General features: G+C 71.7%; 50 protein-coding genes (1 of these 50 only partly in view). 29 read left to right on the forward strand and 21 right to left on the reverse strand.

Going from position 1 to position 57,671, the window contains the following annotated elements:
• Window positions 1–836: 836 nt before the first annotated feature.
• From mycP to GA0070561_RS02690, 3 genes are all read left to right on the forward strand, one after another.
• Window positions 837–1,970, forward strand: a complete 1,134-nt coding sequence (gene mycP, locus GA0070561_RS02680) for a type VII secretion-associated serine protease mycosin (protein WP_244166036.1) — start codon at window positions 837–839, stop codon at window positions 1,968–1,970.
• Between the two features lie 180 nt (window positions 1,971–2,150).
• Window positions 2,151–2,819, forward strand: coding sequence for a Maf family protein (locus tag GA0070561_RS02685; RefSeq protein ID WP_091397223.1), 669 nt, complete (start codon window positions 2,151–2,153; stop codon window positions 2,817–2,819).
• A complete protein-coding gene (locus GA0070561_RS02690; protein WP_091394411.1) occupies window positions 2,816–3,469 on the forward strand; it encodes an O-methyltransferase in 654 nt (217 codons plus the stop codon). The genes GA0070561_RS02685 and GA0070561_RS02690 overlap by 4 nt, the downstream gene beginning before the upstream one ends.
• A 98-nt stretch (window positions 3,470–3,567) precedes the next feature.
• On the opposite strand, the gene GA0070561_RS02695 is transcribed toward GA0070561_RS02690, so the two are convergent.
• The 3 genes from GA0070561_RS02695 to GA0070561_RS02705 form a co-directional block, all read right to left on the reverse strand.
• Window positions 3,568–4,323: an ABC transporter permease gene (locus GA0070561_RS02695; protein ID WP_091394415.1), complete on the reverse strand. Its 756-nt coding sequence runs from the start codon at window positions 4,321–4,323 to the stop codon at window positions 3,568–3,570.
• A gap of 18 nt (window positions 4,324–4,341) precedes the next feature.
• On the reverse strand, window positions 4,342–5,301 hold the full coding sequence (locus tag GA0070561_RS02700) for an ATP-binding cassette domain-containing protein (RefSeq protein WP_091394418.1): 960 nt from the start codon (window positions 5,299–5,301) through the stop codon (window positions 4,342–4,344).
• Between the two features lie 121 nt (window positions 5,302–5,422).
• Window positions 5,423–6,034, reverse strand: a complete 612-nt coding sequence (locus GA0070561_RS02705) for a PadR family transcriptional regulator (RefSeq protein ID WP_091394421.1) — start codon at window positions 6,032–6,034, stop codon at window positions 5,423–5,425.
• Between the two features lie 150 nt (window positions 6,035–6,184).
• Here GA0070561_RS02705 and GA0070561_RS02710 point away from each other — a divergent pair, with 150 nt between their 5' ends.
• Complete coding sequence (locus GA0070561_RS02710) at window positions 6,185–7,936, forward strand: acetyl/propionyl/methylcrotonyl-CoA carboxylase subunit alpha (protein ID WP_091394425.1); 1,752 nt, start codon at window positions 6,185–6,187, stop codon at window positions 7,934–7,936.
• Window positions 7,937–7,952: 16 nt separating this feature from the next.
• Here GA0070561_RS02710 and GA0070561_RS02715 read toward each other — a convergent pair whose 3' ends face one another.
• Window positions 7,953–8,846, reverse strand: a complete 894-nt coding sequence (locus GA0070561_RS02715) for a LysR family transcriptional regulator ArgP (protein WP_091394428.1) — start codon at window positions 8,844–8,846, stop codon at window positions 7,953–7,955.
• A gap of 70 nt (window positions 8,847–8,916) precedes the next feature.
• Between GA0070561_RS02715 and GA0070561_RS02720 the strand changes: the two genes are divergently transcribed.
• A complete protein-coding gene (locus tag GA0070561_RS02720; protein ID WP_091394432.1) occupies window positions 8,917–9,513 on the forward strand; it encodes a LysE/ArgO family amino acid transporter in 597 nt (198 codons plus the stop codon).
• A 160-nt stretch (window positions 9,514–9,673) separates the two neighbouring features.
• Window positions 9,674–11,113 (forward strand): GuaB1 family IMP dehydrogenase-related protein, encoded by a 1,440-nt coding sequence (locus GA0070561_RS02725; protein WP_091394435.1) that lies wholly within the window; start codon window positions 9,674–9,676, stop codon window positions 11,111–11,113.
• A 116-nt stretch (window positions 11,114–11,229) separates the two neighbouring features.
• Here GA0070561_RS02725 and GA0070561_RS02730 read toward each other — a convergent pair whose 3' ends face one another.
• The gene (locus GA0070561_RS02730; protein WP_091394438.1) at window positions 11,230–11,790 is read right to left on the reverse strand and encodes a TetR/AcrR family transcriptional regulator; all 561 of its coding nucleotides are present in this window, start codon (window positions 11,788–11,790) and stop codon (window positions 11,230–11,232) included.
• Window positions 11,791–11,873: 83 nt separating this feature from the next.
• Here GA0070561_RS02730 and GA0070561_RS02735 point away from each other — a divergent pair, with 83 nt between their 5' ends.
• The 4 genes from GA0070561_RS02735 (at window position 11,874) to GA0070561_RS02750 (ending at window position 16,681) form a co-directional block, all read left to right on the forward strand.
• Window positions 11,874–12,320, forward strand: coding sequence for a DoxX family protein (locus tag GA0070561_RS02735; protein ID WP_091394441.1), 447 nt, complete (start codon window positions 11,874–11,876; stop codon window positions 12,318–12,320).
• Window positions 12,321–12,345: 25 nt separating this feature from the next.
• Complete coding sequence (locus GA0070561_RS02740) at window positions 12,346–12,828, forward strand: MarR family winged helix-turn-helix transcriptional regulator (RefSeq protein WP_091394443.1); 483 nt, start codon at window positions 12,346–12,348, stop codon at window positions 12,826–12,828.
• A complete protein-coding gene (locus GA0070561_RS02745; RefSeq protein ID WP_091394446.1) occupies window positions 12,822–14,555 on the forward strand; it encodes an ABC transporter ATP-binding protein in 1,734 nt (577 codons plus the stop codon). The genes GA0070561_RS02740 and GA0070561_RS02745 overlap by 7 nt, the downstream gene beginning before the upstream one ends.
• Before the next feature lie 200 nt (window positions 14,556–14,755).
• Window positions 14,756–16,681, forward strand: coding sequence for an ABC transporter ATP-binding protein (locus tag GA0070561_RS02750; protein ID WP_225855328.1), 1,926 nt, complete (start codon window positions 14,756–14,758; stop codon window positions 16,679–16,681).
• A 39-nt stretch (window positions 16,682–16,720) separates the two neighbouring features.
• On the opposite strand, the gene thrS is transcribed toward GA0070561_RS02750, so the two are convergent.
• On the reverse strand, window positions 16,721–17,938 hold the full coding sequence (gene thrS, locus GA0070561_RS02755; protein ID WP_091397229.1) for a threonine--tRNA ligase: 1,218 nt from the start codon (window positions 17,936–17,938) through the stop codon (window positions 16,721–16,723).
• A gap of 508 nt (window positions 17,939–18,446) precedes the next feature.
• Between thrS and GA0070561_RS02760 the strand changes: the two genes are divergently transcribed.
• Together GA0070561_RS02760 and GA0070561_RS02765 are read left to right on the forward strand one after the other, a co-directional pair.
• The gene (locus GA0070561_RS02760; protein ID WP_091394450.1) at window positions 18,447–19,076 is read left to right on the forward strand and encodes a DedA family protein; all 630 of its coding nucleotides are present in this window, start codon (window positions 18,447–18,449) and stop codon (window positions 19,074–19,076) included.
• A 187-nt stretch (window positions 19,077–19,263) separates the two neighbouring features.
• Window positions 19,264–19,890 carry a DUF998 domain-containing protein gene (locus GA0070561_RS02765; RefSeq protein ID WP_091394454.1) on the forward strand — a complete coding sequence of 209 codons (627 nt, stop codon included), beginning with the start codon at window positions 19,264–19,266 and terminating at the stop codon, window positions 19,888–19,890.
• A 43-nt stretch (window positions 19,891–19,933) separates the two neighbouring features.
• On the opposite strand, the gene GA0070561_RS02770 is transcribed toward GA0070561_RS02765, so the two are convergent.
• The gene (locus tag GA0070561_RS02770) at window positions 19,934–21,337 is read right to left on the reverse strand and encodes an NAD(P)H-quinone dehydrogenase (RefSeq protein ID WP_091394456.1); all 1,404 of its coding nucleotides are present in this window, start codon (window positions 21,335–21,337) and stop codon (window positions 19,934–19,936) included.
• Between the two features lie 106 nt (window positions 21,338–21,443).
• On the opposite strand from GA0070561_RS02770, the gene GA0070561_RS02775 reads away from it, so the two are divergent.
• Window positions 21,444–21,899, forward strand: coding sequence for a gamma-glutamylcyclotransferase family protein (locus GA0070561_RS02775; protein WP_091394460.1), 456 nt, complete (start codon window positions 21,444–21,446; stop codon window positions 21,897–21,899).
• A 75-nt stretch (window positions 21,900–21,974) separates the two neighbouring features.
• Here the strand turns inward: GA0070561_RS02775 and GA0070561_RS02780 are convergent, their stop codons facing one another.
• The 4 genes from GA0070561_RS02780 to GA0070561_RS02795 form a co-directional block, all read right to left on the reverse strand.
• Window positions 21,975–22,934: a GNAT family N-acetyltransferase gene (locus GA0070561_RS02780; protein WP_091394463.1), complete on the reverse strand. Its 960-nt coding sequence runs from the start codon at window positions 22,932–22,934 to the stop codon at window positions 21,975–21,977.
• A gap of 62 nt (window positions 22,935–22,996) precedes the next feature.
• On the reverse strand, window positions 22,997–23,731 hold the full coding sequence (locus tag GA0070561_RS02785; RefSeq protein WP_091397233.1) for an SCO6745 family protein: 735 nt from the start codon (window positions 23,729–23,731) through the stop codon (window positions 22,997–22,999).
• 98 nt (window positions 23,732–23,829) lie between these two features.
• Window positions 23,830–24,813 (reverse strand): hypothetical protein, encoded by a 984-nt coding sequence (locus tag GA0070561_RS02790; RefSeq protein ID WP_091394466.1) that lies wholly within the window; start codon window positions 24,811–24,813, stop codon window positions 23,830–23,832.
• A 4-nt stretch (window positions 24,814–24,817) separates the two neighbouring features.
• Entirely contained in the window at window positions 24,818–25,450 is a 633-nt protein-coding gene (locus tag GA0070561_RS02795; protein ID WP_091394469.1) for an MBL fold metallo-hydrolase, read from the reverse strand.
• 93 nt (window positions 25,451–25,543) lie between these two features.
• On the opposite strand from GA0070561_RS02795, the gene GA0070561_RS02800 reads away from it, so the two are divergent.
• Entirely contained in the window at window positions 25,544–26,509 is a 966-nt protein-coding gene (locus GA0070561_RS02800; RefSeq protein ID WP_091397236.1) for a DUF4349 domain-containing protein, read from the forward strand.
• Here the strand turns inward: GA0070561_RS02800 and GA0070561_RS02805 are convergent.
• Both GA0070561_RS02805 and GA0070561_RS02810 read right to left on the reverse strand, forming a co-directional pair.
• On the reverse strand, window positions 26,466–27,725 hold the full coding sequence (locus GA0070561_RS02805) for an amidohydrolase (RefSeq protein ID WP_091394472.1): 1,260 nt from the start codon (window positions 27,723–27,725) through the stop codon (window positions 26,466–26,468). The genes GA0070561_RS02800 and GA0070561_RS02805 overlap by 44 nt on opposite strands.
• A 456-nt stretch (window positions 27,726–28,181) precedes the next feature.
• Complete coding sequence (locus GA0070561_RS02810) at window positions 28,182–29,765, reverse strand: acyl-CoA mutase large subunit family protein (RefSeq protein WP_091394475.1); 1,584 nt, start codon at window positions 29,763–29,765, stop codon at window positions 28,182–28,184.
• Window positions 29,766–29,971: 206 nt separating this feature from the next.
• On the opposite strand from GA0070561_RS02810, the gene GA0070561_RS02815 reads away from it, so the two are divergent.
• Window positions 29,972–32,038: a serine/threonine-protein kinase gene (locus GA0070561_RS02815; RefSeq protein ID WP_091394478.1), complete on the forward strand. Its 2,067-nt coding sequence runs from the start codon at window positions 29,972–29,974 to the stop codon at window positions 32,036–32,038.
• Window positions 32,039–32,086: 48 nt separating this feature from the next.
• Complete coding sequence (locus GA0070561_RS02820; RefSeq protein WP_091394481.1) at window positions 32,087–33,754, forward strand: phospho-sugar mutase; 1,668 nt, start codon at window positions 32,087–32,089, stop codon at window positions 33,752–33,754.
• A gap of 13 nt (window positions 33,755–33,767) precedes the next feature.
• On the opposite strand, the gene GA0070561_RS02825 is transcribed toward GA0070561_RS02820, so the two are convergent.
• Both GA0070561_RS02825 and upp read right to left on the reverse strand, forming a co-directional pair.
• On the reverse strand, window positions 33,768–34,445 hold the full coding sequence (locus tag GA0070561_RS02825; RefSeq protein ID WP_091394484.1) for a GOLPH3/VPS74 family protein: 678 nt from the start codon (window positions 34,443–34,445) through the stop codon (window positions 33,768–33,770).
• A gap of 72 nt (window positions 34,446–34,517) precedes the next feature.
• Window positions 34,518–35,150, reverse strand: coding sequence for a uracil phosphoribosyltransferase (upp, locus tag GA0070561_RS02830; RefSeq protein WP_091394488.1), 633 nt, complete (start codon window positions 35,148–35,150; stop codon window positions 34,518–34,520).
• Between the two features lie 133 nt (window positions 35,151–35,283).
• Here upp and deoC point away from each other — a divergent pair, with 133 nt between their 5' ends.
• The 10 genes from deoC (at window position 35,284) to GA0070561_RS02880 (ending at window position 47,113) form a co-directional block, all read left to right on the forward strand.
• Complete coding sequence (deoC, locus tag GA0070561_RS02835; protein WP_091394490.1) at window positions 35,284–36,243, forward strand: deoxyribose-phosphate aldolase; 960 nt, start codon at window positions 35,284–35,286, stop codon at window positions 36,241–36,243.
• A 6-nt stretch (window positions 36,244–36,249) separates the two neighbouring features.
• Window positions 36,250–37,680, forward strand: a complete 1,431-nt coding sequence (locus GA0070561_RS02840; protein ID WP_091394493.1) for an aldehyde dehydrogenase family protein — start codon at window positions 36,250–36,252, stop codon at window positions 37,678–37,680.
• Window positions 37,673–38,497, forward strand: a complete 825-nt coding sequence (locus GA0070561_RS02845; protein WP_091394498.1) for an aldehyde dehydrogenase family protein — start codon at window positions 37,673–37,675, stop codon at window positions 38,495–38,497. Before GA0070561_RS02840 ends, GA0070561_RS02845 begins: the two co-directional genes overlap by 8 nt.
• Before the next feature lie 428 nt (window positions 38,498–38,925).
• On the forward strand, window positions 38,926–39,399 hold the full coding sequence (locus tag GA0070561_RS02850) for a BlaI/MecI/CopY family transcriptional regulator (protein ID WP_091394501.1): 474 nt from the start codon (window positions 38,926–38,928) through the stop codon (window positions 39,397–39,399).
• Window positions 39,400–39,409: 10 nt separating this feature from the next.
• Window positions 39,410–40,315, forward strand: a complete 906-nt coding sequence (locus GA0070561_RS02855; RefSeq protein WP_091394505.1) for a M56 family metallopeptidase — start codon at window positions 39,410–39,412, stop codon at window positions 40,313–40,315.
• A gap of 323 nt (window positions 40,316–40,638) precedes the next feature.
• The gene (locus GA0070561_RS02860; RefSeq protein ID WP_091394507.1) at window positions 40,639–41,892 is read left to right on the forward strand and encodes a cytochrome ubiquinol oxidase subunit I; all 1,254 of its coding nucleotides are present in this window, start codon (window positions 40,639–40,641) and stop codon (window positions 41,890–41,892) included.
• 10 nt (window positions 41,893–41,902) lie between these two features.
• On the forward strand, window positions 41,903–42,910 hold the full coding sequence (locus GA0070561_RS02865; RefSeq protein WP_091394511.1) for a cytochrome d ubiquinol oxidase subunit II: 1,008 nt from the start codon (window positions 41,903–41,905) through the stop codon (window positions 42,908–42,910).
• Window positions 42,907–44,583 carry a thiol reductant ABC exporter subunit CydD gene (cydD, locus tag GA0070561_RS02870; RefSeq protein WP_091394514.1) on the forward strand — a complete coding sequence of 559 codons (1,677 nt, stop codon included), beginning with the start codon at window positions 42,907–42,909 and terminating at the stop codon, window positions 44,581–44,583. The genes GA0070561_RS02865 and cydD overlap by 4 nt, the downstream gene beginning before the upstream one ends.
• Window positions 44,580–46,370, forward strand: a complete 1,791-nt coding sequence (gene cydC / locus GA0070561_RS02875; RefSeq protein WP_091394517.1) for a thiol reductant ABC exporter subunit CydC — start codon at window positions 44,580–44,582, stop codon at window positions 46,368–46,370. Before cydD ends, cydC begins: the two co-directional genes overlap by 4 nt.
• Before the next feature lie 68 nt (window positions 46,371–46,438).
• Window positions 46,439–47,113, forward strand: coding sequence for a permease prefix domain 1-containing protein (locus tag GA0070561_RS02880; protein ID WP_091394521.1), 675 nt, complete (start codon window positions 46,439–46,441; stop codon window positions 47,111–47,113).
• 21 nt (window positions 47,114–47,134) lie between these two features.
• On the opposite strand, the gene GA0070561_RS02885 is transcribed toward GA0070561_RS02880, so the two are convergent.
• Complete coding sequence (locus GA0070561_RS02885) at window positions 47,135–47,473, reverse strand: PadR family transcriptional regulator (protein WP_091394524.1); 339 nt, start codon at window positions 47,471–47,473, stop codon at window positions 47,135–47,137.
• Between the two features lie 160 nt (window positions 47,474–47,633).
• On the opposite strand from GA0070561_RS02885, the gene GA0070561_RS02890 reads away from it, so the two are divergent.
• Entirely contained in the window at window positions 47,634–48,575 is a 942-nt protein-coding gene (locus tag GA0070561_RS02890; RefSeq protein WP_091394528.1) for a DNA primase, read from the forward strand.
• Between the two features lie 39 nt (window positions 48,576–48,614).
• The gene (locus tag GA0070561_RS02895; RefSeq protein ID WP_091394531.1) at window positions 48,615–51,059 is read left to right on the forward strand and encodes a transposase; all 2,445 of its coding nucleotides are present in this window, start codon (window positions 48,615–48,617) and stop codon (window positions 51,057–51,059) included.
• Between the two features lie 271 nt (window positions 51,060–51,330).
• On the opposite strand, the gene GA0070561_RS02900 is transcribed toward GA0070561_RS02895, so the two are convergent.
• The 4 genes from GA0070561_RS02900 to GA0070561_RS02915 all read right to left on the reverse strand — a co-directional run bounded on the left by GA0070561_RS02900 (window position 51,331) and on the right by GA0070561_RS02915 (window position 56,441).
• The gene (locus GA0070561_RS02900) at window positions 51,331–51,924 is read right to left on the reverse strand and encodes a GTP-binding protein (RefSeq protein WP_091394534.1); all 594 of its coding nucleotides are present in this window, start codon (window positions 51,922–51,924) and stop codon (window positions 51,331–51,333) included.
• Window position 51,925: 1 nt separating this feature from the next.
• Window positions 51,926–52,303 carry a DUF742 domain-containing protein gene (locus GA0070561_RS02905; RefSeq protein WP_091397239.1) on the reverse strand — a complete coding sequence of 126 codons (378 nt, stop codon included), beginning with the start codon at window positions 52,301–52,303 and terminating at the stop codon, window positions 51,926–51,928.
• A 98-nt stretch (window positions 52,304–52,401) separates the two neighbouring features.
• Window positions 52,402–52,806 carry a roadblock/LC7 domain-containing protein gene (locus GA0070561_RS02910; RefSeq protein ID WP_030329023.1) on the reverse strand — a complete coding sequence of 135 codons (405 nt, stop codon included), beginning with the start codon at window positions 52,804–52,806 and terminating at the stop codon, window positions 52,402–52,404.
• On the reverse strand, window positions 52,803–56,441 hold the full coding sequence (locus tag GA0070561_RS02915; protein ID WP_091394538.1) for a sensor histidine kinase: 3,639 nt from the start codon (window positions 56,439–56,441) through the stop codon (window positions 52,803–52,805). Before GA0070561_RS02915 ends, GA0070561_RS02910 begins: the two co-directional genes overlap by 4 nt.
• 502 nt (window positions 56,442–56,943) lie before the next feature.
• Between GA0070561_RS02915 and GA0070561_RS34025 the strand changes: the two genes are divergently transcribed.
• Window positions 56,944–57,237 (forward strand): hypothetical protein, encoded by a 294-nt coding sequence (locus GA0070561_RS34025; RefSeq protein ID WP_238410792.1) that lies wholly within the window; start codon window positions 56,944–56,946, stop codon window positions 57,235–57,237.
• A gap of 2 nt (window positions 57,238–57,239) precedes the next feature.
• Here the strand turns inward: GA0070561_RS34025 and GA0070561_RS02925 are convergent, their stop codons facing one another.
• A protein-coding gene (locus GA0070561_RS02925) for an adenosine deaminase (protein ID WP_091394545.1) crosses the window boundary here: on the reverse strand, window positions 57,240–57,671 show its 3' end. It continues 642 nt past the right edge of the window; 432 of the gene's 1,074 nt are visible here — the last part of the coding sequence; the start codon falls outside the window, past its right edge; the stop codon is at window positions 57,240–57,242.

Consider the following 57,671-nt stretch of genomic DNA (forward strand, 5'->3'; position numbering starts at 1 on the left):
ACCCTCCAAAAACCACCCCCTCGGCCCGCTCCTCGCGTCGACGAAGAAGGGGCTGCCACGACAGCAGCCACAGCACCCATTATTCCCCCTATTGTTCCGGTTCCCATTCGATCAACCGCGCGAGTTCCGTCATCCGGCGGCCCTTCCGCTAACTCACCCGCCAGCCGCATGCCGATTACAGGGGGAGTTGGTCCTGTTCTTGGCGGGGCAACAGCAATGCCATTCCCCACAGTTCAAGACTTGCCACGCAGCCAACAGGTAGGGCCCGTCAACCAGCCACCTGGTATGGGACAGACCCCTACCCTCGGGGGCATTCCTAACGCGTCAAAGATCCTCCGACCGCCAACTGAGCAGCGCGGGTCGATGGGGCTGCCATTACCCAAGGAGCCGAGAACCAACGGGGCTAATTCGCCTCCAGCCCCTCGGGCAATGCCACCAAGTGGCTTGATCGGTGGAGCACCCGGCCTTGGTATTGGTCAACCCAACAACGGCCCGGCCGCGCCGCGCCGGGTCAATCCGATTGGAGGTGTCATCGGCGGTGGTAGCGCTGGGACAGCGCCAACGGGAGGGGCAGGATCGCGACCAAGCGCTCCGCGCGCTTCAGGGAGCGTCGGCGGCATGTCGCCCATTGGCGGCGCCCCGGCCACCGGACCCCATTGGCACGCCGGTACCTCACCTACCCGTCTTGGCCGGTGGGTTCACGGCGGCGGTGACGGCGAGTCCGACCGATGGGACCCGGACCATCCGTGGAGGACCGAGCAAGGAGTCGCACCTGTGGTACTCCCTCCCGACGAGGACGGCCCAATCGACCCGGGCCCCGCTCTCGGCCTTCCTCGGTGAGGTATTACCTCGCTTTCCCACTCCTGTTGGCGTTGAGCCTTCCGGGAGCAATTCCAGAGCCCGCATTCCAAGCACACGTTAATCACGCCCAGACCGAGCAATGGCATCTTAACTTTCTAAAAGTCACCGACGCGCATAAGACGAGCCAAGGCGATGGGGTAGTTGTTGCACTTCCCGACAGTGGCGTAGATCAACATCCGGACTTAAAGGGCAACCTGCTTCCCGGCAAGGACGTAATCGCTGGAGGCGGTGGTGACGGGTTGACCGACGAAGACGGCCACGGCACGGGGATGGCAGGTCTAATCGCAGCCCACGGCGACGAAAGTTCAGGTGCGCTCGGCATCGCACCAAAAGCCAAAATTCTGCCAATATTCTGTTCACCACCGGGCAAGGCAGGCGATTCGGAATCGTTGGCAGCGGCAATAGAGTATGCAATCAGCGCCGGCGCTGATGTTATCAGCATTTCAATCGCCGGCGGGGTTAGCGCTCGGCTACAACAGGCAGTCAGAATGGCCTTGCAAGCTGACATCATAGTTGTTGCCGCCGCCGGCAATGCGCCTTGGACGCAAATGGTGGGTTATCCCGCACGCTACCCGGAAGTTGTCGCTGTGGGTGGAATCGGCCGAGACGGAAAGCGTACCGCCGTCTCGGTCACTGGGCCGGAGATTGACGTGGTTGCGCCCGCGGTCGACATCTACAGCACCAGCATCGACGGCAAGTACCGCAAAGGCACCGGCACCTCTGACGCGACGGCGATCGTGGCGGGCGCGGCTGCATTGATCAGGTCCAAGTACCCATACCTGCCGGCTCGGGAGGTGGCGCACCGGCTCACGGCCACCGCCGTCGACAAGGGACCCCCTGGGCGTGACGACGAGTACGGCTATGGAGTGATCGATCTTGTGGCGGCACTGACGGCAGACGTACCGCCGCTGGGGTTTGAATCGGTGAGCGCTCCGGCCGGTGCTGGCCCGACCACGACGGCTGGCGCTCAGTCCGATGACGCAAGCGATAGTGCGACCGCTCGCGGCCTGGCCACTCTCGGGGTGCTCGTGGCTGCCGGGGTCGGGTGGGCCGTAATAGCACGGCGACGCCGGCGTGGCGATGATCCGCCGCCCAGAATCAGTCGCTGATCGATCAACGAAGCGGTGATCCACTCGGCTTTCAGGAAACTGCGGTGTCCGGGGCGAGGGGATACCGCGTTTTCCTGAAAGTCGAGTGGATCAAGGCCGCCCGACCACCCGGCGGCCGGACAGGTGGGTGCTGGGCGGGGTGTCGGTCTTGGTGGAGGGTTGGGCGGTAACGTCGGGCTGGTGTCTGAGACTTTGCCGCTTCGCCTCGTGCTCGCATCGGCGAGCCCTGCCCGTCGTAAGTTGCTCCAGGCTGCCGGCGTCGAGCCGGAGGTGCTGGTCAGTGGGGTGGACGAGTCCCTGGTGGTGACCGAGCGGGCCGAGGAGCTGTGCCTGGAATTGGCTCGTCTGAAGGCGCAGGCGGTGTTGACCCGACTGAACCCGAACGCCGATCAGCGGACGTTGGTAATCGGCTGCGACTCGGTGCTCGCCTTCGACGGGGAGATCCTCGGCAAGCCGGCGGATGCGGCTGACGCGACCCGGCGGTGGCTGCGGATGCGGGGACGCAGCGGCGTTCTACACAGCGGGCACTGCCTGGTCGACGTTACTGCCGGCCGGCGGGCGGAGGCGGTCGCGTCGACCACGGTCCACTTCGCCGACATCAGTGACGACGAGATCGCCGCGTACGTGGCCACGGGTGAGCCGCTGGCGGTGGCCGGTGCGTTCACGATCGACGGGCTGGGTGGGCCGTTCGTGGAACGGATCGAGGGTGACCCGGGGACGGTGGTCGGGCTGTCGATGCCGCTGCTGCGCCGGCTCCTCGCCGAGCTGGATCTGCGGATCACCGACCTGTGGACGAAGGTCGCGCCGGGCGGCCAAACAGTCGAGCCGCTCGGTAACGTCCGGTCATGACCACCAAGTCGATCCCGCTCACCAACGAGCTGCACGCCTATCTGGTCGCACACGGCTCCCCGCCGGACGAGATCATCCGTGACCTGGCCGAGGAGACCCGGTCGGTGCTGCCCGAGCACGCCACCATGCAGGTGGCTCCGGAGCAGGCCGCGTTCCTGACGTTCCTCACCCGGCTGCTCGACGTGCGGCAGGCCGTCGAGGTTGGCACGTTCACCGGGCTCTCGTCGCTGGCGATCGCCCGTGGGTTGCCCGAGGGTGGGCGACTGACCTGCTTCGACATCTCCGAGGAGTTCACCGGCATCGCCCGGCGCTACTGGGCGCGGGCCGGCGTGCAGGATCTGATCGACCTGCGCATTGGCCCGGCCGCGGACGGGCTGCGGGAGTTGCCGCACGAGCGGCACCTGGACTTCGCGTTCATCGACGCGGACAAGACCGGCTACCCGATCTACTGGGCGGAGCTGGTGCCCCGGATGCGTCCGGGTGGGGTGATCGCCGTCGACAACGTGTTGCGTGGCGGGCGGGTCATCGCCCCGCAGGACGCTGGTGACCGGGCCATCGCCGCGTTCAACGACGAGGTCCTCGCGGACGTGCGGGTGGACCCGGTGATGCTGCCGATCGCGGACGGCCTCACCCTCGCCCGGGTCCGCTGACCGACCGACAATCGCCGACCGTCGGCAACCGCCGAATACGACATTGGGGTGTCCCCACCAGGGGACACCCCAATATCAAGTAACAGCGAAGGCCGGCGTCAGCGGACGCTGCGGGCGAACTGGCGGGCGGCCCAGTAGACGCCCAGCGCGGCGAGGACCGCGGTGATGCTGAGGCCCTGCCAGACCTTGTCGCTGCCCAGGTCACCGGCGAACAGTGCCCGGGTGCCGTCGACCGCCCAGGAGAACGGGTTCCAGTTGGCGATGCCCTGCAACCAGCCGGGTGCGAAGGTCAGCGGCAGCAGGATGCCGGAGAGCAGCAGCACCGGCTGCGCCACGGTGTTCATTAGCGGGGCCAGTGCGTCCTCGCTCTTGACCTTGAGGGCGACGCCGTAGGAGACGGCCGAGGTCATGAGGGCGATCAGGGCGAGCATCAGGTACGCCAGAAGCAGGTCCCCGATGAACACCCGCAGGTCGAAGATGAGCGCCAGGAGCGTGATGATGACCGCCTGCACCATGAGCGAGACCACGTCGCGCAGCGAGCGGCCGAGCAGCAGGGCGAGCCGGCTGATCGGGGTGACCCGGGAGCGTTCGATGACGCCGGCTCGCAGCTCGGCGATCAGGCCGAAGCCCTGGAAGAGGCCACCGAAGATGGCCAGCAGCACCAGCAGGCCCGGTACGAAGATCTTGTAGGCGGCGGCCTGGGTGGGCGCGTTCAGTGCGGGCTTGAGCAGCGGGGCGAAGAGCAGCAGGTACATGACCGGCTGGAACACGCCGACGAAGACCCAGACCGGGTTGCGTAGCAGGAGTTGGGTCTGGCGCTGGAAGATCAGCCACGTGTCACGGGCGAATTTCATGGGAGTCGTCTCCGGTGGTCAGGACTCGCGCAGCGAGCGGCCGGTCTTGGTGAGGAAGACGTCGTCCAGGCTGGGTCGGTGCAGCTCGATCGAGCGCAGCTCCAGCCCGGCGTGGTCGAGTCGGCGCAGCACCTGCGGAATCGCGGTGGCACCCTCGTCGACGTAGAGGCGCAGGCCGCCCTCGTCGACCGTCTCCAGCTTGTTGACGTACGGCTCGCCGTCGAGCGTCTGGGCGGCCTGCGGGGTGGCGGCCAGGTCGAGACCGACCAGCACCACGTCGCCGGAGATCTCCCGCTTGAGCTCGGTCGGCGTGCCCTCGGCAACCACCTCGCCGTTGTCCATGATCGCGATCCGGTCGCAGAGCGCGTCGGCCTCGTCCAGGTAGTGCGTGGTGATGAAGACGGTCATCCCGTCGGCGCGGAGCCGACGGATCTCGTCCCACATGTGGGCGCGGCTCTGCGGGTCGAGGCCGGTGGTCGGCTCGTCCAGGAAGACGATCTTCGGCTCGTGGATGATGCCGAGGGCGATCTCCACCCGGCGACGCTGGCCGCCGGAGTAGGTCTTGCACGTGCGGTCGGCGTACTCGGTGAGCTGGAAGGCGTCCAGGGCACGGGCGGCACGCCGCTGCGCGTCGGCCTTGCTGATGCCGTACATCCGGGCGTGCAGCACCAGCTCTTCGCGGGCGGTGGACTCGTCCCAGGTGCTGCCGCCCTGCGGGACGTACCCGATGCGGCGGCGCACCTCGGCCGGGTCCTTGCGCAGGTCGGCACCCGCGATGGTGGCCTCGCCGCCGTCCGGCTCGATCAGCGTGGCGAGCATCCGCAGCGTGGTGGTCTTGCCGGCGCCGTTCGGGCCGAGGAAGCCGAAGATCTCGCCCTTGGCAACGTCAAGGTCGACGCCCCGCACGGCGTCCACCGTCTTCGTCTCTCGACCCGCGCGGGAGCGGAACGACTTCCGCAGCCCCCTGGTCTCGATCATTTCTGCTCCTGGTCGTTCGGGCCGGTCGGGCCGGCCGTCGGGTGGGACGGCGCCGGACGGCGCACTCCCCCGCTGTGCCGCCAGCAGGCTAACGCGATATAGCTTTTTTAGTCAACGTTGATTATTCCGCGTTGGTGTCGAGCGGCTCCACGCCGTCCCGCCACCCCGACCAACCCTGCGCTTCATCCAGCTCAGCAGGCAGGTACGACACTCCGGAATCGATCCGCTCGGCGATCCGCTCGCACCAGGTCATCTCCGCCTCCGCCCGCGCCGACCACAGCTCGAACATCCAGCCGACGTGCGCCGGCTTGCGGTTGCGCACCCAGTCCGACTCCAGCGAGGCGCGCATGGACTCGACGCCGGCGCGCAGCAGGTTGGCCCGGTTACGCAGGGCGGCTGCCGCCTCGGCGCGCGGCATGGCCGGCAGAAAGGAGAAGGCCGCCACGAACGGGTCGGCGGGCTCGCTGATGGTCCACCAGGAGTTGCGCAGCAGCGTCTCGAACTCGTCCTCCCCCTTGACCGTCACCTCGTACGTGGTCCGCGCCGGACGGGCGCCCACCTGCTCGGTCGCGACGGCGCGGAGCAGCCCTTCCTCGGTGAGTTTGCGCAGGGCGTGATAGATCGACCCGGGCTGTATGTTCGCCCACTTGTCGGCGCTCCAGCTCAGCAGCTCACGGCGCACGTCGTAGCCGTGCACGGGCTGCATCCACCGCACCAGACCGAGAATCATCATCCGAGTCGAAGACACCCGATAAGCGTAATAGCCAAGTTTGACTAAACCGTGGCGGGTGCAGTGCGGCATCCCACACTGAGCGATCGTTAGGGCCGCCGAGGGCGGCCGATACACTCCCCGTCAGTAACCTGCCCGGGAGGAGCCACGAAGGTGCGCAAGGTACTTATCGCCAACCGCGGCGAAATCGCCGTCCGGGTGATCCGCGCGTGCCGCGACGCCGGCCTGGGCAGCGTCGCCGTGTACGCGGACTCCGACCGCGACGCCCTGCACGCCACCCTCGCGGACGAGGCGTACGCGCTCGGCGGGGACAGCGCTACCGAGACCTACCTGCGCATCGACAAGCTGCTCGACGTCGCCGCTCGGGCCGGCGCCGACGCCGTACACCCGGGTTACGGCTTCCTCAGCGAGAACGCCGACTTCGCCCAGGCGGTCATCGACGCCAGGCTGACCTGGATCGGCCCCACCCCGCAGGCGATCCGCGACCTGGGCGACAAGGTCACCGCCCGGCACATCGCCCAGCGGGCCGGCGCACCGCTGGTCCCCGGCACCCCGGACCCGGTGGCCAGCCCGGACGAGGTGATGGCGTTCGCCGTCGATCACGGCCTGCCGGTAGCCATCAAGGCCGCCTTCGGTGGCGGCGGGCGCGGCCTCAAGGTCGCCCGCACCATGGAGGAGATCCCCCAGCTGTTCGAGTCGGCCACCCGGGAGGCGGTCGCGGCGTTCGGTCGGGGCGAGTGCTTCGTCGAGCGGTACCTCGACCAGCCCCGGCACGTCGAGGCGCAGGTCCTCGCCGACCAGCACGGCAACGTGATCGTGGTGGGCACCCGGGACTGCTCGTTGCAGCGACGTCACCAGAAGCTCGTCGAGGAGGCGCCCGCGCCGTTCCTCACCGACGCCCAGCGCGCGCAGATTCACGAGAGCGCCAAGGCCATCTGCCGCGAGGCCGGCTACCACGGCGCCGGCACTGTGGAATACCTGGTCGGCGTCGACGGCACCATCTCCTTCCTGGAGGTCAACACCCGGCTTCAGGTCGAGCACCCGGTCACCGAGGAGACCGCCGGCATCGACCTGGTCCGCGAGCAGTTCCGGATCGCCGACGGCGAGAAGCTGCGGATCACCGAGGACCCGACGCCGCGCGGGCACGCGATCGAGTTCCGGATCAACGGCGAGGACCCGGGCCGCAACTTCCTGCCCGCCCCCGGCACTGTCACCGCGCTGCGCCTGCCCAGCGGGCCGGGTGTGCGGGTCGACACCGGCATCTCGGCCGGCGACGTGATCGGCGGCAACTTCGACTCACTGCTCGCCAAGGTGATCATCACGGGTGAGACGCGGACCGAGGCGCTGGAGCGCGCCCGCCGTGCGCTGGACGAGATGGTCCTCGACGGGATGGCCACCGCGCTGCCGTTCCACCGGCTCGTCGTGCGGGACGAGGCGTTCACCGCCGAGCCGTTCACAGTGCACACCCGGTGGATCGAGACCGAGTTCCACAACACCGTGCCGCCGTTCACCGCCGCCGCCGGCGCCGCCGAAGCGCCGGCCGAGCGCGACACCGTCGTGGTCGAGGTGGGCGGCAAGCGCCTCGAGGTCAGCCTCCCCGCCGGCTTCGGCGGGAGTACGACCACCGCGGCACCCGCCGCCCGCAAGCCGACCCGGCGTGGCGGCGGCGCCAAGGCCGGTGCTCCGGTCGGCGGCGACGCGCTCACCTCGCCGATGCAGGGCACCATCGTCAAGATCGCGGTGGCGGACGGGGACACCGTGGCCGAGGGCGACCTGGTCGTGGTGTTGGAGGCGATGAAGATGGAGCAACCGCTGCACGCGCACAAGGCGGGTACGGTCAGCGGTCTCAGCGCCGAGGTCGGCGCCGTGATCACCGCTGGCGCCTCCATCTGCACCATCGCCTGAGCCGTCCGGCGGGCAGTCAGCGCAGGGTTTCGGTGGCGACCGCGCGGACGGCGGCGGTCAGGGCGTTCAGCACGTCGGACTCCAGCCGCCAGTGCTGCCAGTACAGCGGGACGTCCAGGTGTCGACCCGGCGCGAGGTCGACACAGCGACCGCCGCCCAGGTCGGCCGCGGCGATCTGTTCCGGCACCAGGCCCCAGCCCAACCCGAGCCGGATCGCCGCACTGAAGGCCGGCACCGACGGCACGTAGTGCACCGGCGGGTCGAGCGGCCGGCCTGTCACCACCCGGATGAAGCGGTGTTGCACCCGGTCCTTCCGGTCGAAGACGATCAGCGGCGCGCCCGCCAGCGCGGACGCGGTGAGTCCCTCGCCGAAGTGGGACGCCGCGAATTCCGGCGTAGCGAGCGCGCGGTAGCGCATGGCTCCGAGCCCCAGCACCCGGCAGCCCTGCACGGCCTCCCGCTGGGCGGTGACGGCCGCCGTCACCGAACCGTCGCGGAGCAGCTCGGCGGTGTGGTCCTGATCGTCCTGCCGCAGGTCGAACGAGAGCCCGGCCCGCTGCGGCAACCGGGCCAGCGCGGCGGGGAACCAGGTGGCCAGCGAGTCCGCATTGACCACCACGGCGACCCGGGTCAGGCCACCGCCGGCCAGCGGGCCGCGAGCATCGGCCAGCGCCTCCCGTTCGAGCAGGGCGAGCTGGCCGGCCAGGCGTAGCAGCGGACGGCCCGCGTCGGTTGCCACGCAGGGTCGGGCACGGCGGACCAGCACCTGGCCGACGATCTCCTCCAACGCCTTGATCCGTTGGCTCACCGCCGACGGCGTGACGTGCAGCAACCGGGCCGCCGCGTCGAAGCTGCCCTCCGCCACCACCGCCGCGAGCGTCCGCAGCTGCGCCGAGTCGAGACCATCCATTAGCTGAGCTTAAGTTACGTCAGGATCTTTAGTTGGACTGGCGGCTGTCGGCAGCCCTAGCGTCAAGTCCGTGCTCACCTCCGCCGTCGCCGGCTTCTCGATCTCCATCGCGCTCATCGTCGCCATCGGCGCTCAGAACGCCTTCGTCCTGCGCCAGGGCCTCCGACGCGAACACGTCGTACCCGTGGTGCTGACCTGCGCCGCGTCGGACGCGCTGCTGATCATGGCGGGAGTGGCCGGGGTCGGTTCGCTGGTGACCGGCCGACCGGGCCTGCTGATGGCGATCCGCTGGGGCGGTGCGGCCTTCCTGCTCTGCTACGCGGGGCTCGCCGCCCGCCGCGCCCTGCGTCCCGGCGCCCTGCTGCCCACCGAGCGGCCGCCGGCCACGTTGGCGGCGACCCTGCTCGCCTGCGCCGCCTTCACCTACCTGAACCCGCACGTCTACCTGGACACAGTGCTGCTCCTGGGCAGCGTGGCCCAACAACACCCGCACCGGTGGGTCTTCGGCGCCGGCGCCGCAGTGGCCAGTGTGGTCTGGTTCACCGCGCTCGGCCTCGGCGCGCAGCGCCTCGCACCGCTGCTCGCCCGCGCCGTCGCCTGGCGGGTGCTGGACGCGGTCATCGCCGTCGTGATGGCCGGGCTCGCCGTGGCACTCCTGCTGGGCTGACCGGTTCGTACCCGGCCGCGCTCGCCGTGGCACTTCCACCCGGCCGCCCGGCACATTCGGCGAGCACCGCCGACGCCACCGGGACCAGGACCGACGACGATGCGAGTGTTTTCCGCGACCACCGGCGGTGGAACTGGCCTCGAGCGGGAATGATTGCCGGGTGCGGTTCCTTCACGGCGCGGCTCCCGCGCACGACCTGACCTATACCGACGTCTTCATGGCGCCGGCCCGCTCCGACCTTGGCTCCCGGCTCGACGTCGACCTCTCCACCGGCGACGGCACCGGCACCACCATTCCGTTGGTGGTGTCGAACATGACCGCGGTCGCCGGACGGCGAATGGCGGAGACGGTCGCCCGCCGGGGTGCCATCACGGTGATTCCGCAGGACATCCCGATCGAGGTGGTGGCGAATGTCGTCGCCTGGGTCAAGCAGCGCCACCTGGTCTACGACACCCCCATCACGCTGGGCCCGACCGAGACCGTGGGCGATGCCATCCATCTGCTGCCCAAGCGGTCGCACGGTGCGCTGATCGTGGTCGACGACGCCGGCCGGCCGATGGGTGTGGTCACCGAGGCGGACACCACTGGCGTGGACCGCTTCGCGCAGCTGCGCCACGTGATGTCCACCGAACTGCACACCGTCCCGGCGGACGCGGATCCTCGTACCGGTTTCGATCTGCTCTCGGCGGGCCGTCGCCGACTCGCCCCGGTGGTGGACGCCGAGGGTCGGCTGGTCGGGGTGCTGACCCGACAGGGCGCGTTGCGCGCCACCCTCTACACGCCGGCCGTGGACGACCGGGGTCGGCTTCGGATCGCGGCGGCCGTCGGGATCAACGGGGACGTGACCGGCAAGGCCGCGGCACTGCTGGAGGCGGGGGTGGACACGTTGGTCGTGGACACCGCGCACGGCCACCAGGCACGGATGATCTCCGCACTTCAGGCGGTCCGGAAGCTGGACCCGGGGGTGCCGGTGGCGGCCGGCAACGTGGTCACCGCCGAGGGCGTACGCGACCTGGTGGAGGCGGGGGCGGACATCATCAAGGTCGGCGTCGGCCCGGGAGCGATGTGCACCACCCGGATGATGACCGGCGTGGGTCGACCGCAGTTCTCCGCCGTGCTCGACTGCGCGGCCGCCGCCCGCCAACTGGGCCGGCACGTGTGGGCCGACGGCGGGGTGCGCCACCCCCGGGACGTGGCGCTCGCGCTCGCCGCCGGCGCGTCGAACGTGATGATCGGCTCCTGGTTCGCCGGCACCTACGAGTCCCCCGGTGACCTCTACACCGACGCGGACGGCCGACGGTACAAGGAGAGCTTCGGGATGGCCTCGGCTCGGGCGGTCAGCGCCCGAACCGCCGACGACAGCCCGTACGACCGGGCCCGCAAGGCGGTGTTCGAGGAGGGCATCTCCTCGGCCCGGATGCACCTGGACCCGGCCCGCCCCGGTGTCGAGGACCTGATCGACGAGATCATCGCGGGGGTACGCAGCGCCTTCACCTACGCCGGCGCACGGGACCTGACCCAGTTCCACGAGCGGGCCATCGTCGGCGTGCAGAGCGCCGCCGGCTTCACCGAAGGAATGCCCCTCCCCACCAGCTGGTAACCCCACCGCCCACCCTCGTTGATCATGAAGTTATTGCTTCCGGCATCGGCGTGTCATGGCAATAACTTCATGATCAACGGAGGAAGGGCGGGTTGGCGGGGGCGGGAGGGGCGGGGTTAGGTCGAGAGTCGGCGTAGCACGGCGCGGGCTGCCTCGCGGGGGTTGTCGCCCACGCGGTCGGGCAGTGCGCCGGCCAGCCAGAGGGTGGCGAAGCCGTGCGCGATCGACCAGGCCGCGAGCGAGTCCCGGTCGGTGTCGGCGGGCGCGCCGCCGCTGGACAGCGCCGCCACCCCGGAGCGGAGCGCGCCGCCGGCCCGGCCCCGCGCCGCGATCAGCTCGGCGTCGTCGGCCCGGTAGAGCTCCGGCCGGAACATCACCTCGAAGTACGCCCGGTGCGTGACGGCGAAGTCGACGTACGCGACGCCGGCCTCCAACAGGTCGTCATCCGCCTCGGCCAACGTCTGGGCCAGAAGGTCGAAGCCCTGCGCGGCGAGTGCGGTGAGCAGGCCCGCCTTGTCGCCGAAGTGGTGTGCGGGCGCGGCGTGCGAGACACCGGCCCGGCGGGCCAGGTCGCGCAGGCTCAGCGCGGCGGGTCCGACCTCGCCGACGGCCTCCAGTGCCGCGGCGAGCAGAGCACGGCGCAGGTCGCCGTGGTGGTAGGCGCGGGTGTCGGTCATGAGCGAATCCTATCTTGCCATTGACAAGATGCGCCAGTGACGCGCAATCTTGTCACCGGCAAGTTTCACAGAGGAGGATTCCGATGGCACCCCTGATCGCCCTGATCGTCGGCACCGCGCTGGCCCGAATCGCCGGCCTGGCCGGCGTCTCCGCACTGGACGGCTGGCATCCCGCGTTGCGCGTCGGGCTGGCCGTGATGTTCACGCTCACCGCCGTCGCGCACTTCGTCGGCCAGCGCCGCGCCGACCTGATCGCGATGGTCCCGCCCCGACTGCCCCGTCCGAACCTGCTGGTCACCGTGACCGGCGTACTGGAGCTGGTCGGCGCGGTCGGCCTCCTGGTGCCGGCGACCGCCCGGGTCGCGGCGGCCGGGCTCGGCCTGCTCATGCTCGCCATGTTCCCGGCCAACGTCTCGGCCGCCCGGCGCAGACTGACCCTCGCCGGCCGCCCGGTCACCCCGCTCGCACAGCGAACCGCCCTACAGATCGTGTTCGTGGCCACCGCTGCGGCAATTTCGTTTGGCCCCTGACTATCAGGGGGCTAACCTACCGTTCGTGGAACTCGTGACCCTTCAGGACGTGCCGCTCGGCCGGCTGCTGGTGGTGGCCGGGCACCTGGTCGGGCAGCGGTGGAACCGCTACCTCGCCGAGGAGCACGGCCTCACCCAGGCCGGCATGATCACTCTGATGACGCTCGCCCGACACGGCGAGTTGCCGCACCGGGCGGTCGCCGAGAAGGGGTTCGTCCGGCCGGCGACCCTGACCGGCATCGTCGACACGCTTGAGCGCGACGGCCTGGTCGAGCGGCAGCGCGACGACAACGACCGACGCAGCATCCGACTCGCCATCACCCCCGCCGGGCGGGAACGGGTGGCCGCGCTCGGCGCGCTCATGCACTCCGGACGGCCCCTCACCTCGGTCGACGCCGACCCGGCGAAGGCCCAGGTGATCCGGGAGTTCCTGCTTGAGGTCATCGGCAGCGGAGACGACCCGCGGATGACCGGACGCCCTACCGAAACGAAGGACCCGGCGTGCTGATCCGACTCCTGCGCGGCCAACTGCGCACCTATCAGAGACCGTTGCTGGCGGTCGTGCTGCTCCAGTTCGTGGGCACCATGGCCTCGCTCTACCTGCCCAGCCTCAACGCGGACATCATCGACCAGGGTGTGGCCCGGGGCGACACCGACTACATCGTGCGCACCGGCGGCTGGATGCTGCTGGTCAGCCTCATCCAGATCGTCTGCTCGATCGCGGCGGTCTACCTGGGCGCCCGGGTCGCGATGGGCTTCGGCCGCGACGTACGCGCCGAACTGTTCGGGCACGTCAACCGCTTCTCCGCCCGCGAGGTGGCCCGGTTCGGGGCACCGTCGCTGATCACCCGCAACACCAACGACGTCCAGCAGGTGCAGATGCTCGTGCTGATGAGCTGCACGATGCTCGTCGCCGCACCGATCATGAGCGTCGGCGGCGTGTTCATGGCGTTGCGTGAGGACGTCGGGCTCTCCTGGCTGATGCTGGTCAGCGTGCCGGTGCTGGCCATCGCCCTCGGCGCGATCATCCGTCGGATGGTGCCGGGCTTCCGGCTGATGCAGACCCGCATCGACACGGTCAACCGGGTGCTGCGGGAGCAGATCACCGGCATCCGGGTGGTCCGTGCGTTCGTCCGAGAGCCGTACGAGACGGACCGCTTCGCCGTCGCGAACGCCGACCTGACCGCGACCGCGCTGCGTACCGGTCGGTTGCTGGCGTTGATCTTCCCGGTGGTCATGCTGGTGCTGAACGTCTCCAGCGTCGCGGTGCTCTGGTTCGGCGCGCAGCGGGTGGACGCCGGCGCGATCCAGGTCGGCGCGCTCACCGCGTTCCTGCAGTACCTGATGCAGATCCTGATGGCGGTCATGATGGCCACCTTCATGCTGATGATGGTGCCGAGGGCGGCGGTCTGCGCCGAGCGGATCGTCGAGGTGCTGGACACCGACTCCTCGGTGGTCCCGGCCGCCGCGCCGGTCACCGAACTGCCCACCCGAGCCGAGTTGGAGCTGCGCCGGGTGCGCTTCCAGTACCCGGGCGCTGTGGAGCCGGTGCTGCGCGACATCTCCTTCCGGGCGACCCCGGGCACCACCACAGCGATCATCGGCAGCACCGGCGCGGGCAAGACGACGCTGCTGTCGCTGATTCCCCGCCTGGTCGACGTCACCGACGGCGCGGTGCTGGTCGACGGGGTGGACGTGCGGGAGTTGGCGCCGGACGAGCTGTGGCGACGCATCGGCCTGGTGCCGCAGCGGCCGTACCTGTTCACCGGGACGGTCGCCAGCAACCTGCGCTACGGCAACCCGGACGCCACCGACGAGGAGCTGTGGACGGCGCTGGAGATCGCCCAGGCCCGGGACTTCGTGGCCCAGATGCCCGGCGGGCTGGACGCCCCGATCGCGCAGGGCGGCACCACAGTCTCCGGTGGGCAGCGGCAGCGCCTGGCCATCGCCCGAGCCCTGGTCCGGCAACCGGAGATCTACCTCTTCGACGACTCGTTCTCCGCGCTCGACCTGGGCACCGACGCGCGGCTGCGAGCGGCCCTGCGGCCGGTAACCGCGCAGGCGGCGGTGGTGATCGTGGCCCAGCGGGTCTCCACGATCATCGACGCCGATCAGATCATCGTCCTGGAAAACGGAGGGGTCGTCGGAGTGGGACGACATGCGGAGTTGTTGGACACCTGCCCGACGTACGCCGAGATCGTGGCCTCGCAGCAGACCACGGAGGTGGCGGCATGAGCGAGCGTGACGAGCCGCGCACCGCGGCCGTACCCAGTCAGAAGCCGGCCGGCGACGGACGGACGCCCGACGAGACCGCGCAGCAACCCGGCGGGGAATCCACGCCGGAGGCCGGCAGTGGATCCGCGCCGGAGACCGGCAGTGGCGCGCCGACGCCGAAGCGGCTTCCGCCCGGCCGTCAGGGCGGCGGCCCGGGATGGATGAGCGCCGGGATGCCCGCCGAGAAGTCGATGAACTTCGGACCGTCGGCCCGACGCCTGCTCGGCCGGCTGCGCTCGCACCGACTGCACCTGGCCGCGATCATCACGTTGGCTGTGGTGAGCGTCGGGTTCAGCGTGGCCGGGCCGAAGATCCTCGGGCACGCCACCGACCTGATCTTCACTGGGGTGATCGGTCGGCAACTGCCCGCCGGCACCACCGCCGAGCAGGCCGTCGCGGCGGCCCGGGCCAGCGGCAACGACAGCTTCGCCGACATGCTGGCCCGGATGGACGTGGTGCCCGGGGTGGGCATCGACTTCAGCGCCCTGAGTCGGGTGCTGCTGCTGGCGCTGGGGCTCTACCTCGCGGCGAGCCTGCTGTCCTGGTGGCAGGGTTGGCTGCTCAACGGGGTGGTCCAGCGCACCGTGCTGCGGTTGCGCGCCGAGGTGGAGGAGAAGCTCAACCGGCTGCCGCTGCCCTACTTCGACCGGCAGCCGCGCGGTGAGTTGCTCAGCCGGGTCACCAACGACATCGACAACATCTCCACCAGCCTCCAGCAGACCCTCAGCCAGCTGCTCACCTCGCTGCTGACAGTCGTCGGCGTGCTGGCCGTGATGTTCTGGATCTCGCCGGTGCTGGCCCTGGTGGCCCTGGTCGCGGTGCCGTTGTCGGTGTTGGTCACCCAGCGCATCGCCAAGCGCTCGCAGAAGCAGTTCATCGCCCAGTGGACGCACACCGGCGAGTTGAACGGCCAGATCGAGGAGGCGTACACCGGTCATGAGCTGGTGAAGGTCTTCGGCCGTCAGCGTGAGGTCGAGGCCGCGTTCCACGCGAAGAACGAGGAGCTGTTCCGGGCCAGCTTCGGGGCACAGTTCATCTCCGGGATCATCATGCCGTCGATGATGTTCATCGGAAACCTGAGCTACGTGGCGATCGCCGTGGTCGGCGGGCTGCGGGTCGCCTCCGGCACGATGAGCCTCGGTGACGTGCAGGCGTTCATCCAGTACTCCCGCCAGTTCACCCAGCCGCTCACCCAACTCGCCTCGATGGCCAACCTGCTCCAGTCCGGGGTGGCCTCGGCCGAGCGGGTCTTCGCGGTGCTCGACGCGGACGAGCAGACCCCCGACCCGGTCGCGCCGGCCCGGGTCACCGACCCGCACGGTCGGGTCGAGTTCGAGCACGTCTCGTTCCGCTACGAGCCGGACAAGCCCCTGATCGACGACCTGTCGCTGGTCGCCGAGCCCGGGCACACGGTGGCCATCGTCGGCCCGACCGGCGCCGGCAAGACCACGCTGGTCAACCTGGTGATGCGGTTCTACGAGCTGGACGCCGGCCGGATCACGCTCGACGGGGTGGACATCACCACGATGCGCCGCGACGACCTGCGCGGCCGTATCGGCATGGTGCTCCAGGACACCTGGCTGTTCGGCGGCACCATCCGGGACAACATCGCCTACGGGCGGCCGGACGCGACCGAGGAGGAGATTCTCGCCGCCGCCCGGGCCACCTTCGTGGACCGGTTCGTACGCAGCCTGCCCGACGGCTACGACACCGTCATCGACGAGGAGGGCAGCAACGTCAGCGCCGGCGAGAAGCAGCTCATCACCATCGCGCGGGCCTTCCTCGCCGAGCCGTCACTGCTGATCCTCGACGAGGCCACCAGCTCGGTGGACACCCGCACCGAGGTGCTGCTGCAACGGGCGATGGCCGCGCTGCGCTCGGACCGGACCAGCTTCGTGATCGCGCACCGGCTCTCCACCATCCGCGACGCCGACCTGATCCTGATGATGGAGGACGGTCGGATCGTCGAGCAGGGCACCCACGAGCAGTTGCTCGCCGCCCAGGGCGCGTACCACCGGCTCTACCGCTCACAGTTCACCGGCGCGGTGGTCGACGAGGAACCGGCCGCCCAACCGGCGTCGGTCTGAGGTCGGGCGGCCGTGCGCGCGAGACGATCGGTGGGCGTGTCAGTCCGACGGCAGCAGGTCGGTCGCGCGGGTGGCGACCTGCCCGCCGATCAGGGCGAGAGCCGCGTCGGCGGGCATCGGGGCCAGGGCGCGGCCGCCGCGCAGGCGCAGCGCGAGGTGCCCGTCGGCCACCTCCCGGGCACCCAGCACCCCGAGGTACGGGACGCGGCGGCGGGCCGCGTCCCGGACCCGGGCGCCCAGCGACCCGGCGGCGTCGACCTCGACCCGCAGGCCGGCATCGCCCGCCCGTCGAGCCAGGTCGGCCGCCGCGTCGACCTGACCGTCGTCGACCGGCAGCAGCACCAACTGGACGGGCGCGTACCAGGCCGGGAAGGCCCCCTCGTGCACCTCGATGAGGTACGCGAACAGCCGCTCCATGCTGCCGACCAGGCTGCGGTGCACCATGACCGGCCGACGCCGGCTGCCGTCCGAGTCGGTGTACGACAGGTCGAACCGTTCCGGCTTGTCGAAGTCCAGTTGGATGGTGGAGATGGTCGACTCCCGCCCAGCCGCGTCGACGATCTGAATGTCGATCTTCGGACCGTAGAAGGCAGCCTCCCCCGGCGCCTCGACGTACTCCACCCCGGCCAGCGCCTCCCGGAGCAACTCCTCGGCGTGGGCCCACTGGGCGTCGTCGCCGACGTACTTCTCGCCCGGCCCCCGCAGCGACAGCCGGAACCCGGCCGGCCGGACACCGAGCGCGGCGTGCGCGGCACGGATCAGCCCGAGGATCTCGACGACCTCCGCGCCGACCTGCTCGGGGGCGCAGAAGGTGTGCGCGTCGTTGAGCGAGATGGCGCGTACCCGGGACAACCCGCCGAGCACACCGGAGCGCTCCGAGCGGTACATCCCGCCCAGCTCGGCGATGCGCAACGGCAACTCCCGGTAGGAACGGCCCCGCGCCCGGAAGACCAACGCGTGGTGCGGGCAGAGCGCCGGCCGCAGCACGAACTCGTCGTCGGCGCTCAGCCGCATCGGCGGAAACATGTCGTCGGCGAAGTAGCCGAGATGGCCGGAGAGTTCGAAGAGTTCCCGCTTGCCCAGCGGCGGCGAGTAGACGTGCTGGTGACCGGAGCGGCGCTCCAACTCCCGGACGTACTCCTCGACGGCGTGCCGGGCTGCGGCACCGGCCGGCAGCCAGATCGGCAGGCCGGCACCGGCCAGCGGATCGGAGACGAAGAGGTCCAGCTCGCGGCCGAGCCTACGGTGGTCGATCATGTCGGGCTCCTGGATCGGGTACGACCCGGAGGCGACCTGAGCTCCGAACGGCGCGCTGCCCTCGGGGGCGGATCGCCCCGGGGCCTGGTCGACGGTGGTTACGTCAGAGCGGCGCGCCGGGGGCACCCGGCGTCGTGGTCATCACTACCGCGCTGCGCATACGGCGACCGTACCCGCGCGACGTTCGGGGATGCACCCGGATTTGTGGCGGAGGGGTGGGCCGCCGGCGCGGGACCCGCCGGCGGCCCTGGCGGCCGAATCGTCAGGAACGGGGGACCCGACGGGCGTGGCCGCGCCGACAACGGTACGCCGACGAGCGCCGTTCTGCCGCCCGCCTCAAACGGGTGCAAGAGCCTCCGAACCCGTCACCCGGCAGCGATCGGCCTCGTTGTAGCTGGGTGGCCCAGTCGTGTCGACGGTCACGACGGGCCGGGGCCGTCCACCGTGACGCCGGACACGACGTCAGGCTCAAGACACCCAATCGGCCGCATCCGGCGAGGTGGCAGGCGTGCCCGAACTTCTGACTGACGTCGCGTCGCCGACGTGGGCGTACCTGGTGCTGCTCGCGCTGCTGATCGCGGACGCCTTCGTGCCGGTGATTCCCACCCAGATCGTCATGATCACCAGTGGTGCGCTCACCGTCTACGGCGGGCTCAGCCTGCCGGTCACCATCGCCGTCGGCGCGCTCGGCGTATTCGCCGGCGACCTGGCCTGCTACCTGCTCGGGCGCAGCGCACCGGACCGGCGGCCACCCCGGCACGCCGAGCTGAGCCGCGCCCGCCGGGTGGCCAGCCGGGTCACCCAGGGGCTGCGACAACCCGGGCCGCTGGTCATCCTGCTCTGCCGGTTCGTGCCCGGCGGCCGGATGGCGGCCTGCTTCTCGGCCGGGCGCAGCCGCTACCCGTACCGCCTGTTCGTGCTCTACGAGGCCGTCGCCGCGCTGGGCTGGGCCACCTACGGCGCGCTGGTCGGGCACCTGGGCGGCACCGCTCTGACCGAGTCGGCCTGGCGGCTGGCCATCATCGCCACCGCCGCGGCGGCCGGCTTCGCCGCGGCCGGGTGGGCGATGACAGTGGTCAGCGCCCGCCACGCCCGCGCCGCCGCCGCTGTCACCGCCGTCGACGTCCCCATCGACTGAGTGCCGCGCCCCAGCCTCCGCGATCTTGCACTTACCGTCCCGGCAAAATGGGGCATGCCGCACATACGAACGACCGAAAATGCAAGATCGCGGCGGGTTGCCGGAAGGCCTCTAGGGGTGGTCCCGGGGGTCGATTTCGGTGGCTGTCCCGGATTCGGCTGGGGTGTCTGCGGCGACAGGCTGAGGCATGCCTGTTACCCGGAGTACCGGCCTGCTGGCCCTGGGCGGGATCGCCCTGGCGGCGCTGCTCACCGTGATCGGCCACCTCGAAGTCAACGACGACCTCAACCCCTGGGCGTTGACCATCAGCGACTTCGCGGTCTCCGACCGCGGCGGCGTCATCGACATCGCCATGGTGGTGCTCGCGCTCGCCACCGTGGCGTTGCTGTACGGACTGCGCCGCGCCAGCCCACCCCGGTCGCGCTCCGGTCGAACGGCCGAGCTGCTGCTCGGCGCATGGGTGGGTGGGCTGCTGCTGGCCGCCGTGGTGCCGACGAACGAGCCGGGAACCGCCATGACCACCGCCGCCTACCTGCACCGGTACGCGTCGGTGATCGCCTTCCTGGCGTTGCCGGTCGGCGGCTGGCTGCTCGCCCGACGGGACCAGCTGACCCCGGCCGCCCGATGGCTGCGCGGGCTGGCGGTGGCCAGTCTCGTCCTGGCCGCGGCCATGGTGTGGTCGGCCTATCCGGGAGACCGTGTGTTGCTCGGACTGGCCGAGCGCCTGCTCATCCTCACCGAGGTCGGTGTGCTCACCGTGGTGGCACTCGTCCTCGCCCGCTCCGGATCATCGACCCGAGTCGTCGCCGTTTAAGCTCCCACCCCGAGACGACGAAGGGACTGAGCGCCCGCCGCCGTCACTCCAGCTCGTGCAGCATGAGCTGGCGGGCCGCCTCGGTGATGGAGCCGGACAGCGACGGGTAGATGGTGATGGTCTGGGCCAGCTCGTTGACGGTGAGGTTGTTCTCCACCGCCATGGTGATGGGCAGGATCAGCTCGCTGGCCTTCGGAGCGACCACCACACCGCCGATCACCTGGCCGCTCGCGGGACGGCAGAACAGCTTCACGAAACCGTCGGAGAGGTCGTCCATCTTGGCCCGGGCGTTGCCGGACAGCGGCAGCATCACCTGCCGGGCCGGCACCTTGCCCGCGTCCACCTCGTCCTGCGAGACACCCACGGTGGCCAGCTCCGGGTCGGTGAAGACGTTCGCCGCGACGGTACGCAGCCGCAGCGGGCGGACCGCCTCACCGAGCGCGTGCCACATGGCGATCCGGCCCTGCATGGCGGCGACGCTGGCCAGCAGCAGCACGCCCGTGCAGTCGCCGGCGGCGTAGATGCCGGGCACGTTGGTCCGGGAAGCCCGGTCGACCGTCAGGTAGCCGCCCCGGCCCAGCTCCACCCCGTACTCGGTCAGACCCAGGTTGGCGGTGTTCGGGATAGAACCGACGGTGATCAGCGCGTGTGAGCCGGTCACCTTGCGGCCGTCGGAGAGCTCCACCTCGACGCCGTCGGCGGTACGCCGGACCGCGTCGGCCCGGGAGTTGTTGAGGATCTCCATGCCCCGGTTGCGGAACACCCGCTCGATGGCGGAGGCGGCGTCGGCGTCCTCGTGCGGCATCACCCGGTCCCGGCTGGAGACCAGGGTCACCTCGACCCCCATCGCCAGGTACGCGCTGGCGAACTCCGCGCCGGTCACACCGGACCCGACCACGATCAGGTGCTCGGGCAGCTCCGGCAGGTCGTACACCTGTCGCCAGGTCAGGATGCGCTCACCGTCCGGTACGGCGGTGGGCAGCTGGCGGGGCGTCGAGCCGGTGGCCACCAGCACGGTGGACGCGTCGATCGAGTACTCCTCGCCGCCGTCGGCGGGGGTGACGACGACCCGGTGGGTGTGCCCGAGGGAGTCCTCGCCGAGCCGGGCGGTGCCGGCCACGAAGGTGACCCCCGCCTTCAGCAGCTTGGCGTGGATGTCCGCGGACTGCGCCAGGGCCAGCCGCTTGACCCGCCCGTGCACCGCCCGCGCGTCGACGGTGACCGCCTCCAGGCCGTCCGAGTGCACCCCGAACTCCTCGGTGTCGCGGTAGCCGGTGACCACCTGCGAGCTGGCGATGAAGGTCTTCGACGGTACGCAGTCGGAGAGCACGCAGGCACCTCCCGCACCGTCGGCCTCCACCACTGTGACATCGGCGTCCAGCTGGGCGGCGACCAGTGCCGCCTCGTACCCGGCCGGCCCCCCGCCGATGATCACGATCCGGCTCACAGCATTCGCCCTTCGTCCATGCTCACAGTGACTTTCTTCTCCCGAGCGCATTCGACACGCACTGTCGTATTCTCCCCCACCCGTCGGCCGGGCTATCGTCATCGCCGTGCGTCATCACGCCGCCTACGGCTCAAATCTCGATCCCGCCCGGATGCGCGCCTACTGTCCGCATTCGCCGATGGTGGGAACCGGCTGGCTGGAGGGCTGGCGGCTCACCTTCGCCGGGGCGGACGTGATCGGCTGGGAGGGTGCGGTGAGCACCCTCGTCGAGTCTCCGGGTGACCGGGTCTTCGTGGCGCTCTACGACATCCACCCCTACGACGCGGGCCAACTCGACGAGATCGAGGGAGTGACCGCCGGCACGTACCGCAAGCTGCACGTGCGGGTCTCCACCCTCGACGGCGACGTGACCGCGTGGATCTACGTCTTCAACGGGTACGAGGGTGGCCTGCCGACCTCGTGGTATCTGTCGGAGATCGCGAACGCCGCCGAGAAGGCGGGCGCCCCGGACGACTACGTCACCGAGTTGCGGGCCCGCCCCACCGGCACCGCCTCGCCGTAGCAGCGCGTATCGCACCCCTCCAGTCTGCTACCGCTGTCGAGCGGAGCGCCGACCGGGCCGGGCCGGGGTCGTCAATCACACACCGGCCGCCGGAACGGAAAGTTCGTACATGTCGGTCCACTGGGTCTCCCGCAGGCCCACCGACCGGTACAGCGACAGCGGGGCGGTCGGGTTGGTGAGGTCGACGCCCAGGCCGACCGCCCGCCGCCCCTTCTCGGCGTAGCGGGCGAAGGCGCGGCGCAGCAACGCCGCACCCACTCCCCTGCGCCGGTACGCGGACAGCACCGACAGACTCTTCACCCAACCCGACTGCTGATCGAGCGCCTGGTCCGAGGACTGCAACGCGCCGACCGGCACCCCGTCCACCTCGGCGACGAACCACTCGTCCCAGGCGGTCAGGTCGCCGATCCGGGCCCGCCACCGCTCGTACGACAGCGGCTCGTGATCCGGGGTGTCGCCGAAGGCGGCCTCGTAGATCCGGTGGAACTCCACCAGGTCGGCCTCGTCGTCCGGGCGGACCGGCCGCACCGTCACGGCCGATGGACCGGCCGGCTCGTCGGGCAGGTCGTCCAACGGTCGGCTCATCCGGACGTACCGCTTGACGAGGGTGAACCCGAGCCCGCGCAGGGCGTGTTCCCAGTCACGTTCCGGGGCGAAGACCGCGCAGCGGACGGTGAGCGACGGCAGCCCCCGCTCGGCGGCGCGCTCGGCGACCCGGTCCAGTTGGCGGAGCAGCAACGGCGCGCGGACGACGGCGGCCCGTACCGGATCGACGTAGACCTCCACGAACTCCCGGCCCACAGCGGTCGGGTTGTCCACCGTCGCCCAGCCGACCACTGTGTCGTCCGGGTCGATGGCCAGCCAGGAGTCCCGGGTCGGGTCGAAGTGGGGGGCGGTCAGCGACGCCGCGACGTCCTCGGCGTCGAAGTCGGGATGGCCGATGGCGAAGGTGTCGGCGGCGTGCACCACCGCGAGGATCGCCGGCACGTCGTCGAGGGTGGGTCGGCGCGTCGTCCAACCAGCGGGAAGGGTCACGGCAGGACATCCTGGCAGTCGCTCGGCTGCGGCGCCGCCCATTTTTCCGGCCGACGGGAGGCTCAGCCGAGGTCTACCCGGGTGCGGTGCAGCAGCTCCACCAACTCCGCGCCGTCGGCGGGGCCGAGGGCCGTGAACGCCGGCGCGGCCAGCCGGTTGGTCACCGCCTCCGCCCACAGTCGGCGGCGCACCAGCGGCCCGATCGGCGGGTACGGCGGCGGCCAGCCACAGGCCACCGCCCCGGCCTCGCCCTCCGGCCCGGCCAGCACGGCCTCCAACGGGGTCATCCCGGCGGCGCGTACCGCCAGCAGGTAGGCGCCGGTGAAGTGTTCCCGGAGCAGCCGCAGCCCGGCGGCGCTGCGAGCCCCGGGCGAGAGGTCCGGAAGCGGCATGGCCCGCCACGCGGCGAAGAGCGGCATCCCGCTGGCCTCCGCCGCCACCACGGCCCGCTCGACGAGCGCCGACAGGCGCTCGGTGCCGGGCAGGGGGCCGAGCTGCTGCGCCCCCCACCGACAGCATTCGGCGAGGCTCGCGGCGGCCACCTCGAACGGCGGAACGACGCGGGCGGCGGCGTCCCAACCGTCGGCGACCGCGTCCGGGGCGATGAACCCGAGGGCGGCGGCGGCCGTCTCGGCCCGCACACCGCCGAGCGCGCCGGCCCGGCCGCTGATGTAGAAGGCCCAGCCGGAGATGCCGAGCAGTCGGGCCCGGCGCAACGTCGTCGGGTCCCGGCTGAAGGCGTCGCCCAGGTCGAGCACGACGGGCTTACTGGCGGCCGCGACCTGCTCCGGAGTCACCGCGCCGCCCCGCCCGGGCAACCCGACCCGGCGACCACGCACCGACCCGGGGCCACTCGCCGTGTACGGCCCGCACACTCGTCGTCGTCCATCGATGGTCAGTCTGCCGCGCCACCGCCCGCGTCCGCATCCCCCTCTTCGGCCGCCAGTGCCTCGACCGCCGCCTCGACCTCACCGGCGCGCCGCCGGGCCACTGTGACCGCCCGCTCGGCGGCACGCCGGGCGAGCTTGGCCCGGCTGAGGTCCTGCTCGGCGACCGCGCGCCGCCGCTCCAGCTCGGCCAGCTCGGCCTCAAGACGATCGAGTACGGCCACACCGTCGCGCTCCTGCCCGGTCGCCTCGGTCAGCTCGGTCTCGGCCCGCTCCTGGTCGGCCTGAGCCTTCGCCAACTCCCGGTCCAGGGCGCGGCGCTGCCGGGCCCGCTCGGCTCGGGCCGCCCGCTGTGCGGCCCGTTCGGCCTGCTCGGCACGCTCGGCCGCGCGATCCGGACGGGGTGCCGCCTCGGGACGGCCCCGTTGGGGGCCGGGTCGGCGGGCCGGGCGCTCCTCCTCGCGCTCCTCGTCATCGCCGGTGACCAGCCGCAGTTGCGGCCGGGGCACCTCACCGAAGCCGGCGTAGCTGGCCGCCCGCAGCAGGCGGCCCGCCCGCACCTGCTCGGCGACCTCGACGTCGGAGAACGCCGCGTTCAGCGTCGCCTCCACCTCGGCCAGGGGCAGCCGGCTCGCCGGTGGCGCGTCCGGCTCGGCGGCGGCGAGCTTGCGAACCTCGGCGACCAGGGCGCCGACCACCGCCCGGCGCTGCGCGGACAGCTCCCGCAGTCGGGGCCCACGCAACTCCCGCTGGGCGACTCGCAGGGCGTCGGCGAGCTGCACCAGATCGGCGACCAGCTCCGGGCGTCGGATGGCGAGCAGGTTCACCAACCAGGCGGCCACCGTCGGGCGACGCAGCCGGGCCAGTTGCCGGGCGGTGGTCGGGTCGCCGGCCCGGCGGGCCTCGGCCACAGCGGCGTCCCGGGCGGCCACGAACCGGTCCGGTGGGGTGCGGTAGAGCTGCTGCACCAGCTCCTCGGAGAGGCCGGGCATCGGGTCAGACGTCCACCCGGCTACCGGGCTCCAGTCGCTGGTATTCGGTGCCGGACATCGCGGTGTACTGCCGGTCGAGCACGCCCAGCCCGTTGTCGTTGAGCAACGCGTCGTGCAGGGCGTACGCGCGCCGCGGTGCGACCGCGCGGATGAAGTCGACCACCTCGGAGAACTTCGACCAGGGCGCGTGGATCGGCGCGAAGAGCGTGTCGACGGGTGTCTCGTCGGGCACCACCAGTGAGTCTCCCGGGTGGTAGACCACGTCGTTGATCAGGTAACCGAGGTTGTCGATCACCGGAATGTCTGGGTGGATCACGGCGTGCCGCCCCCCGTACGCGCGCACCGCGACCCCGGCGGCGGTGAACGACTCACCGACGCTGACCGGGCGCAGCACGTCGGCCGCGTCGCCCAGGGCCTCGCCGAGTGAGGCGGGCCCGTGGATCGGGAAGGGCTGTCGGTCGAGTTGGAGGCGCACCGCCGCCAGGTCGAGGTGGTCAGGGTGTTCGTGGGTGATCAGCACCGCGTCCGCACCGTCCAGCGCCGCCGCGGCGTCGCTGAACACCCCGGGGTCGACGACGAGCACTCCCCCGTCGTGTTCCACCCGAAGGCAGGAGTGGGCGTACTTGGTGAGCCGCATCGTGACTCCTCGATTATCGAATCGTGACGTCCTCAGCGCAGTCTGCCGGAACCAGCCGGTGTGCGCGTCGCGTCCGAGCTATCGCCACACCGGTTGACGACGATGGGAGCGGGGATGGACGGACAGGTGGGACGACGCCGCAGTGCGCTGCTGGCGACGACGACACTGGCGGCGGCTCTGGCGCTGACGGGGTGCGGTGCCGGCGACAGCGGGGCGCAGGACACCGCGGGCAAGGCGGCCGAGGCGCCGGCGGCCAACGGCGGCGAGGCGGGCCGGGACGCCGCCGCAGGCGCGCCGGAGGGGGCCGGCGCCGGCGCACCGGACCTGCGGGTCGACCAGCGGGCGATCATCTACACCGGAACGATGCGGGTGCAGGTGGACGATGTGGACTCGGCCGCCCGCGAGGCCACCGCCGTGGTCACCCGGGCCGGTGGCTTCGTCGGCGGCGACCAGCGGCGCAGTGCCGACGACGACGACGCGGTGGCGGAGCTGGAGCTACGGGTGCCGGCGGCGAAGTTCACCGACGTGGTGGAGGAGATGGCGAAGCTCGGTCGGCAGCAGAGCCGGCAGATCGACACTCAGGACGTCACCGAGGAGACCGTCGACCTGGAGGCCCGGATCACCAGTCAGCGCGCCCGGGTGGAGAGCGCCCGTCGGTTGCTGGCCCGGGCTTCCTCGATCACCGACCTGGTGTCGCTGGAGAACGAGTTGGGTCGACGGGAGGCCGACCTGGCCTCGCTGGAGGCCAAGAAGCGGCGCCTGGCCGACCTGACCGCCCTCTCCACGATCACCGTGTCGCTGGCCGGGCCGGCGGCGAAGGACGCCGAGGAGAAGGCCGAGACGGGCTTCCTGGTCGGGCTCAGGGGCGGCTGGAAGGCGTTCGTCGTCTCGATGACCGTCCTGCTCACGGTGCTGGGCGCGTTGCTGCCCTGGCTGGTGGCGCTCGGCGTACCGCTGGCGGCGCTGCTGGTGATGCTGCGCCGACGGCGCAAGTCCCCGGCTCTGGTCGCGCCGGTCAGCGCGCCGCCGCCAGTGCCCGCAACGCGGTCTGCACCATGACGCGGACGCCGACCGCGATGGACCGCTCGTCCACGTCGAAGCTCGCCCGGTGCAGGTCGACGTTGGGGCCGGCGCGACCCACACCGAGCCGGGCGAGGGCGCCGGGGACGTACTCCAGGTACCAGGAGAAATCCTCGCCGCCCATGCTCTGCGGTGTCTCGGCGAGCCCGTCCGGGCCGAGGGCGGCGGCGGTGGCGGCGGTCAGCACCTGGATGGCGCGGGCGTCGTTGCACACCGGCGGTCGGCCGCGCAGGTATTCCAGGTCGACCGTGGCACCGGTCGGCGCGATCACGTCCCGCACCACCTGAGCGACGATCTTGGGAGCCTGCTCCCAGGTGTCGCGGTCCATCACCCGGAGGGTGCCGGACGCGCTCGCCTCGGACGGGATGACGTTGTAGCGGGTGCCGGCCGAGGCATGGCCGAAGACCAGCAGCAGGCCGCTGTTGGCCGGCACCCGGCGACTGACCAGGGCCGGCACCTCGGTGATCAGCCGACCGAGCGCGTCGACCATGTCGACGGTCAGGTGCGGGCGGGCGGTGTGCCCGCCCGGGCCGGAGAGTCGGACGGTCACGTTGTCGGCGGCCGCGGTGATCGGGCCGACGCGCAGGCCGACCTGGCCCACCGGCAGGTTCGGGTCGCAGTGCAGCGCGAAGATCTGCACCACGTCGTCCAGGCCGCCGGCCTCGATGACCTCCAGCGAACCGCAGGGCAGGATCTCCTCGGCCGGCTGGAAGATGAGCCGGACCCGACCGTCCAGCTCACCGAGGTCGGCGAGCTGGGCCAGCAGCATGCCGACGCCGAGCAGGACCGTGGTGTGCACGTCGTGCCCGCAGGCGTGGCAGACGCCCTCCACGGTCGACCGGTACGGGACGTCCTTGGGATCGTCCAGCGGCAGTGCGTCGATGTCGGCGCGCAGCGCCACGACCGGGCCGTCCGGCCTGCCGTTGACGTCGCAGATCACGCCGTTGCCCTTGGGCAGCAGGCGCGGGTTCAGCCCGGCCAACGACAGCTCCCGGGCGATCAGCGCGGCCGTCTCGAACTCGTTGCCGGAAAGCTCCGGGTGCGAGTGGAGGTGACGGCGCGTAGCGATCAGCCCCGGTACCCGGAGCGCGAGAAGGTGGTCCAGCTCGCGCGGCAGGGGCTGGGATCCCGTTGGCGTCTCCAGCCAGGACGACGCCAGCTGGCCGCTTGTGGGCAGCGTCAACGCACTCGTCACGTCGAATTCTCGATCACTAGGAATGGATGGATCATCGGGGACAGCAGACAGCCTAGACCTCCGACGGTGACGCTGCGCAACCTCGTTACGGTAATGATCGGACCGCACAGAGTCACGTATGCCCTGCTGGGGGCGCTCCTCAAGGCGGGGGACAGCAGGTAGATCACGGTCAAACGCCGTCATCAGCCCCTCACCTCCTACAACGCGTAACCGATCGCGGCGGTCACGAATCCCGGCGCCAGCCGGAGACCCGTTGCCAAATTGTCGCATTAGTCGGGGTGATGAACTGACACTCCGACAATTGGCCGACCACACGCCGCAACGAGCCGGACAAGGACGCTCACACGCACCCACCCACCGTGGGCGCACACGGTGTGCGTCCCGGCTCAACCGACCGGATACCCGCTGAGAACGCCGGACACACCGCGCCCCGAGGCCGCGGTCGCGGCCCGGCGCTCAGAATCGGTCGGTGGGTCGGTACAACCCCCAGACCTCACGCAACGTCCCGCAGACCTCACCCACGGTCGCCCGGGCCCGCAGCGCCTCCTTCATCGGGTACAAGACGTTCTCGGTGCCCTCGGCGGCCGCCCGAAGATCGGCGAGCGCGCGTGCCACCGCGTCGGCGTCCCGCTCGGAGCGCAGCCGGGCCAGCCGGTCGGCCTGGGCCGCCTCGATCGTCGGGTCGACCCGCAGCGGCTCGTACGGCTCCTCCTCGTCCACGGTGAACCGGTTGAGCCCGACCACCACCCGTTCCCCCGAGTCGATCTCCTGGGCGATCCGGTACGCGGACTGCTCGATCTCCCGCTTCTGGAACCCGGCCTCGATCGCGTCCACCGCCGAGCCGTGGTCGGCCACCCGCTCCATCAACTCGACGGCGGCGGCCTCGATCTCGGCGGTCATCGCCTCCACCACGTAAGACCCTGCGAACGGGTCGACGGTGGCGGTCAGGTCCGTCTCGTAGGCCAGCACCTGCTGGGTACGCAGCGCGAGCCGGGCCGCCTTCTCGGTGGGCAGCGCGATCGCCTCGTCGAAGCTGTTGGTGTGCAGCGACTGGGTGCCACCGAGCACGGCACCCAGACCCTGCACCGCCACCCGAACGAGGTTCACCTCCGGCTGTTGGGCGGTGAGCTGCACGCCCGCGGTCTGGGTGTGAAACCGCAGCATCATCGACTTCGGATCCTTGGCGCCGAAGTCGTCCCGCATCAGCCGGGCCCAGATCCGCCGGGCGGCGCGGAACTTCGCCACCTCCTCCAGCAGCGTGGTGCGGGCCACGAAGAAGAACGACAGCCGGGGCGCGAAGTCGTCGACGGCGAGCCCGGCGGCCAGCGCCGCCCGTACGTACTCCACCCCGTTGGCCAGGGTGAACGCGATCTCCTGCGCGGGCGTCGCGCCGGCCTCCGCCATGTGGTAGCCGGAGATGGAGATGGTGTTCCACTTCGGCACCTCGCTGCGGCAGTACGCGAACGTGTCGGCCACCAGGCGCAGCGACGGCTTCGGCGGGAAGATGTACGTCCCCCGGGCGATGTACTCCTTGAGGATGTCGTTCTGGATGGTGCCGTTGAGCGCCGTGCCCGGCACCCCGTTCTCCTCGGCGACGAGTTGGTAGAGCAGCAGCAGCACCGAGCCGGGCGCGTTGATGGTCATCGAGGTGGACACCTTGTCCAGGGGGATGTCGGCGAAGAGCAGCCGCATGTCCTCGATGGAGTCGATTGCGACACCCACCTTGCCGACCTCGCCGTGCGCGATCGGTTCGTCCGAGTCGTAACCCATCTGGGTCGGCAGGTCGAACGCGACCGAGAGGCCCATCGTGCCGGCCCGCAACAGCTGGTGGTACCGCGCGTTGGACTCGGTGGCGGTGCCGAAGCCGGCGTACTGGCGCATGGTCCACGGGCGGGAGGTGTACATGGTGGGGTAGACACCCCGGGTGTACGGGAACTCGCCCGGGCTGCCGAGCCGGGAGTCCAGGTCCTCCGGAAGGTCGGCCTCCGTGTAGACGCCGTTGATCGGGAAACCGGACTCACTTGACCGCCGTTGGTTCATCCCCGGATGGTAGGACGCCTGGCCACGTCGTCGGGTGAGGGATACCGCACAGTGCGTCCCGACCGGTCGACACCAGGTGAACGACAGGGCACGTTCTGTCGACTTCGACAAACGTCCGTCGCGTCGGCTTTCGCATCGGGCGTCGGAACCAGCAAGATAGGGGGGTTGTGTCCCAGCCCCCCTCGATTTCCCCCGGTGGCTTTTCTGTGACTCAGATCCCGACGTGGAGCGGCGGACCAGTTAGTCCCGCCAACGGACGAGCGGCGCCCGGCACCACCATTGGTGGCCGGTACTCGCTGCGGTCCTCGGTGGGCAACGGCGGCATGGGCACGGTGTGGCGCGCCACAGACACCCTGCTGCGCCGTGACGTGGCGGTGAAGGAGGTCGTCCTGCCCCCGGGGCTGGCCCCCAGCGACCGCGACGCGATGTACGAACGCACCCTGCGGGAGGCCCGCGCCGCCGCCGCCATCCAGCACCCCGCTGTGGTGCAGGTGTACGACGTGGTCACCGAGGCCGGCCGGCCGTGGATCGTGATGGAGCTGCTGGACGCCCGCAGCCTCGCCGACATGGTGATCGAGGACGGGCCGGTCGCGCCCCGTGCCGTCGCCAAGATCGGCATCGCGCTGCTCGGCGCGTTGGAGGTCGCGCACGCGATCGGCGTGCTGCACCGCGACGTCAAGCCCGCAAACGTGCTGATCTGCACCGACGGGCGCTGCGTGCTGACCGACTTCGGGGTCGCCCGGATGCCCACCGACGTGCAGCTCACCACCCCCGGCATGGTGCTCGGCTCGCCGCACTTCATCTCGCCCGAGCGGGCCATGGGCCAGGAGTTCGGCCCGCCCAGTGACCTCTTCTCGCTGGGTGTGACGCTCTACACCGCGGTCGAGGGGCGGCCCCCGTTCGACAAGGGCGACCCGATCGAGACCATGCACGCCGTGGTGGAGGACCCACCCGCCCCACCGCAGCGCAGCGGCCCGCTGACCCGGGTGCTGATGGGTCTGCTCGAGAAGGACCCGGCGCGCCGACTCGACGTGCACACCTCCCGGGCCATGCTGCGCGAGCTGCTCGCCGGCCCCCTGGGCAGCACGGCGACGGCTGTGCACTCGGTCACCGACCCGTACGCAGTGGTGCCGGTGCAGCAGCGCCCCATCCCCGTCCTCCCGCCGGCCCAGCCGGAGCCGAAGCCGGACAGCCAGATCGGTGGCAAGGCGATGCTGGCCCCGGGCGAGTCCCTGACCGACCGGCTGGCCTCGCTGCGCCGGGGCGAGCGCCCCCAGGCAGCTTCCGCGGCCGGCACCACCGGTGGGCTCGACGAGACCAGCGCCGACGCGTTGGCCGGCCCGCTGCACACGCCGACCGGCGCGATGCCGACTCCCGGCCGACCGGCGGCCGGGCGCACCTACGGCGGCAACGCGGACGCCACCCAGCGGGTGGACGCCGGCGGGCACCCCGACGCCACCCAGCGGGTCAGCTACGGCAGCCCGGCCGATGCCACCCAGCAGGTCGGGTACGGCGGCGCAGCACCGGAGGCCACCCAGCGCGTCGGCGGCACCTACGGCGGCGGCAACCAGTGGTCGGTGCCGGGCACCGGCCAGCCCTGGGCCACCACGCCCGCCGCTTCGGGCGGCAGCGCGCTGGACAAGGTCCGGGCCACCGGTGGTCAGCTCGTCACCACGGTCAAGGGCTGGCCGCGCAAGGTCCAGCTCGCCGCGGCCGGCGGGTTGGTCGTCGTGCTGCTCATCACCGCTGTGGCGCTCTCCGGCGGCGAAGACCCCCCGCCGAGCACCCCGGCCGCACAGCCCACCACGTCCGCCCCGGCGGCCCCCACTGTCGAGATGCAGGAGCACACCGCCCGCGGAATCCAGGTCATGGTGCCGAAGGGCTGGAAAAAGGCCACCGGCGGCTCGTACACCGACTACATCGACCCGGCGGACAGCGGCCGCAAGGTCCGCATCATCACCGAGAAGTGGAGCAGCAGCTCCACCCGGTGGGCCGAGACTGCCGAGAACGGCCTCAAGACCCGGAGCACCTCCTGCGTCAAGCCGTACAACCAGATCTCCTCCACCGAGACCGAGCTGGCGAGCAAGCCGGCAGCGGAATTCGAGTACACCTGCGGTGAGGGTGACGCGATGCGGCACGGCGTCTGGCGGGGCGTGGCGCAGGACGGCAAGGCGTACTCGTTCTACCTCACCGCCACGGACGCCAAGTTCGCGGAGAGCAAGCCGATCTTCGACGAGATGACGCGGACGTTCCAGCTCACCGGAAACGGCTGAGCCGGAGGGAACCCACAGGGGTGATCCGCCGCCGTGCTATCAAGGGGCATGGCGGCGGACACCACTGACATCGACGACATTCGCGAGCAAGCCCGGCGCTGGCTGGCCGACGACCCCGACCCGGCCAGCCGGGACGAGCTGACGGCGGTGCTCGACGGGCTGCCGGCGAGCGCCCCGGAGCTGGCCGACCGGTTCGCCGGCCCCCTGACCTTCGGCACGGCGGGCCTGCGCGGCCCGCTGCGCGCCGGCCCGAACGGCATGAACCTCGCCGTGGTCACCCAGGCCGCTGCCGGCCTGGTCACCTGGCTCGCCGCCCAGGGCGGCAACGGCCCGCTGGTGATCGGGTACGACGCCCGGCACGGCTCCCGGCAGTTCGCGGAGCGCACCGCACAGGTGGCCACCGGTGCGGGCCGCCCGGCGCTGCTGCTGCCCCACCCGCTGCCCACCCCGGTGCTGGCGTACGCCGTGCGGCACCTCGGCGGTGTCGCCGGAGTGATGGTCACGGCCAGCCACAACCCGCCGCAGGACAACGGCTACAAGGTCTACCTCGGCGCGGAGCTGGGCGGCGAGTTGGGCGCCGGCGCGCAGATCGTGCCACCCGCCGACGCCGGTATCGAGGCCGCCATCCGATCGGTCGGGCCGCTGGCCCAGGTGCCGTTGGGCGAGCCCGGTCAGGTGCTCGGCGACGACCTGGTCGCCTCGTACGTCGAACGGGCCACCGCGGTGATCGACCCGGACGGGCCACGGGACCTGACGGTGGCATACACCCCGCTGCACGGGGTGGGCGCAGCGGTGCTCACCGCCGCCTTCGCCCGCGCGGGCTTCCCGACCCCCGGGGTGGTGCCCGACCAGGCCGAGCCGGACCCGGCGTTCCCCACCGTGTCATTCCCCAACCCGGAGGAGCCGGGCGCGGTGGACCGGCTGATCGCCCTGGCCGACTCCACCGGCGCGGACCTCGCCATCGCCAACGACCCGGACGCCGACCGTTGCGCTGTGGTCGTCCGGGACGACCGCGACGGCTGGCGGATGCTGCGGGGCGACGAGGTGGGCGTCCTGCTCGCCGACCACCTGATGCGCCGGGGGGTGACCGGGCTCTACGCCACCACCATCGTGTCGTCGTCACTGCTGCGGGCGATGTGCGCGGCCCGGGGTCTGCCCTACGACGAGACGCTGACCGGCTTCAAGTGGATCGTGCGGGCTGGCGGCGGAAGCGCGCCCCTGGTCTTCGGCTACGAGGAGGCGCTCGGCTACTGCGTCGCCCCGGAACACGTCCGAGACAAGGACGGCATCACCGCCGCGCTGACAGTGGCCGAGTTGGCCGCCGGCCTGAAGTCGCAGGGTCGTACGCTGACCGACCGGCTGGACGAGCTGGCCGCCGAGTTCGGCGTGCACCACACCGACCAGCTCTCGGCCCGGGTGGACGACCTGCGGGTCATCGCCGACGCGATGGCCCGGATCCGGGCGGACACCCCGGCCACCCTGCTCGGGCAGCCGGTGGACAGCGTCCGGGACCTGCTGCCCGAGTCGGACGTGGTGATCCTGCGGACCGCGGTGGCCCGGGTGGTGATCCGCCCGTCCGGGACCGAGCCGAAGCTCAAGGCGTACCTCGAGGTGGTGGAACCGGTCGTGGACGGTGACGTCCGGACGGCCCGCAGCAGGGCGGCGCAGGCGGTCGCCGCCCTGCGTGGCGAGATCGCCGCAGCTCTGGGGCTCTGACCGGCGCCTTGGGTCAGCGGCGCGGGCCGAGGGCCTGGTCGACGGCCCTGGCCAGGGCGGCGACGACCAAGCCGACCGACGGGCGGACCACCGAGTCGTCGGTGCTCACCTCGCCGGAGAACCCGGCGCCGGTGGCGATCTCCGTCAACCGGCGGCGGGCATCGGCGGCGGCCTCGCCGCTCACCCCGAGCGCGGACTCCATCCGGAGCACCACGACCAGGGTGGCCAGCGCGGCGGTCCGCTCGTCCGGGGCTGCCGCGCCGGTCAGCGCCTCGGCCAGCCGCTGGCGGGTCTCCGCCTCGACGGAGGTGTCCACGACCGGGTAACGGTGCACGTGGATGAAGCCCAGCTCGGTCTCGTCGACGTCCCGGACGACGCCCTGCCGGCACAGGTCGGCGAGGATCCGGTCGCGCAGGCCGTGCCGCAGACGCTGCACCCAGGACGCCGGGGTGTGCGGGGTGTCGGCGGCGATCCGGCTGAGGACATCGTCGCTGAACGGCTCGCCGGTCGGCGTCGGATCGATCACCGCCAGGGACCCGTCGGCGTACGCGATCCGGCCGGCCAGAGCCAGCTCGACCAGCACCGCGGCGGCCATGCCCAGGTCCAGGCTGATCCGTGGCATGGTCGCCTTGCCGGTCGTGTCGTCGTAGGCGAGGAGCAGCAACTCCTCGGCGAGCGCAACACCAGTCATGGCCGGAGACGGTAGCGGGTCCGGGCACCCCGCGCACGGACCCGCCGGACCCGGCACCGACCGGGTATCGCCTCAGAAGCGGGGCATGCCACCGAACTGGCGGTCGCCGGCGTCACCGAGGCCGGGGACGATGAACATGCTGTCGTTGAGCCCCTCGTCGATCGAGGCCGTGACCAGGCGCAACGGCAGGCCGGAGCGCTCCAGCCGCTCGATGCCGACCGGGGCGGCGAGCACACAGAGCACTGTGATGTCGGTGCAGCCCCGATCGGCCAGCAGCCGACACGAGTGCTCCAGCGAACCGCCGGTGGCCAGCATCGGGTCCAGCACCAGCACCGGCAGCCCGGCCAAGTCGCGTGGCAGTGACTCCATGTACGCGCGGGGCTCGTAGGTCACCTCGTCGCGGGCCAGGCCCACGAAACCCATCGACGACTCGGGCAGCAGGCCCAACGCGGCGTCCGCCATGCCCAGCCCGGCGCGCAGCACCGGGACCAGCAGCGGCGGGTTGGCCAGCCGGGTGCCCTCGGTGCCGGTGACCGGCGTCTGCACCGGGTACCGCTCGACGGGGAAGGTGCGTGCCGCCTCGTACACCAGCATGGTGGTCAGTTCGTGCAGCGCCGCCCGGAACGTCGAGGAATCGGTGCGCGCGTCCCGCATGGCAGTCAACCTGGACTGGGCCAGCGGGTGGTCAATGACGTGTACGTCCACGATCGCTCAACCTACCGGTCCGTACCGTGCGGCGGTGCGGGTGCGGTCGGACCAGGGACGCCGCTCACGTCGGCACGTCATGGAGCGGTCGTGAGCAAGATCACTCGGGGGTCTCGTGCGTAGACTTCTCGGCATGACGGCGACAACGACGTCGGCCCGGTCGGAGCTCTCCGAGCTGGGACGATCCGAGACCGCTCTGCGGACCTTCCTGCACGGCCTGCCCGGCGTGGACCAGGTCGGCGCGGAGCAGCGGGCGGCACAGCTCGGCACCCGCTCCATCAAGACCACCGCCAAGGCCCAGGCGATCGACCTGGCGATCCGGATGGTCGACCTGACCACCCTGGAGGGGGCGGACACCCCGGGCAAGGTGCGCGCGCTCGCCGCGAAGGCCCTGCGTCCGGACCCGGCCGACCCGTCCTGCCCGCACGTCGGCGCGGTCTGCGTCTACCCGGCGATGGTCCCCTACGTGGCGGAGGTGCTGCGCGGCTCCGCCGTGCACCTGGCCAGCGTGGCGACCGCGTTCCCGTCGGGTCAGGCGCCGTTGGAGATCAAGCTGGCCGACACCCGGGCCGCCGTCGCGGCCGGCGCCGACGAGATCGACATGGTGATCAACCGGGGTGCGTTCCTGGCCGGGCGGTACAAGGAGGTCTACGACGAGATCGTGGCCACCAAGGAGGCCTCCGGGGACGCCCACCTCAAGGTGATCCTGGAGACCGGCGAGCTGGCCACCTACGACAACGTCCGGCGGGCCTCCTGGCTGGCCATGCTGGCTGGCGGCGACTTCATCAAGACCTCCACCGGCAAGGTCCCGATCGCGGCGACGATGCCGGTGAGCCTGGTGATGCTGGAAGCGGTGCGTGACTTCCGCGAGGCGACCGGGCGGCAGGTGGGCGTGAAGCCCGCCGGTGGCATCAAGACCACCAAGGACGCGATCAAGTACCTGGTGATGGTCAACGAGACCGTCGGCCCGGACTGGCTCGACCCGGACTGGTTCCGCTTCGGCGCGTCCAGCCTGCTCAACGACCTGCTGATGCAGCGCACCAAGCTGACGACCGGCACTTACTCCGGTCCCGACTACTTCACCCTGGACTGATAGCCGATGTTCGAATACGCCCCCGCCCCCGAGTCCCGCTCGGTGGTGGACCTCAAACCCTCGTACGGGCTGTTCATCGACGGCACGTTCGTCGACCCGACCGACGGTGGCAGCTTCAAGTCGATCAACCCCGCCTCCGAGGAGGTGCTGGCCGAGGTCGCCGAGGCCGGCGCCCAGGACGTGGAACGCGCGGTGCGCGCCGCCCGCAAGGCGTACGACAAGGTCTGGGGCCCGATGCCGGGCCGGGACCGGGCGAAGTACCTGTACCGGATCGCCCGGCTCATCCAGGAGCGCTCCCGCGAGCTGGCCGTCCTGGAATCGCTGGACAACGGCAAGCCGATCCGCGAGTCCCGCGACGTCGACCTGCCGCTGGTCGCCGCGCACTTCTTCTATTACGCGGGCTGGGCCGACAAGCTGGAGCACGCCGGCTTCGGCCCGAATCCGCGGCCCATCGGCGTGGCGGCGCAGGTCATCCCGTGGAACTTCCCGCTGCTCATGCTGGCCTGGAAGATCGCCCCGGCGCTGGCCGCGGGCAACACGGTGGTGCTGAAGCCGGCCGAGACCACCCCGCTGACAGCGCTGCTCTTCGCCGAGATCTGCCAGCAGGCCGACCTGCCGGCCGGTGTGGTCAACATCCTCACCGGCGCCGGAGACACCGGCCGCGCGCTGGTCGAGCACCCCGGCGTGGACAAGGTCGCCTTCACCGGCTCCACCGACGTGGGCCGGGCCATCGCCCGGTCGGTCGCCGGCACCCGCAAGAAGCTCACCCTGGAACTGGGCGGCAAGGCCGCCAACATCGTCTTCGACGACGCACCCATCGACCAGGCGGTCGAGGGCATCGTCAACGGCATCTTCTTCAACCAGGGGCACGTCTGCTGCGCCGGCTCCCGACTGCTGGTCCAGGAGAACGTGGCCGAGCGGGTGCTGGAGTCGCTGAAGCGACGGATGGCTCAGCTCCGGGTCGGCGACCCACTGGACAAGAACACCGACGTCGGCGCGATCAACTCCGCCGCCCAGCTGGAGCGGATCCGCGAGCTGTCCGACGCCGGCTCGGCCGAGGGCGCCGAACGCTGGTCACCGCCGTGCGACCTGCCCGACCGGGGCTTCTGGTTCGCGCCGACCATCTTCACCGGCGTCACCCAGGCACACCGGATCGCCCGCGAGGAGATCTTCGGCCCGGTGCTGTCGGTGCTCACCTTCCGCACCCCGGCCGAGGCCGTGGAGAAGGCCAACAACACGCCGTACGGGCTGTCGGCCGGGATCTGGACCGACAAGGGTTCCCGGATCCTGTGGATGGCCGACCGGCTGCGCGCCGGCGTGGTCTGGGCCAACACCTTCAACAAGTTCGACCCCACCTCGCCGTTCGGTGGTTACAAGGAGTCGGGCTACGGTCGCGAGGGCGGCCGGCACGGGCTGGAGGGCTACCTCAATGTCTGAGCGGGTCGCGGTACGCAAGACGTACAAGCTCTTCATCGGCGGGAAGTTCCCGCGCAGCGAGTCGGGACGGTCGTATCTCGTGCAGTCCTCGAATGTGTCACTGGCCTCCCGCAAGGACGCCCGGGACGCGGTGGTCGCCGCCCGCGCCGCCGTCAAGGGCTGGGCCGGCGCGACCGCGTACAACCGGGGTCAGATCCTCTACCGGGCCGCCGAGATGCTGGAGGGCCGCCGCGAGCAGTTCGTCGCCCTGGGCATCCCCGGCGACGAGGTGGACGCCGCGGTCGACCGCTGGGTCTGGTACGCCGGCTGGGCCGACAAGCTGGCCCAGGTGTACGGCGGCGCCAACCCGGTCGCCGGCCCGTACTTCAACATCTCCGCGCCCGAACCGACCGGCGTGGTCGCGGTGGTCGCCCCGGAACGCCCGGCGCTGCTCGGCCTGGTCAGCGTGATCGCCCCGGCGATCGTCAGCGGCAACACAGTGGTGGTGGCGGCCTCGGCGACCGAGCCGCTGGCGGCGGTGACGCTGGCCGAGGTGCTGGCCACGTCCGACCTGCCCGGCGGTGTGGTCAACATCCTCACCGGCGCGATCACCGAGACCGCGCCGACGCTGGCCGCGCACATGGACGTCAACGCGATCGACCTGACCGGGGTCACCGACGCCGCGCTCGCCACCGACCTGGAGGTCAAGGCGGCGGAGAACCTCAAGCGGGTGCTCCGACCGGCCCCGGCCGACCACGACTGGTCGGTCGACCCGGGCCTGGATCGGATGACGGCGCTGTTGGAGACGAAGACGGTGTGGCACCCGAAGGGGGTGTGATCGTCTTTGCTCGGCCTTTTGGGTTTTCGGGGGAGCCCCACCCGCTCCGGGCGGTCAGGCTTGATCCCTCCGCGGGTGGGGCTCCCCCGAAAACCCTGACGTGGGCCGGGTTCGTCGGGTGGGTCAGCTCGGGGGTACTGCCTCGGGTTGGGTTGCCGGTCAGCGGGCGTCGGCCGTCGGCCCCGCGTCAAGATCCGCGCAACTTCAGGGTTGTTGCTGCCTCCCGCGCGCCTGAGGCAGCAACAACCCTTTTCTTGTCCGGATCTTGGCCGGCGCCGCCGATCCTGGCTGGTGATCATGGAGTTGGCGGGGTGTTTGATCTCCGTCAAGCCGGTCAACCTCATGATCACCGCTCGCGTGGGGTGGGGCGGGGCAGGGACGGCCTGGTGGGGTCGGTGGGGGTCTACTACCGGGGGTAGGATTGGCTCGTGACTCGGTTGGGCGATCTTGAGCGTGCGGTGATGGACGTGCTGTGGGACGTGGTTCCCGGCACGTCGGACGGCGTGACCGTCCGCGAGGTGGCCGACGCGCTCGATGGCCGTGAGCTGGCGTACACCACCGTGATGACCGTGCTGGACCGGCTCGCCGGCAAGGGCATGGTGCAACGGGAGCGGGAGGGTCGGGCCTGGCGGTACCGTCCGGCGGCCAGCCGCGAGGCGCACATCGCTCAACTCATGCTCGATGCCCTCGACCTGGGTGGCAGCCGGGACGCCGCGCTGGTGCGCTTCGCCCGCTCGGTGACCGGCACCGAGGCCGAGGTGCTGCGAGCGGCCCTCGGCAGCGAGGCCGGCCTGACCGGGCCGGGCTCCACCGGCGGCGACGCGGGCGGGGCCGACGCCCTGACCGACCGGGTGGACGGGCCGGCGGGCCGCCGACCCGCCGGCGAGGCAGCGGAGCGGTAGGGCGCGCGCCATGGCCTACGCCGTGCACTTCGCCGCCACCATGCTGGCCTGCTATCTGACCGCCCAGGTGTTGGCCCGTTCCACCTGGACGTGGCGCAGCCCCCGGGTGGCGATCGTCTGCTGGCAGGCCGTCGGGCTGGCGTTGGGCCTCTCGGCGATGGGCCTGCCGATGGCGCTCGGGTTGAGCGCGTACGACCGGTCGACCGGTAGCGCGCTGCTCGCCCTGGCCAACGACCTCGCCCACGGCGCCCTGCCGATCGGGGTGGGCACGTTCCACCTGGCCGGCGTCGGCGTGGGCTTCGGCATCGGAGCGGTGCTGGTCACGACGACCGTGCGCAGCATCCACGGCACCGTACGCGCCCAGCGTCGCCACCGTGACCTGCTCTCCCTGGTCGCCCGGAACGACCCGGCCGCGCCGGGCGCGCTGGTGCTGGATCATCCGAGCGCCGCCGCGTACTGCCTGCCGGGGGTGAAGCCGCAGGTCGTGGTCAGCGCCGGCACACTGAGCCTGCTGGACCGGGCCGAGCTGGCCGCGGTTCTCAGCCACGAGCGTGCGCACGCCCACGAGCGGCACGACCTGGTGCTGCTCCCGTTCACCGCGCTGTGCCGGGCGCTGCCGTGGTTCGGCTGGGTGCGCGACGCGCACGAGCGGGTCGCCCTGCTGGTCGAGATGCGCGCCGACGACAAGGCCCGTGAGTTGCACGCCGAGGCCCCGCTGGCGGGTGCGCTGCGCCGCTTCGCCGCCGCCGGGCACCGGATCACCCCGGCCGGCGCGCTCGGCATGGGCGACCGGGATCTCGACGTACGGGTGCAGCGGCTGCTGGTCAGCGACCGGCCGCCCCGGGTTCTCGGCGCCACCGCCCTCGCGGTCGCCACCACCCTTGTCGCCCTCCCGGTCACCCTCTTCCTGAGCTGACGCCCACAAGGCACCACTGAGCCCACGCGGCAGAACCACGCGGAGGGCGCTGCCCCGCGCCACGCCCGCGCACCTCGCGCGCCAGCCCTTGCACGTCTGCGCCCGCACTGCGCCCGGCACCCCCTCGCAAGATCGCGCTCGATCCAGGATCGAGGGGCATCCCGGGGCCGCGAGACCACTACATCCAGGATCGAGCGCGATCTCCCCCATGTACTACGTGGCGTAGTAGAGTTTCCTACGACAGGGCGTAGTAGTTCTTACCAGTAGGCAAACTACGTGTAGGGTGGCTACGACAAGGCAGCCAACGCTATGGAGGGCTGGTCATGGACACCCTGCTCCTCGCCCGCCTGCAGTTCGCCACCACCACCTCGATCCATTTCCTGTTCGTGGTCGTCACGCTCGGGCTGGTCACCCTGCTGGTCGGCATGCAGACCGCCTGGGTGCTCACCGGCAACCCGAAGTGGGAGCGACTGACCCGCTACTGGGGCCAGCTCTACGTGATCAACTACGTGCTCGGCATCGCCACCGGGATCGTGATGGAGTTCCAGTTCGGGCTGAACTGGAGCGGCCTGTCGCGCTACGTCGGCAACGTCTTCGGCGCACCGCTGGCCATCGAGACGCTTGTGGCGTTCTTCCTGGAGTCCACGTTCCTCGGGATGTGGATCTTCGGCTGGCACCGGCTCGGCAAGGGCGTCCACCTCGCGTTGCTCTGGGGCGTGGCGATCACCGCGTACGCCTCGGCGTTCTGGATCATGGTGGCCAACTCCTGGCTCCAGAATCCGGTCGGCTACGAGGTCCGCGACGGGATCGCCCACCTCACCGACTTCGGCGCGCTGCTCACCAACCCCAGCCTCGGCATGGCCTTCGGGCACGTGGTCTCGGCGGCGCTGCTGGTCGGCGGGATGCTGATGGCGGCGGTCAGCGCCGGGCACCTGATCCGGCGTACCCCGGACTTCGCGCTCTTCCGCACCTCGCTGCGGATCGGCCTGGTCACCGCGGCACTGGCCATCACGATGGTGCAGGGCTTCGGTTTCGCCCAGTTCGGCCCGGTGGGCGCGGTGCAGCCGACCAAGTTCGGCGGCGACGGCCCGGAGAGCCAGGCGCTGATCGCCGAGTGGACCACGCGGTTCGGCCCCGGCGACTACACCCCGCCGGTGCTGGCCAGCGTCGGGTTGGGCTTCATGATCCTGATCGGTTTCACCCTCGGCTGCGTCTGGCTCCTGCTGCCCCTGCTCTTCCGGGACTGGGTCATCCGACTGCGCTTCCCGCTCTGGCTGATCCTGCTCGGACTGCCGCTGCCGTTCATCGCGGTGATCCTCGGCTGGATCTCCCGGGAGGTCGGCCGTCAACCCTGGGTGGCGTACGGGCTGCTCCCCACCGAGCAGGCCGTCTCCCCGGTCAGCGCACCGCTGATGCTCACCTCGCTGATCGGGTTCAGCCTGCTGCTGGGCACCCTCGCCGTCACCAACTGGGTGCTGCTCGCCCGGCACGCCAGGCGCGGTGCGGCCGACCCGGCGCTCGGCCGTCCGCCGGCACCGCCCAGCGAGCCGGCCCACCCCGAACCCGCCCTCCTCTGAGGAGTAGACCGTGGACCTCGCCTGGTACGCCCTGCTCGGCCTCTTCTTCGCCAGCTACCTGGTGCTCGCCGGCTACGACTACGGCGTCGGGCTGCTGCTCGCCCGCGGCGTCGGCTCGGCTGGGCGGCGGGAGGCGCTCACCGCGCTCGGCCCGTTCTTCCTCGGCAACGAGGTCTGGCTGGTGGCCGCCGTGGGCATCCTCTTCGGCGCGTTCCCCCTGCTGGAGGGCGAGTTGCTCGCCGGCTGCTATCCGGTCGTCGCCGGTGCCCTGGTCGGCGTCATCCTGGTCACCGTCGGCGTACAACTGCGCAGCCGACCCGACGACGAGCGGATCCGGGCCCGCTGGGACCGCGTCGTGATGATCGGCAGCGCCCTCGCCGCGCTGGGCTGGGGTGCGCTGCTCGCCGCGCTGTTGCAGGGCGTACCCCTCCAGGCCGATGGGCACGTCGCCGGTGTGACACACCTGGCCACCCCGTTCGCGGCCGCCGCCGGGCTGGCCATGGTCGCCCTGGTAGCGGTGCACGGAGCGACCTTCCTCACCCTGCGACTGTCGGCCGAGGCCGCCGCCGTGGTCGGTCGTACGGCCCGCCGGCTGGTGCCGGTGGCGCTCACCACTGTCGCCCTGGCCACCGTCGTGGGCCTGCTCTCCGCCCGGGTACGCGACGCCGTGCAGCGGCCGGCGGTGGCCGTACTCCTGCCGGTGCTGCTCGTGGCGGCGCTGCTGGCGGCCCGCGCGGCGCTGACCCGGCGGCGACCGGGGTGGGCTCTGGTCGCCACCGGCGCGGCCCTGGCGCTGCCGGTGGTGCTGGTCGGGGCCGCTCTCTGGCCCTACGTGCTGGTGTCCACGACCGACCCGGACGCCTCGCTGCGGGTGGCCGACGCCGCCGCCAGCGCGCCGACACTGCGGCTGCTGGGCTGGGTGGCGCTGCCGCTACTTCCGGCCCTACTAGGCTTCCAGGCGATGTGCTGGTGGGTTTTCCGAGGACGGACCGACGGTAGGGCACCGGTGTACTGGTGAGCCGCCGTCCGTTCGACCCGCGTCTGCTGCGCCGGGTCCCTGCGGCCCGGGGCGACCTTGCCGTGCTCGCGCTCCTGGGGGTGCTGGCCGCCGGGTTGATCGTGGCGCAGGCCACCGCGCTCGCGTCGCTGCTGGCCACCGCGATCGACGGTCGGCTGGATCGACCGGCGCTGGCCGGCTTCGTGGTCGCGGTCGCCGCCCGCTCGGCCCTGGTCTGGGCGCAGGGCACGGTCTCGGCGCGGGTGGCAGCCACGGTCAAGGCCACGCTGCGGGCCGACCTGCTCGGCGCGGTGGGCCGGCACGGGCCCGGCTGGGTGGCCGGGCAACGGGCCGGTGAGATCGCCACCCTGGCCGGGCGTGGGCTGGACGCGCTGGACGCGTACTTCACCGGGTACCTGCCGCAACTGGTGCTCAGCGTGACGGTGCCCCTGGCGGTGCTGGCCCGGGTCGTCTTCGCCGACTGGAGTTCGGCGGTGATCATCGCGGTGACCCTGCCGCTGATTCCGGTCTTCGGTGCGCTGCTCGGCTGGCAGGCGCAGGCCGCCACCGAACGGCAGTGGCGGCGGCTCGCGCTGCTCGGCGGGCACTTCCTCGACATGGTCGCCGGGCTGCCCACGCTGCGCGCGTTCGGGCGGGCCCGGGCGCAGACCGACGTGGTGCGCCGGATGGCCGACGGTCACCGCGTCGCCACAATGAAGACGCTGCGGATCGCGTTCCTCTCCGCGCTGGTCCTCGAGTTGGTCGCCACCCTCTCGGTGGCGCTGGTCGCGGTGCCGGTCGGCATCCGCCTGCTCGGCGGCGGGCTGGCCCTGCAGACCGCGCTGCTGGTGCTGCTGCTGACCCCGGAGGCGTACCTGCCGCTACGCGCCGCCGGTAGCCGCTTCCACGCCAGCATGGAGGGGCTGGCCGCGCTGGACGAGGCGTTGACGGTCTCCGCCGCACCCACCGCGCCCCGGGCCGCCGAGGGCGCCTCGGTCCCGGACGCTCGGGCCGAGATCCGGTTCGAGGGGGTGACCGTGGCGTACGAGCGGACCACCGCCCTGCGCGACGTGACACTGACCATCCGGCCCGGCGAGCGGATCGCCATCATCGGGCCCAGCGGAGCCGGCAAGAGCACGCTGCTCGGCCTGCTGCTGGGCTTCGTGGTGCCGACCAGCGGCCGGATCACGGTGGACGGGGTCGACCTCGCCACCGCCGACCCGGACGCCTGGCGCCGGCAGCTCGCCTGGGTGCCGCAGCGGGCGCACCTCTTCGCCGCCTCGCTGGCCGACAACATCCGCCTCGGCGCGCCGGACACCCCGGCCGAGGTACTCACCGCCGCGGTGCACGACGCCGCCCTGGACGACGTGGTGGCCGGTCTGCCCGACGGCCTGGACACCCTGCTCGGTGAGCGCGGTCATGGGCTGTCCAGTGGGCAGCGGCAGCGGGTGGCACTGGCCCGGGCGTTCCTGCGCGCCGCCCCGGTGGTGCTGCTCGACGAACCCACCGCCCGACTCGACACGGCGGCCGAGGCGGTGGTGCTCGACGCCACCCGTCGCCTGGTCGCCGGGCGGACGGCGCTGCTGGTGGCGCACCGACCGGCGTTGCTGGCCGACGCCGACCGGATCCTGCGCATCGAGGACGGTCGGGTCACCGAGTTGACGCCCGAACCGACCGGGAAGGCCGCCCGATGACCGCCGAACACGGGCCGGCGGTGGTGGCCGACGCGGCACCGGCCGGGCGGGCCGCCGCCGAGCGGGCCGTGCTGCGACTGGCCCGGCCGTACCTGGGCCGACTGGTCGGAGCCGGGCTGCTCGCGGCCGCCACCGAGTTCGCCGGGCTGGCCCTGATGGCCACCGCCACCTGGCTGCTGATGAGCGCCGCCGGTCAGCCTCCACTGGACCGCCTCACCGTGGCGATCGTCGCGGTCCGGGCGCTGGCGATCAGCCGGGGCGTGTTCCGCTACACCGAACGGCTCGCCGGGCACGACGCGGTGCTCCGCATGATCACCGACGTCCGGGCCCGGGTCTTCGCCACCCTGGCGGCCCGCCGTGGCACGGCGCACCGCTCGGGGGACGTGCTGAGCCGACTGGTCTCCGACGTGGAGGCCGTCCAGGACCTGTTGCTGCGGGTGCTGGTGCCCGCTTCGGCGGCGGCGGTGGTCGGTGTGTCGGCGGTCGCCGTGGCGGCGCTGATCTCGCCACCGGCCGCCGGCGCGCTCGCCGTCGGGCTGCTGGTCGCCGGGGTGGCGCTGCCCGCGTTGGCCACCGCGGTCACCCGCCGCAGCGCGGCCGAGGTGGCCCCCCTGCGGGGTGCGCTGGCCACCGACGCGATCGACCTCACCCACGGCGCGGCCGACCTGGCCGCGTTCGGGGCGACCGACGTCACGCTGCGCGCCGCCGAGCAGCGCGCCCACCGGCTGGCCCGGCTGGAACGTCGGCTGGCGGCCACCGGGTTCGCGGTGGACGCGGCCGGCGTGCTGGCCGCCGGCGTGACCGCCGCAGCGGTGGTGCTGGTCGCGCTCGCCGCCGACGTGCCGGGGGTGCTGGTGGGCGTCCTGGCCGTCGGCACACTGGCCGCCGTCGAGGTGACGCTGGCGTTGGTCGCAGCGGCCCGACAGTGGACGCAGTTGCGGCAGGGCCTGACCCGGGTGGCCGACCTGCTCGACACCGACCCGCCGACCCCGTCGCCCGCGACCGGTCCAACGGACCTGAGCGGCCCGCACGACCTGCGCTTCGTCGACGTGACAGTGCGGTACCGGGCCGGCGCGGCACCCGCCCTGGACGGGGTCAGCCTGGACCTGCCGGCGGGACGCCGGATCGCTGTCGTCGGCCCGAGCGGCGCCGGCAAGAGCACCCTGGCCGCCGTGCTGACCGGCACCGTCCGGCCGGCGTCCGGCCGGGTCACCCTGGACGGTCACGACCTCTCGGCGTACGCCGAGGAGGCGCTGCCGCGCGCGGTCGGCGGGCTGTTGGCCGAGGCGTACGTCTTCCATGCCACGGTGCGGGAGAACCTGCTGCTCGGGCGGGCCGGCGCGGGCGAGGAGGAGCTGACCGCCGCCACCGCCGCCGCCGGCCTGCTGGACTGGGTCCGCGCTCAGCCTGCGGGCTGGGACACACTGGTCGGCGAGGAGGGCGGGCAGCTCTCCGGTGGGCAGCGGCAGCGGCTGGCGCTCGCCCGGGCCCTGCTCGCCGCGCCGCCGGTGCTGGTGCTCGACGAGCCCACCGAAGGTCTGGACCCGACCGCCGCGGACGCGGTGCTCGCGTCCGCCCTCGCCGCCACCCCCGCCGGGCACTCGGTGCTGCTGATCAGCCACCGGCTCAGCGGGCTGGCCGAGCTGGACGAGATCGTGGTCCTGGACGGCGGCCGGGTGATCCAGCGCGGTCGGCACGCCGAGTTGGTCGCGGCCCCGGGCTGGTACCGGGACCAGTGGCTGCTCCAGGCCGCGGCCGAACGGGGTTACCTGGCGCTCGCCCCCTGACCCGACTCGGGGGCGGACCAGGGTTCTCCCGGACGTCGACCGGCCGGAGTCCATGGCAGTGTGGTGCCATGGGGCGCGGTGAGGACGTGATGGTCGACGAGCACCTGCGGGAGCTGGCCGCTCGACTGCAGGGGCCGGCGCGACTCAAGTCCGACCTGCTGACCGAGGCCCGGCACGGCTTGCTGGACGCCGTCGAGGCGTACCGCGAGAGCGGGGTGCCACCCACCGAGGCGCAGCGCCGGGCGGTGGTGGAGTTCGGCTCACCGGCACAGCTGCTCCCGTCCTGGCAGGCCGAGCTGGCGGTGGGCGCCCTGCGTGGGCTCTCCCTGCGGATGCTGGCGATCGCCGGGGTGGGGGTGGTCGCCGGTGATCTGACCTGGCGGGGGTCGAGCTGGAGTGGCGGGCCGCCCCCTCCGGCCGGCTACCGGTTGCTCGCCGCCTCGGTCGACTGGATCTGGATGAGTGCGCTGCTGCTCGCGGTGGCAGGTCTGCTGGTGGTCTGGGCGAGCGCGCGGGCGTCCCGGCCGGGCCTGGCTCTGGCCCAGCGCGCGGTGGGCGCCGCCCTGACCGGCGTGCTGGTCCTCGGCATAGTGGCCGGCAGCGCCCTCTTCACCTGGTCACTCAACCTCTGGGACGCGGCGGCGCACTGGCCACCGATGATCATCGGAGTGGTGTTGGTGGGCGGCGGATACTTCTCGCTGACTCGAGCGGCACGCGGCTGGCTGCTGGCCACCACTCGCTGATCGGCGTCGGATCCGAGCGGGTCAGGCCGGGGTGGGCGGGCTGCCGGGATCGAGGAACCGGCCGACGGTCAGTTGGAACTCGCGCCAACCGGCGCGCTCCCCCGCCAGCGCCCGCCGGCCGGAGTCGGTGAGCTGGTACGTCCGCCGTTCCCGGCCGCTGACAGTGCTCCAGGTGCTCGCCACGTGGCCGGCGCGTTCCAGGCGACGGAGTGCCGGATAGATGGTGCCGGTGGGCAGATCCAGACTGCCGTCACTGCGGGCGCGCAGCGCCTCGATGATCGCGTAGCCGTGCAGCGCGCCCTGTTCGAGCACGGCGAGCAGCAGAGCGTCGAGATGGCCGTGCAGCGCCTGGGCCTTCATACGTAGCTACGCTACTTGTCGAACCGCTGCTTCGCCAGCGGTGACGACCAGCAGGTCGGACCCGTGCGCCAACCGGCCACCGGGGTGCGGGCATCGGTCACCCAGGGCTGCCGACTAGGGTATGTGCCCAGAGTCACTCGCCGGTCAGAGACCCCGGTGGGTGGGCAACCCGAAGCACACGGAGGTCAGCGTGGCCCGCCAGTCGCCCCAACGGCCCGACGCCGACGAGCCCGAGCTCGACGACACCACCGGCGCGGCCGAGCCAGACGAGACCGAGCGCCCGTCGGCGTCGACCGACCGCTCACTCTGGGACGAGCTGCGCATCGACCCAGTGGAGATCGCCCTGCCCGCCGGCACCGGCTTCACGCTCCGGGCGTACCGGCCGGCCAGCTCGCTGACTCCCACCGATGTGACCGAGCGCGACCAGGACGACCCGTTCCTCGCCCGCCGCCAGGCGATCGAGGAGGAGGAGGACGACGAGACCGTCGTCATCCTCGACGAGGAGCTGGCCCAGGAGTTCGCCGACGAGGACGACGAGTCGACGCGCCGCCGGGACAGCGCCGCCACCGCCACCGACGACGAGTCGGACGAGGCCGTCACGGACGAGGCGGACGACGAGGAGGTGCCGGTCTTCCTCAGCCACCGAGGCAAGCTGCTGCTGTTCAAGACCCCCGAGTCGCTTGTCAGTTTCATCCGATCCGGTGCGCCCAACGATCTGTCCCAACTGGACAGCTGGAATGAATTGTCCGAACGGGTGGAGCCGGCAGATATCGCTCCGCTCGACGAGGACACCTACGAGCTCGACCTGGTCGTGGAGAACCTGCGCGGCGGGCACGACACGTGGGATTCGACCCTGCTGATCGAGGCGGGCGAGGCCGCGCGTGACCTCTCGTACGCATTGCGGCTGCCTGCGGTACTCGACATGCTCTCCGCCGGCTCCAGCCTCGACGACCTGGACGAGGCGCTGCGTGGCACCGCCAACGGTGGGATCGGCGCGTTCATGGCTCGGCGACGGCTGAAGAAGATCGGCGCGCAGACCGCAAGTTTGGGTTGGCGCACCATTGTCGGCAAGATCTCTGCGGTGGTGGACTGGCGCGACTGACCCGTACCGGGGAGCATCAGTTGCTGGCAGAGGAAAGACCTGTCCCGGGAGGAGGACGACGCCGTGGCGCTCGTGCGCGTTTACTGCGGTCTGGCCTCGGCGGATCCGGCTGACCGACCGGCCTCCGCCGGTTCGACGCTGACGTCCGCTGTGGTCGACGACGCAGGCCGTCTGCTGCATGTCTGCGAGATCAGCGATGACGCCGCTGGCTACGCCCAGCTCGTCGCGCTGCTCGTGGAGCGGTCGGGCGGGCCGAGCGGTGCGGCCATCGCCGCCGACAGCGACGACCACACGGTCACCTCGCTGCTGAGCGCGGCGGGGCGACCCCTGGCGATCGCCGACGACGACTCGGTGGACGACTTCGCCGAGCGGTTCGCCGACGATGACTCCCTTGAGGAGATGCAGTCACCTCCGGCCGAACGGCAGGCGGTCGGCCTCGCCCGCGCGTTGCAGGCGGGGGCGCTCTCCGCCGTCACCCTGCCGGCGCCCCGGGATCTCGCCGGCTACAAGCAGGTGCTCTCCGCGCACGCCGCGCTGGCAAGTGGCCGACACTCCGCCGCCGTGGCGCTGCGCGAGGTTCTGCGTGAGCTCTACCCGGCGGCCCTGCGCGCATACCCGGACCCAGCCGAGCCGGTCTCCCTGGCCGTGCTGGACGCGCTGCCCGAGCCGGGCATGCTCGGCGGCACCGTGGCCCGGGGCCGCGAGGTGTCGGTCGCGGCGGATGCCATCGCCGCGCACCTCGCCGCCGACGGGGTCGCCGATGCCGAGGAGATCAACGAGGCGGTCACCGCCCTGCGGGTCGCCATCTCCGAGACACCCCGACGTGCCGCGGTCAACCGGGCGCTCACGTCCGCGGTGGCCGAGACGGTCCGCCAGGCCGTCGCCTCCGTACGGGCCTGCGACGCCGGCTGTGAGGCGCTGGTCAGCGCGCTCAGCTCACGGGTCAGCACGCCTGTCCAGGCACCCGGCCGCCGGGCCGCGGCCCGCCGTGGCGAGTCCGTCGGCGAGTTGACCGGCCTGGCCGGCACCAACGCCGGGTTGACCGGCCTGGCCGGCACCAACGCCGGGTTGCGGTCGGTCCGACCCACCCCGGCAGCCGCCGACCCGGCACCCGCTGTCGGGCGGCGCAGCCGTCCCGAGCCGGTCCCCGGTAACGCGCCGTTGGCGTCGCCCCGCCCGCTCGGGCCACCGCCGGTCGCCCCCGCGCCGGTCACGCCGCCGCCGGTCGCACCCGCGCCGATGACTCCGGCAGCGATGGCCGGCCCGCCGGCGTCCACGCTGCCCAGTCGCAGCGAGCCGCTTCCCAGCCGGATCGACGGCCCGACCAACCGGCCCGTCTCCTCGCCGCCGCCTCCGCCGCCCGGGATCACCCCGATCGCGCCGGCGCAGCGCGGCATGGTGCCGCCGGCCGAGGCCGGTGAGCCGTTCCGGCCGACGCTGACCACTGCCGCGATCAACAACGCGCGGGCCGAGCGGCAGCGGACGGTCATTCCGCCCCGCCCCAAGACCAACGGCGAGCCCCGGCCGAGCCACCTGCAACGCCCGGTCGACGAGGCACCCACCGGCGGGTTCAGCGCCACCGATCTCAGCATTCCGGTGCCGACCCCCCGGCCGGGACAGGAGGCCGCACCGCCCGGCTCCCGTGCCAACTGGCCGCTGGTCAACAACCCGGAAGACCCGTCCGACAGCTCACCGAACAACCCGGTGGCCTACTCGTACGGCGGCAGTCGCGGTGTCGACGCCCCGACCGACCCGGGTCGGGCCGACGGTCGGGTCACCCCGCCGTGGTTGGCGGACGACCTGCCACCGGAGCCGCCGATGCTGCGGCTGGTGGAGCCGCCGCCGCTGGCCGACCGGGCGCTGCGCGAGGGGCTCAGCCCTCCCGCGGACCAGCACCTGGAGACGCCACCGCTGCGCCTTGTCGACCGCGAGCAGGCCGCTCGCAACGGTCGGGCGGCCGCCCGTACCGAGCGCGCCGCCGAGCACCGGCCGTCGCCCCCGGTCGAGCACCGGCCACCGCCGATGGAGCACCGGCCGCCACCGGTCGCCGACGAGGGCGACGGCGACCTGCTGATCTTCGCGCAGGCCAAGTCGGCCTGGTTCGTCGGGCAGCCCGAGGAGTCCGACCTGGACTGGTCGACCACGGCCGACACCGGCTGGCAGGCCGCGGAGCAGGCCGCCCGCCCGGCGGTGGGCGCCGAGACCAACGCCGGGCTGCCGAAGCGCGTGCCGCAGGCCAACCTGGTGCCGGGTTCGCCGCTGCGCGAGGAGCGCCCATTGCGGATAGTGCGTGATGCGGCAAGCCTCGCGGAGAACACGACCGGCTACTTCCGTGGCTGGCGTCGCGGCCAGGAGATCGGCGGTTTCGCGGTGGGTGGCCGGCCAGGTCGCGAGGCGGCCGGCGGTTGGGACTTCAGCCGCGACCACGGGGACCGCGACGACGACCGGGAGTACGAGTACCGCTCGGCGGGCTACCAGTCCTGATCCTCTTCTCACACGCGGAAGCGCCCCCAGCCAACTGGCTGGGGGCGCTTCCGCGTCAGCAGGGCGATCCCCCGGGCACGCAGAAGCCGCCTCGCGAGGACCGTGGGCGGCCTTGCCCCGGGAAGGGGCTGACAGCTTCCAGGTCGTCAGGAGGCGGCTCGGCGGCGCGCTGGCTCGTCCGAGCGACGAACCGGCGCGGAGGCACTCACCGGGGCGGCTGGCAGCGCCCGGTGGCGGCCGGAGCCACCACCGGGGCGTGCAGCGTCCCGGATCAGGCCGGGGCGACGGCGCGCGTACGGCGCATGGTCAGCACGTACTCGACCAGCGAGATCAGCACGTGCTTCGTCGACTCCCGGTTACGGGCGTCGCAGGCCACCACCGGCACGTCGCTCGAGATCGCCAAGGCGTCCCGGACGTCCTGCGGGTCGTGGTACTGCATTCCGTCGAAGCAGTTGATCGCCACCAGGTACGGCAGGCGTCGGTGCTCGAAGAAGTCGATCGCCGCGAAGCAGTCGGCCAGCCGGCGGGTGTCCACCAGCACGACCGCACCGATCGCACCCCGCACCAGTTCGTCCCACATGAACCAGAAACGGGTCTGACCCGGCGTACCGAACAGGTACAGAATCAGGTCACGGTCGATCGAGATCCGGCCGAAGTCCATGGCCACCGTGGTCGTCGTCTTGCCCGGCACCTGCCGGGTGTCGTCGACGCCCACGCCAGCGGAGGCCATGATGGCCTCGGTGGTCAGCGGCGTGATCTCCGAGACCGAGCCGACCAGCGTCGTCTTACCGACGCCGAATCCACCGGCGATAACGATCTTCGCCGACGTCACGCGGCCGCTCGGGTTCGGCGGGCGGTGCGACATGTCAGAGCCTGCGAAGTCCACTCAGCACCCTCTCCAGCAGTTCAGTGCCCACCGCGTCGTCGGAGTCGTCCAAAATGGTCGGCTCGTGGACCGCGACCAGGCCGTCCGTCGCCATGTCGGCGATGAGCACCCGGGCCACACCGAGCGGGAGCTGCATCCGCGCCGCGATCTCCGCGAGCGATTGCACGCGTCCGTCACACAGCGCGGCGATGTACTGGTGTTCGCGGCCCTGGCCGCCATTGCCATTGGCAAGGGCCCGGCCGCGCACCGTCGTCTCGACGAGCGCCTCCAGCGCGATGTCGAGCCGGGGACGGGTGCGACCACGGGTCACGGCGTATGGACGGACCAACGCTCCGGTTGGTTCGTCACGATCGGCCATCTCGCCGCTCACCTCCTTCGCACCCGTTACCGGCTCCCACCGGTGAAACCCGTCGTTGTCGTTTTTGCAGTCGTGCCGACCTCACGATCGGCGAGACGTCAGCCCAGCATGCCCGCAGCCGCACGCGGCTGCGGGGTCAGTGCGTCGCCCACCCGGTCGACCAGCAGCGCCATCTCGTAGCCAACCTGGCCCACGTCGGAGCTGCGGGCTGCCAGCACGGCGAAGGACGAGCCGTCCGAGATGGACATCAGGAACAGGAAGCCATTGTCCATCTCCACGACGGTCTGCAACACCGCGCCTCCCTCGAAGCAGCGTGCTGCCCCCTGGGTCAGGCTGACCAGACCCGATGAGATCGCGGCGAGCTGGTCTGCCCGGTCGCGCGGCAGATCCCGTGACGACGCGAGGAGTAGGCCGTCCGCCGATACGGCGACCGCATGCGCGACGCCGGGTACCCGGTCGGCGAAGTTGGCCAGCAGCCAACCAAGATCCTGCGTAGTTGTCATCCTTCTTGCTCCTTCTGCCCGCTCCCGGCCACCGGGCCTGAGCCAGACTGCGAGGATTGCCCTCCCGGAGTCGCCTCCGGGCTGGTCGGGTTGTCCGAGGTGCTACGCCCTCGCTGCACGCCCCGGTGGTAGGCGGAGAGCAGGCCACGGACCGCCTCCGGGGAGCGCCGCTGGACCGAGGTGGTGGGCTTCTCTACCGCACCGGGCACCAGCTGCGCCATCGGCTTGCGCTTCGGCAGACCGGTCGTGGTGGTCTCGCTCACCGGCGCCGCGCCGGCCGCCGCGGAAGCAGCACGCCAGCCGTCGTCGGCGGCGGTCTGCCAGCCGTTGCTCTGCGGTGGTTGGGGCCGGCGGTTCGGCAGGCTCTCGGCGAGGCTCGGGCGGGTGCCCTCGTTCGCTGTGGAGCCGTTGTCCCGCGGCGCTCCTCCGACCGTCGGAGTGTCTGCCATCGGTGTGTTACCTGTCGTCCCGGGTGGTGTCTTGTGGACTGCCCGACCGGTGGCCTCGACCGTGGCGAACTGCTGGGTCGCGGAGTCGCCGTTCGTCGCTGGCTGTGCGCCGGCCGCGGTCTCCTCGGAGCCCGGGCGACGGGTACGGAACCAGGCTGACTCGAGCTCCCGGAAGATCGGCAGCTCCATCGTCTCATCCGCGTACCGCTGACGGTTCTGCGCCTGCGGCTGCTGCGGGGCCGGCCGAGTCTGCGGCGCTGGCCGAGTCTGCGGAGCCGGAGCCGGCGCTGCCGCCGGGGTCGCCGCAGGAGCCTGAGGCTGGGCTGCGGCCGGCTGCTCGCCGGGTCGCGGCACCCGCGGCAGCTCCGTCGTCATGTCCAGCGCGGCGGCGAGCCGCTCGGGCACCGGCGGGGTGGCCGTGTCGCGGTCGCTACCGGGCACCGGCGGCCAGGCCGGCGGCGCCGGGGCGTTGGGTGCCTGCGCGGGCGGGGCGGATCGGGGCGCGAAGCCGCTGAACGACTGACTGGAGGCCGGCGGCGCCGAGTACGGCTGGTTCGAGTACGGCTGACCGGACGCCGGCGAGGCCGAGACGGGCGACGCGGACACCGGTGGACCGGCGTACGGCTGCCCGGAGGCCGGAGCGGCGGACACTGGCGCGCCGCCGTACGGCGCACCCGAGTAGGGCTGCCCGGAGTACGGCTGACCGGAGGCCGGCGTGGCGGAGACCGGCGCACCGGAGTACGGCTGCGCGGAGACCGGCGGCGCCGAGTACGGGTGCGCCTCGGGGCTGCTCGGCAGCTGACGCGGAATGGACGGCTGCTGGCCGGTGGTCGGGGTCTCGTCCCCGGCCCGGCGCTGCGGCAGCGGGTCGGTGCCCTGGCCGTTGGCCGACCGGGGGGTGAAGCCGTCGCCGCCGTTGACGCCGTTCGTCCCGGCCGCGCCGGTCAGATCGGACCAGGCCGGCATCGACCGGTACGCGCCGCCGTTGGCGGGGGTGCCGGCACCGTTGCGCGTCGCGGGGTCGAACGGTCGACCGCCCAGGGTGACCTGGTTGCCGGACTCGCTCGGGCGAGGGCCGTTGCCCAGCGCGGGCAGCGCGCCGAAGACCGGCGCGGGCCCATTGGACTGCGGACCACCGAACTGCGGAGCACCGGCCGCCGGCAGCGCCGGAGGCTGCTGCACCCGACCGGAGAGCGCCCGGGGCACCAGCACCGAGGTGGGCAGGGTCACGTCGGCGACCGTGCCGCGATCGTTGCCGGGGCGCAGCTCGACACGGACACCGTGTCGGGACGCCAGCCGGGCGACCACGACGAGGCCCATCATCCGGGACACTGCCACGTCCACCTGCGGCGGCGTCGCGAGCCGCTCGTTGAGGTCGTGCAACTGCTCGGCGCTGATGCCGATACCGCGGTCCTCGACGTACAGCGAGGAGCGGTCGCCGACACGCCGGGCCTCGACCATGACCTGCGAGTCGGGCGGGGAGAACGCGGTCGCGTTGTCGAACAGCTCCGCGACGAGGTGCACCAGGTCGTTGACCGCGTGCGCGGCGACCTCGATGTCGCGGTCGATGACACCGAACTCGATCCGGGTGTAGTGCTCGACCTCGGACTGCGCGGCGCGCAGCACGTCGATGAGGGCGGCCGGCTCACGCTGCACACGGGTGGAGTCGGCACCGGCGAGCACCAGCAGGTTCTCGTCGTTACGGCGCATCCGGGTGGCCAGGTGGTCGAGCTGGAACAGCTCGGCCAGCCGGTCCGGGTCCTCCTCGCCGCGCTCCAGCCGGTCGAGGTGCCCGATGAGGCGGTCGACCAGGATCTGGGAACGACGGGCCAGGTTGACGAACATGGTCGCGACGGAGGCACGCAGTGCCGCCTGCTCGGCGGCCGTACGGACGGCTTCCAGGTGGACGGCGTTGAACGCCTCGGTCACCTGGCCGAACTCGTCCTTGCTGCGCACCGGCAGCGGTTCGGCGATCTGGTTGGCCAGCTGCACCGGGGAGAGCTGCCCGACGACCTGCGGGTCGCGCAGACGGGCCACCGCCTGTGGCAGGCCGTACTGGGCCACGGAGAGCGCGCCCTGCCGCAGCTCACGGAGTGAGCGGGCCATCGAGCGGGCCACCAGGTAGGCGAAGAGGATCGCCAGCAGCAGCATGCTGAGCAGCAGGCCGGTCTCCAGGAAGACCTGGCGCTGCACGTCAGAGCGGAGGGTGTCGGCCTGGTTGACCACTTCACTGTCGAGCTTCCGCTCGACGGTGCGGATCAGCTTGGCGTTGGCCGTCATGGCGGCTTCCCACTGGTCCGGGCCGAACGGCGCACCGCGCATGTTGCCGGTGGTGTTGCCGTCGATCCAGCCGGTGTAGTTCTGTGCCTGCCGACGGTCGCCGCCCGCGACGGTCTGGTCGTGGAACTTCGCGTCGTCCGGGGTGGCGACGGCCTTGAAGCTCTGCAGGGCCTGCTGCTGGCCGGTGTCACTGGCGACGTAGTCCCTGCGCAGTGCCGGGGTCAGGCGCTGTCCGCCCTTCACGCCCAGCGCGCGGTGCACCACAACCCGGCGTACGGCGAGGAACTCCTTCTCCCGGGCGACCGCCGCGGCGGCGCGCATCCGGTCGCTGAGTTGGTTGTCACCGGCGAGCTGCGTGGACGAGTCGCGGATGGCGAGCAGGTCACTGATCAGACCCTCGTACGCCTGCACGGTCTCGGTGAGAGCGAGCTTTCCGTTGAACACCTGGCTGCGGACGCCCGACAGGTCCTGCAGGTTCTGGTCGATGCTGTCGAGCAGGCTCTCCAGGCTGCCCGGCAGGTCCTCGATCTCGGTCCGCTGCTGCCGGTAGGGGATCGCATCCTGATCCACCCGGGAGTTCACCCGGTTGTAGGCCTCCTGGTACTGCGCCGTCGGCTGCGTCCCGTCCGCGCCCAGCAGCAGCACGGCGGCGGTCCGCTCGTCCTGCAGGCTGTCGACCAGGTCACCTGAATAGCTCGACAGATTCGCCAGGTCGCCAGCTCGGTTGGCATTGTTGAGCGTCTCCACGTGGTCGATGAGACCACTGGTGCCCACCACGACCGTGGCGATGGTCGGCACGATCATGATGAGACCGAGCTTGGACCAGATCGGCATGTCCCGGAGCCGGCTGGCCGGCCGGCGCAGCCGCGACAGGAAGGAGCCCGCCGTCTTTGGCCGTTTGCTCACGTCACCGCCCTCGCGATTACAGCTTGAACGCGTTGCCCCGGGCAACGCCCAGCGACCGACCCGGCGGGTCGGACCCCCGAGATTCCATCACGCCGGTCGACAAGAAGAAAGCCCAGGTTGTCCCAGACCGAAGGTGTGATGAGATGTTGATGCGATTTGATAGCAGTCTGTCTGGCCGGAGTAACTGAAGGTAATGGAACATCCGCACCGAGTTGTCCTACTGGCCGGCCCATCGGGGTCCGGAAAGTCGTACATAGCGCAGCAAACCGGCTTGCCGGTGCTCTGCTTGGACGACTTCTACAAAGACGGCGATGACCCTACGTTGCCGAGACGAAACGGCCAGGTGGATTGGGAATCGCCGCACTCCTGGGACGCCCCCAGTGCGGTGGAAATCATTGCCCAACTTGCCCGCGAGGGCCGAGCCGATGTGCCGGTTTATGCGATCGGTGCCGATCGACGGGTGGCCACCCGGCCATTTGATGTCGCCGGATCGCCACTTTTCGTGGCCGAAGGGATCTTCGCCGCCGAGATTGTCGAGGAGTGCCGTCGCCGCGGCCTGCTCGCCGGGGCGTACGCGCTGCGCCGCCCGCGCGGGGCCACCTTCCTGCGCCGACTGGCCCGCGACCTGTCCGAGCAGCGCAAGGCGCCTCGGGTGCTGATTCGGCGCGGGGTGGCGCTGCTGCGGGCCGAGCCCGCGGTGCTGCGCCGGCAGATGGGCCTCGGCGCGGAGGCGGCCCGGGCCCGGGAGGTGCTGCGCCGGGTGGCCGGGCTGCTCGCCGGCCACCCACATGGCTGAGCTCAGGCCATCAACTTCGCGTACGCCGGCTTGATCACGTCATCAATGATCCGCAGCCGCTCGTCGAACGGGATGAAGGCGCTCTTCATCGCATTGATGGTGAACCACTGCAACTCTTTCCAGCCGTAGCCGAACGTCTCCACCAGCAGCGACATCTCCCGCGACATCGAGGTGCCGCTCATCAACCGGTTGTCGGTGTTGACCGTCGCCCGGAAACGCAGGTCCCGCAGCAGGCCGATCGGGTGGTCCGCGATCGAGCCCACCGCACCGGTCTGCACGTTCGACGAGGGGCACAGCTCCAGGGGGATCCGCTTGTCCCGGACGTACGCGGCCAGTCGGCCGAGCGAGCCGTCGGGGGCGATGTCGTCGACGATCCGTACCCCGTGGCCGAGCCGGTCCGCCCCGCACCACTGGATCGCCTGCCAGATCGACGG

This window comes from Micromonospora saelicesensis, assembly GCF_900091575.1.
GTDB lineage: Bacteria > Actinomycetota > Actinomycetes > Mycobacteriales > Micromonosporaceae > Micromonospora > Micromonospora saelicesensis.

Coding starts and splice junctions, on each gene's coding strand:
- thrS (WP_091397229.1), bottom strand. CDS start 17,938: ATGATCGACCACCGTAGGCTCGGCCGCGAGCTGGACCTCTTCGTCTCC.
- deoC (WP_091394490.1), top strand. CDS start 35,284: ATGACGGCGACAACGACGTCGGCCCGGTCGGAGCTCTCCGAGCTGGGA.
- GA0070561_RS02690 (WP_091394411.1), top strand. CDS start 2,816: ATGACCACCAAGTCGATCCCGCTCACCAACGAGCTGCACGCCTATCTG.
- GA0070561_RS02905 (WP_091397239.1), bottom strand. CDS start 52,303: ATGGCCGATCGTGACGAACCAACCGGAGCGTTGGTCCGTCCATACGCC.
- GA0070561_RS02840 (WP_091394493.1), top strand. CDS start 36,250: ATGTTCGAATACGCCCCCGCCCCCGAGTCCCGCTCGGTGGTGGACCTC.
- GA0070561_RS02910 (WP_030329023.1), bottom strand. CDS start 52,806: ATGACAACTACGCAGGATCTTGGTTGGCTGCTGGCCAACTTCGCCGAC.
- GA0070561_RS02825 (WP_091394484.1), bottom strand. CDS start 34,445: ATGACTGGTGTTGCGCTCGCCGAGGAGTTGCTGCTCCTCGCCTACGAC.
- GA0070561_RS02735 (WP_091394441.1), top strand. CDS start 11,874: ATGGCACCCCTGATCGCCCTGATCGTCGGCACCGCGCTGGCCCGAATC.
- GA0070561_RS02795 (WP_091394469.1), bottom strand. CDS start 25,450: ATGCGGCTCACCAAGTACGCCCACTCCTGCCTTCGGGTGGAACACGAC.
- GA0070561_RS02765 (WP_091394454.1), top strand. CDS start 19,264: ATGCCTGTTACCCGGAGTACCGGCCTGCTGGCCCTGGGCGGGATCGCC.
- GA0070561_RS02880 (WP_091394521.1), top strand. CDS start 46,439: ATGGGGCGCGGTGAGGACGTGATGGTCGACGAGCACCTGCGGGAGCTG.
- GA0070561_RS02855 (WP_091394505.1), top strand. CDS start 39,410: ATGGCCTACGCCGTGCACTTCGCCGCCACCATGCTGGCCTGCTATCTG.
- GA0070561_RS02730 (WP_091394438.1), bottom strand. CDS start 11,790: ATGACCGACACCCGCGCCTACCACCACGGCGACCTGCGCCGTGCTCTG.
- GA0070561_RS02820 (WP_091394481.1), top strand. CDS start 32,087: ATGGCGGCGGACACCACTGACATCGACGACATTCGCGAGCAAGCCCGG.
- GA0070561_RS02900 (WP_091394534.1), bottom strand. CDS start 51,924: ATGTCGCACCGCCCGCCGAACCCGAGCGGCCGCGTGACGTCGGCGAAG.
- GA0070561_RS02810 (WP_091394475.1), bottom strand. CDS start 29,765: ATGAACCAACGGCGGTCAAGTGAGTCCGGTTTCCCGATCAACGGCGTC.
- GA0070561_RS02695 (WP_091394415.1), bottom strand. CDS start 4,323: ATGAAATTCGCCCGTGACACGTGGCTGATCTTCCAGCGCCAGACCCAA.
- GA0070561_RS02750 (WP_225855328.1), top strand. CDS start 14,756: ATGAGCGCCGGGATGCCCGCCGAGAAGTCGATGAACTTCGGACCGTCG.
- GA0070561_RS02705 (WP_091394421.1), bottom strand. CDS start 6,034: ATGATGATTCTCGGTCTGGTGCGGTGGATGCAGCCCGTGCACGGCTAC.
- GA0070561_RS02790 (WP_091394466.1), bottom strand. CDS start 24,813: ATGCCCGGCCTCTCCGAGGAGCTGGTGCAGCAGCTCTACCGCACCCCA.
- GA0070561_RS02700 (WP_091394418.1), bottom strand. CDS start 5,301: ATGATCGAGACCAGGGGGCTGCGGAAGTCGTTCCGCTCCCGCGCGGGT.
- cydC (WP_091394517.1), top strand. CDS start 44,580: ATGACCGCCGAACACGGGCCGGCGGTGGTGGCCGACGCGGCACCGGCC.
- GA0070561_RS02845 (WP_091394498.1), top strand. CDS start 37,673: ATGTCTGAGCGGGTCGCGGTACGCAAGACGTACAAGCTCTTCATCGGC.
- GA0070561_RS02860 (WP_091394507.1), top strand. CDS start 40,639: ATGGACACCCTGCTCCTCGCCCGCCTGCAGTTCGCCACCACCACCTCG.
- GA0070561_RS02715 (WP_091394428.1), bottom strand. CDS start 8,846: ATGGATGGTCTCGACTCGGCGCAGCTGCGGACGCTCGCGGCGGTGGTG.
- GA0070561_RS02885 (WP_091394524.1), bottom strand. CDS start 47,473: ATGAAGGCCCAGGCGCTGCACGGCCATCTCGACGCTCTGCTGCTCGCC.